This window comes from Streptomyces beihaiensis (assembly GCF_026274175.1).
Taxonomy (GTDB): domain Bacteria; phylum Actinomycetota; class Actinomycetes; order Streptomycetales; family Streptomycetaceae; genus Streptomyces; species Streptomyces beihaiensis.
This window is the reverse complement of the sequence record NZ_JAPHNL010000264.1, coordinates 1-47,554: the sequence shown is the minus strand read 5'-3', so window position 1 is coordinate 47,554 and position 47,554 is coordinate 1. Positions and strand designations below refer to the sequence as shown.

At 72.1% G+C, this 47,554-nt stretch carries 47 protein-coding genes and 1 pseudogene; 20 read left to right on the top strand and 28 right to left on the bottom strand.

What is annotated here, in order from left to right:
• Positions 1-665, bottom strand: a 665-nt coding sequence (locus OFY01_RS21310; protein WP_266602332.1) for a glutamate racemase, incomplete at its 3' end; no start/stop codon positions are given.
• Between OFY01_RS21310 and OFY01_RS21305 the strand changes: the two genes are divergently transcribed.
• Positions 664-1,845, top strand: a complete 1,182-nt coding sequence (locus tag OFY01_RS21305; protein ID WP_266602322.1) for a glycosyltransferase — start codon at positions 664-666, stop codon at positions 1,843-1,845. The genes OFY01_RS21310 and OFY01_RS21305 overlap by 2 nt on opposite strands.
• Positions 1,846-1,862: 17 nt before the next feature.
• On the opposite strand, the gene OFY01_RS21300 is transcribed toward OFY01_RS21305, so the two are convergent.
• The gene (locus OFY01_RS21300; RefSeq protein WP_266602330.1) at positions 1,863-3,086 is read right to left on the bottom strand and encodes a TerD family protein; all 1,224 of its coding nucleotides are present in this window, start codon (positions 3,084-3,086) and stop codon (positions 1,863-1,865) included.
• A gap of 232 nt (positions 3,087-3,318) precedes the next feature.
• On the opposite strand from OFY01_RS21300, the gene OFY01_RS21295 reads away from it, so the two are divergent.
• The 4 genes from OFY01_RS21295 (at position 3,319) to OFY01_RS21280 (ending at position 8,013) form a co-directional block, all read left to right on the top strand.
• Positions 3,319-3,768 (top strand): DUF6643 family protein, encoded by a 450-nt coding sequence (locus tag OFY01_RS21295; RefSeq protein ID WP_266602320.1) that lies wholly within the window; start codon positions 3,319-3,321, stop codon positions 3,766-3,768.
• Positions 3,769-3,850: 82 nt separating this feature from the next.
• Positions 3,851-4,672 (top strand): MOSC domain-containing protein, encoded by an 822-nt coding sequence (locus OFY01_RS21290; protein ID WP_266602318.1) that lies wholly within the window; start codon positions 3,851-3,853, stop codon positions 4,670-4,672.
• 168 nt (positions 4,673-4,840) lie between these two features.
• Positions 4,841-5,446 (top strand): Rv1733c family protein, encoded by a 606-nt coding sequence (locus tag OFY01_RS21285; protein ID WP_266602316.1) that lies wholly within the window; start codon positions 4,841-4,843, stop codon positions 5,444-5,446.
• A gap of 125 nt (positions 5,447-5,571) precedes the next feature.
• Positions 5,572-8,013 carry a right-handed parallel beta-helix repeat-containing protein gene (locus OFY01_RS21280; protein WP_266602314.1) on the top strand — a complete coding sequence of 814 codons (2,442 nt, stop codon included), beginning with the start codon at positions 5,572-5,574 and terminating at the stop codon, positions 8,011-8,013.
• On the opposite strand, the gene OFY01_RS21275 is transcribed toward OFY01_RS21280, so the two are convergent.
• Complete coding sequence (locus tag OFY01_RS21275) at positions 7,955-10,333, bottom strand: alpha/beta hydrolase family protein (protein WP_266602312.1); 2,379 nt, start codon at positions 10,331-10,333, stop codon at positions 7,955-7,957. The two genes, OFY01_RS21280 and OFY01_RS21275, sit on opposite strands and share 59 nt — an antisense overlap.
• 217 nt (positions 10,334-10,550) lie before the next feature.
• Here OFY01_RS21275 and OFY01_RS21270 point away from each other — a divergent pair, with 217 nt between their 5' ends.
• Together OFY01_RS21270 and OFY01_RS21265 are read left to right on the top strand one after the other, a co-directional pair.
• The gene (locus tag OFY01_RS21270) at positions 10,551-11,378 is read left to right on the top strand and encodes a DeoR/GlpR family DNA-binding transcription regulator (RefSeq protein WP_266602310.1); all 828 of its coding nucleotides are present in this window, start codon (positions 10,551-10,553) and stop codon (positions 11,376-11,378) included.
• 91 nt (positions 11,379-11,469) lie between these two features.
• On the top strand, positions 11,470-11,949 hold the full coding sequence (locus OFY01_RS21265) for an SRPBCC family protein (protein ID WP_266602309.1): 480 nt from the start codon (positions 11,470-11,472) through the stop codon (positions 11,947-11,949).
• Positions 11,950-11,961: 12 nt separating this feature from the next.
• Here the strand turns inward: OFY01_RS21265 and cds1 are convergent, their stop codons facing one another.
• On the bottom strand, positions 11,962-13,110 hold the full coding sequence (gene cds1 / locus OFY01_RS21260) for an L-cysteine desulfhydrase Cds1 (RefSeq protein ID WP_323135538.1): 1,149 nt from the start codon (positions 13,108-13,110) through the stop codon (positions 11,962-11,964).
• Positions 13,111-13,671: 561 nt separating this feature from the next.
• Between cds1 and OFY01_RS21255 the strand changes: the two genes are divergently transcribed.
• Complete coding sequence (locus tag OFY01_RS21255) at positions 13,672-14,172, top strand: ATP-binding protein (protein ID WP_266602308.1); 501 nt, start codon at positions 13,672-13,674, stop codon at positions 14,170-14,172.
• 215 nt (positions 14,173-14,387) lie between these two features.
• Here OFY01_RS21255 and OFY01_RS21250 read toward each other — a convergent pair whose 3' ends face one another.
• Entirely contained in the window at positions 14,388-14,687 is a 300-nt protein-coding gene (locus tag OFY01_RS21250; protein ID WP_266602306.1) for an SHOCT domain-containing protein, read from the bottom strand.
• Between the two features lie 227 nt (positions 14,688-14,914).
• Here OFY01_RS21250 and OFY01_RS21245 point away from each other — a divergent pair, with 227 nt between their 5' ends.
• The 3 genes from OFY01_RS21245 to OFY01_RS21235 all read left to right on the top strand — a co-directional run bounded on the left by OFY01_RS21245 (position 14,915) and on the right by OFY01_RS21235 (position 17,046).
• A complete protein-coding gene (locus OFY01_RS21245; RefSeq protein ID WP_266602326.1) occupies positions 14,915-15,481 on the top strand; it encodes a TetR/AcrR family transcriptional regulator in 567 nt (188 codons plus the stop codon).
• Positions 15,482-15,526: 45 nt separating this feature from the next.
• On the top strand, positions 15,527-16,111 hold the full coding sequence (locus OFY01_RS21240; protein WP_266602305.1) for a DUF4865 family protein: 585 nt from the start codon (positions 15,527-15,529) through the stop codon (positions 16,109-16,111).
• 71 nt (positions 16,112-16,182) lie between these two features.
• Complete coding sequence (locus tag OFY01_RS21235) at positions 16,183-17,046, top strand: phosphotriesterase family protein (protein WP_266602304.1); 864 nt, start codon at positions 16,183-16,185, stop codon at positions 17,044-17,046.
• Positions 17,047-17,091: 45 nt separating this feature from the next.
• Here OFY01_RS21235 and OFY01_RS21230 read toward each other — a convergent pair whose 3' ends face one another.
• The 4 genes from OFY01_RS21230 to OFY01_RS21215 all read right to left on the bottom strand — a co-directional run bounded on the left by OFY01_RS21230 (position 17,092) and on the right by OFY01_RS21215 (position 21,076).
• Entirely contained in the window at positions 17,092-18,348 is a 1,257-nt protein-coding gene (locus OFY01_RS21230) for an ROK family protein (RefSeq protein WP_266602303.1), read from the bottom strand.
• A 130-nt stretch (positions 18,349-18,478) separates the two neighbouring features.
• Positions 18,479-19,201, bottom strand: coding sequence for an alpha-ketoglutarate-dependent dioxygenase AlkB family protein (locus tag OFY01_RS21225; protein ID WP_266602301.1), 723 nt, complete (start codon positions 19,199-19,201; stop codon positions 18,479-18,481).
• Positions 19,202-19,211: 10 nt separating this feature from the next.
• Positions 19,212-20,081: a class II fructose-bisphosphate aldolase gene (locus OFY01_RS21220; protein WP_266602299.1), complete on the bottom strand. Its 870-nt coding sequence runs from the start codon at positions 20,079-20,081 to the stop codon at positions 19,212-19,214.
• Positions 20,082-20,191: 110 nt separating this feature from the next.
• Positions 20,192-21,076, bottom strand: a complete 885-nt coding sequence (locus tag OFY01_RS21215; protein ID WP_266602324.1) for an SIS domain-containing protein — start codon at positions 21,074-21,076, stop codon at positions 20,192-20,194.
• 209 nt (positions 21,077-21,285) lie between these two features.
• Here OFY01_RS21215 and OFY01_RS21210 point away from each other — a divergent pair, with 209 nt between their 5' ends.
• Complete coding sequence (locus OFY01_RS21210; RefSeq protein WP_266602297.1) at positions 21,286-22,065, top strand: DeoR/GlpR family DNA-binding transcription regulator; 780 nt, start codon at positions 21,286-21,288, stop codon at positions 22,063-22,065.
• A gap of 45 nt (positions 22,066-22,110) precedes the next feature.
• On the opposite strand, the gene OFY01_RS21205 is transcribed toward OFY01_RS21210, so the two are convergent.
• On the bottom strand, positions 22,111-22,767 hold the full coding sequence (locus OFY01_RS21205; RefSeq protein WP_266602295.1) for a DUF4360 domain-containing protein: 657 nt from the start codon (positions 22,765-22,767) through the stop codon (positions 22,111-22,113).
• A gap of 277 nt (positions 22,768-23,044) precedes the next feature.
• On the opposite strand from OFY01_RS21205, the pseudogene OFY01_RS21200 reads away from it, so the two are divergent.
• Together OFY01_RS21200 and OFY01_RS21195 are read left to right on the top strand one after the other, a co-directional pair.
• Positions 23,045-23,371 (top strand): annotated as a pseudogene (locus tag OFY01_RS21200) (MFS transporter); the annotation flags it as partial.
• A 155-nt stretch (positions 23,372-23,526) separates the two neighbouring features.
• The gene (locus OFY01_RS21195; RefSeq protein WP_266602293.1) at positions 23,527-23,775 is read left to right on the top strand and encodes a helix-turn-helix domain-containing protein; all 249 of its coding nucleotides are present in this window, start codon (positions 23,527-23,529) and stop codon (positions 23,773-23,775) included.
• Between the two features lie 85 nt (positions 23,776-23,860).
• On the opposite strand, the gene OFY01_RS21190 is transcribed toward OFY01_RS21195, so the two are convergent.
• The 3 genes from OFY01_RS21190 to OFY01_RS21180 form a co-directional block, all read right to left on the bottom strand.
• The gene (locus tag OFY01_RS21190; protein ID WP_266602291.1) at positions 23,861-24,202 is read right to left on the bottom strand and encodes a hypothetical protein; all 342 of its coding nucleotides are present in this window, start codon (positions 24,200-24,202) and stop codon (positions 23,861-23,863) included.
• 212 nt (positions 24,203-24,414) lie between these two features.
• Positions 24,415-24,597, bottom strand: a complete 183-nt coding sequence (locus tag OFY01_RS21185; protein ID WP_266602289.1) for a hypothetical protein — start codon at positions 24,595-24,597, stop codon at positions 24,415-24,417.
• The gene (locus tag OFY01_RS21180) at positions 24,594-24,866 is read right to left on the bottom strand and encodes a hypothetical protein (RefSeq protein ID WP_266602287.1); all 273 of its coding nucleotides are present in this window, start codon (positions 24,864-24,866) and stop codon (positions 24,594-24,596) included. The genes OFY01_RS21185 and OFY01_RS21180 overlap by 4 nt, the downstream gene beginning before the upstream one ends.
• Before the next feature lie 211 nt (positions 24,867-25,077).
• On the opposite strand from OFY01_RS21180, the gene OFY01_RS21175 reads away from it, so the two are divergent.
• Positions 25,078-26,370, top strand: coding sequence for a helix-turn-helix domain-containing protein (locus OFY01_RS21175; RefSeq protein WP_266602285.1), 1,293 nt, complete (start codon positions 25,078-25,080; stop codon positions 26,368-26,370).
• 1 nt (position 26,371) lies between these two features.
• Here OFY01_RS21175 and cutA read toward each other — a convergent pair whose 3' ends face one another.
• Both cutA and OFY01_RS21165 read right to left on the bottom strand, forming a co-directional pair.
• On the bottom strand, positions 26,372-26,698 hold the full coding sequence (gene cutA, locus OFY01_RS21170; protein ID WP_266602283.1) for a divalent-cation tolerance protein CutA: 327 nt from the start codon (positions 26,696-26,698) through the stop codon (positions 26,372-26,374).
• 181 nt (positions 26,699-26,879) lie between these two features.
• Entirely contained in the window at positions 26,880-27,287 is a 408-nt protein-coding gene (locus tag OFY01_RS21165; protein ID WP_266602281.1) for a hypothetical protein, read from the bottom strand.
• 315 nt (positions 27,288-27,602) lie between these two features.
• Between OFY01_RS21165 and OFY01_RS21160 the strand changes: the two genes are divergently transcribed.
• Complete coding sequence (locus OFY01_RS21160; protein WP_266602279.1) at positions 27,603-28,343, top strand: maleylpyruvate isomerase family mycothiol-dependent enzyme; 741 nt, start codon at positions 27,603-27,605, stop codon at positions 28,341-28,343.
• Positions 28,344-28,704: 361 nt separating this feature from the next.
• Here the strand turns inward: OFY01_RS21160 and OFY01_RS21155 are convergent, their stop codons facing one another.
• Positions 28,705-29,118, bottom strand: a complete 414-nt coding sequence (locus tag OFY01_RS21155) for a MarR family winged helix-turn-helix transcriptional regulator (RefSeq protein ID WP_266602277.1) — start codon at positions 29,116-29,118, stop codon at positions 28,705-28,707.
• An 86-nt stretch (positions 29,119-29,204) separates the two neighbouring features.
• On the opposite strand from OFY01_RS21155, the gene OFY01_RS21150 reads away from it, so the two are divergent.
• On the top strand, positions 29,205-30,710 hold the full coding sequence (locus OFY01_RS21150; RefSeq protein ID WP_266602275.1) for an MFS transporter: 1,506 nt from the start codon (positions 29,205-29,207) through the stop codon (positions 30,708-30,710).
• A 13-nt stretch (positions 30,711-30,723) separates the two neighbouring features.
• Here the strand turns inward: OFY01_RS21150 and OFY01_RS21145 are convergent, their stop codons facing one another.
• The 3 genes from OFY01_RS21145 to OFY01_RS21135 form a co-directional block, all read right to left on the bottom strand.
• Positions 30,724-31,389, bottom strand: coding sequence for a response regulator (locus OFY01_RS21145; RefSeq protein WP_266602273.1), 666 nt, complete (start codon positions 31,387-31,389; stop codon positions 30,724-30,726).
• A complete protein-coding gene (locus OFY01_RS21140) occupies positions 31,386-32,687 on the bottom strand; it encodes a sensor histidine kinase (RefSeq protein ID WP_266602271.1) in 1,302 nt (433 codons plus the stop codon). Before OFY01_RS21140 ends, OFY01_RS21145 begins: the two co-directional genes overlap by 4 nt.
• Before the next feature lie 152 nt (positions 32,688-32,839).
• Positions 32,840-33,574: a TetR/AcrR family transcriptional regulator gene (locus OFY01_RS21135; RefSeq protein ID WP_266602269.1), complete on the bottom strand. Its 735-nt coding sequence runs from the start codon at positions 33,572-33,574 to the stop codon at positions 32,840-32,842.
• Between the two features lie 179 nt (positions 33,575-33,753).
• Between OFY01_RS21135 and OFY01_RS21130 the strand changes: the two genes are divergently transcribed.
• On the top strand, positions 33,754-34,209 hold the full coding sequence (locus OFY01_RS21130) for a nitroreductase family deazaflavin-dependent oxidoreductase (RefSeq protein WP_266602267.1): 456 nt from the start codon (positions 33,754-33,756) through the stop codon (positions 34,207-34,209).
• A 21-nt stretch (positions 34,210-34,230) separates the two neighbouring features.
• On the opposite strand, the gene OFY01_RS21125 is transcribed toward OFY01_RS21130, so the two are convergent.
• Complete coding sequence (locus OFY01_RS21125) at positions 34,231-35,463, bottom strand: geranylgeranyl reductase family protein (RefSeq protein ID WP_407700395.1); 1,233 nt, start codon at positions 35,461-35,463, stop codon at positions 34,231-34,233.
• Between the two features lie 133 nt (positions 35,464-35,596).
• Here OFY01_RS21125 and OFY01_RS21120 point away from each other — a divergent pair, with 133 nt between their 5' ends.
• Both OFY01_RS21120 and OFY01_RS21115 read left to right on the top strand, forming a co-directional pair.
• A complete protein-coding gene (locus OFY01_RS21120; protein ID WP_266602263.1) occupies positions 35,597-36,958 on the top strand; it encodes a dipeptidase in 1,362 nt (453 codons plus the stop codon).
• A 64-nt stretch (positions 36,959-37,022) separates the two neighbouring features.
• Entirely contained in the window at positions 37,023-37,760 is a 738-nt protein-coding gene (locus tag OFY01_RS21115; protein ID WP_266602261.1) for an MBL fold metallo-hydrolase, read from the top strand.
• 6 nt (positions 37,761-37,766) lie between these two features.
• Here OFY01_RS21115 and OFY01_RS21110 read toward each other — a convergent pair whose 3' ends face one another.
• From OFY01_RS21110 to OFY01_RS21075, 8 genes are all read right to left on the bottom strand, one after another.
• On the bottom strand, positions 37,767-38,789 hold the full coding sequence (locus tag OFY01_RS21110) for an ABC transporter ATP-binding protein (RefSeq protein WP_266602259.1): 1,023 nt from the start codon (positions 38,787-38,789) through the stop codon (positions 37,767-37,769).
• Positions 38,786-40,015 (bottom strand): ABC transporter ATP-binding protein, encoded by a 1,230-nt coding sequence (locus OFY01_RS21105; protein ID WP_266602257.1) that lies wholly within the window; start codon positions 40,013-40,015, stop codon positions 38,786-38,788. The genes OFY01_RS21110 and OFY01_RS21105 overlap by 4 nt, the downstream gene beginning before the upstream one ends.
• Positions 40,012-40,935 (bottom strand): ABC transporter permease, encoded by a 924-nt coding sequence (locus OFY01_RS21100; RefSeq protein WP_266602256.1) that lies wholly within the window; start codon positions 40,933-40,935, stop codon positions 40,012-40,014. The genes OFY01_RS21105 and OFY01_RS21100 overlap by 4 nt, the downstream gene beginning before the upstream one ends.
• Complete coding sequence (locus tag OFY01_RS21095; RefSeq protein WP_266602255.1) at positions 40,928-41,914, bottom strand: ABC transporter permease; 987 nt, start codon at positions 41,912-41,914, stop codon at positions 40,928-40,930. The genes OFY01_RS21100 and OFY01_RS21095 overlap by 8 nt, the downstream gene beginning before the upstream one ends.
• Before the next feature lie 93 nt (positions 41,915-42,007).
• The gene (locus tag OFY01_RS21090) at positions 42,008-43,822 is read right to left on the bottom strand and encodes an ABC transporter family substrate-binding protein (protein ID WP_266602254.1); all 1,815 of its coding nucleotides are present in this window, start codon (positions 43,820-43,822) and stop codon (positions 42,008-42,010) included.
• A 201-nt stretch (positions 43,823-44,023) separates the two neighbouring features.
• The gene (locus OFY01_RS21085) at positions 44,024-45,019 is read right to left on the bottom strand and encodes an NUDIX hydrolase (RefSeq protein WP_266602253.1); all 996 of its coding nucleotides are present in this window, start codon (positions 45,017-45,019) and stop codon (positions 44,024-44,026) included.
• Positions 45,020-45,430: 411 nt separating this feature from the next.
• Positions 45,431-45,862, bottom strand: a complete 432-nt coding sequence (locus OFY01_RS21080) for a hypothetical protein (RefSeq protein WP_266602252.1) — start codon at positions 45,860-45,862, stop codon at positions 45,431-45,433.
• A gap of 238 nt (positions 45,863-46,100) precedes the next feature.
• Positions 46,101-47,015 (bottom strand): class I SAM-dependent methyltransferase, encoded by a 915-nt coding sequence (locus OFY01_RS21075; RefSeq protein WP_266602251.1) that lies wholly within the window; start codon positions 47,013-47,015, stop codon positions 46,101-46,103.
• Positions 47,016-47,554 lie beyond the last annotated feature (539 nt).

Below are 47,554 nucleotides of genomic sequence, written 5' to 3'. Positions count from 1 at the left end.
TGCAGGACGAGCGGTTCGGCGCCCGGTCGCTGCACTGCGGCACGGATCCGCTCGGCCACCAGCTCGTAATGGGTGCAGCCCAGGACGACGGCCCGCACGTCGTCCGGCGTGAGGGCGGCCGCGGCGGCGATGGCACGGTCGACGGCGTCCTCGTCGGCCCACTGCACGGCGTCGGCGAGGCCGGGACAGGGCACTTCGGTGACCCGCACACCGTCGGCGAAGTCCCGGATGAGCCCGCGCTGGTAGGGGCTGCCGGTGGTGGCGGGTGTGGCCCAGATGGCGACGGGGCCGCCGCCCGCCGCCGCGGGTTTGATGGCGGGGACCGTGCCGATCACGGGGATCTCCGGTTCGAGCAGGGCGCGCACGGCGGGCAGGGCGTGCACGGACGCGGTGTTGCAGGCGATGATCAGGGCGTCGGGCTGGTGCGCGGCGGCGGCCTCGCAGACGCCCAGGGCGCGCCGGGTGATGTCCTCGGCGGTGCGCGGACCCCACGGCATGCTGTCCGGGTCCGAGGAGAGGACGAGATCGGCGTCCGGCCGCAGGCGCCGTACCGCGGCGGCGGCCGCGAGCAGTCCGATACCCGTGTCCATGAGCGCGATCTTCACCCGCAAACCATACGCGATCGGCCCGTCGCGGCCCGGCCCGTGGGGCAGACTGCGCGGCATGGACGTCGTTGCGTGGATCACAGCGGCCTCACTGGCCGCATGGGTGTGGCTGCTGCTGTGCCGGGGGTTCTTCTGGCGCACCGACCTGCGGCTGCCGGCGCGCTCGCGGGAGGAGATCGACCGGTGGCCCGACGTGTGCGTGGTCGTCCCGGCCCGTGACGAGGCGGCCGTCCTGCCAGAGAGCCTGCCGTCGCTGCTCGCGCAGGACTATCCGGGGCGGGCGGAGGTCTTTCTGGTGGACGACGGCAGCTCGGACGGCACGGGTGACCTCGCGCGGGTTCTGGCCGAGCGGCACGGTGGCCTGCCGCTGACGGTCGGCTCGCCCGGAGAACCCCCCGCCGGGTGGACGGGGAAGCTGTGGGCGGTGCGGCACGGCATCGGCCTGGCACGCGCGCGCGAGCCCGAGTTCCTGTTGCTCACCGACGCGGACATCGCACACCAGCCGGACAGTCTTCGCACGCTGGTGGCGGCGGCCCGCGCGGGCGGCTACGACATGGTCTCGCTGATGGCGCGGCTGCGGGTGGCGAGCGGGTGGGAGCGGCTCGTCGTGCCGGCGTTCGTGTATTTCTTCGCCCAGCTGTATCCGTTCCGCTGGATCGCCGGGAAGCGAGCGCGCACCGCCGCCGCGGCGGGCGGCTGTGTGCTGCTGCGGGACGAGGCGGCGCGGCGGGCGCGGGTCCCGGACGCCATCCGGCACGCGGTGATCGACGACGTGTCGCTGGCGCGGGCGGTGAAGCGGTCGGGCGGGCACATCTGGCTCGGTCTGGCCGAGCGGGTCGACAGTGTGCGGCCCTATCCGCGCCTGGGCGACCTGTGGCGCATGGTGTCGCGCAGCGCGTACGCCCAGTTGCGGCACAACCCGGTGGTGCTGCTCGGCACCGTGCTCGGGCTCGCCCTCGTATATCTGGTGCCGCCGTCGGCGCTGGTGGCCGGTGTGGCCGCGGGGAGCGCGCCGACCGCCCTGCTCGGCGGGGTCGCCTGGGCGGTGATGGCGGGGACGTACATGCCGATGCTGCGCTACTACGGGCAGCCGCTGTGGCTGGCGCCGCTGCTCCCGTTCACCGCGTTCCTCTACCTGCTCATGACGGTCGACTCGGCGGTGCAGCACTACCGGGGGCGCGGCGCGGCCTGGAAGGGGCGCACGTACGCGCGTCCGCGGGCAGCACCCGAGCAGCGGTGACGGGCACGCCCGGTGCGCTACTTGCGGCCCGGCGTCCAGTTCATGCCCCACCCGTAGGCGCGGTCCACGGTGCGCTGCGGGCTGACACCGCGATCGGGCACCAGGTAGCGGGCCTCGCGCTGCACGGTGAGGTCGCCGCCCTCACGGGTGATCAGCGCGAGGGCGCAGACCGTGGAGGGCACGGTGCACTCGTCGAGCGAGAAGTCGATGGGCGCGCCGTTCAGGGGTCGCAGGGTGACCGTCGCATGCAGGTCGGCGAAGCTGCGCGCGCCCTCGTAGATGGTGACGAAGACCAGGATGCGCCGGAAGTCGTGCCTGTGGTCGAGGTTGATCGTCAGGTTCTCGCCGGTGACGACGCTGCCGCTGCGGTCGTCGCCGTCGAGGTGGATGTAAGGGGGCCGGTGCACGGAACCGAACGCGTTGCCGAGCGCCTGGACGACGCCCTTGCGGCCGTCGGAGAGTTCATACAGGGCGCACAGGTCGAGGTCGACGGCGCCTTGCGCGGCACGCGCGCGGGCGCCGCCGAACAGGCCGCGCGGCTGCGTGCGCGTCTGCCAGTTGAGGTTGACGCGCAGGGCGCCCGACGTGCCGCCCTGTTTCGCGAGGGAGACGGTGGGCGCCGCCTTGGTGAGGGTGACCTTGGACCGACGCACGGGGGCCGTGGCGGGCGCGGTGTGCGGCGCGGGCGGCGTACCGGCCGGCGTGGTGGGTGCGGTGTGCCGCGGCTCGTCGACGACGATCCCGTAGTCGGTGGCGAGGCCCGCGAGGCCGCTGTCGTAGCCCTGGCCCACCGCGCGGAACTTCCAGGTTCCCTGGCGGCGGTACAACTCTCCCAGCACGAAGGCCGTCTCCACCGTGGCGTCGGTGCTGTCGAAGCGGGCGAGCTCGGTGCCGTCGGCCGCGTCGAGGAGCCGGATGTACAGTCCGGGGACCTGCCCGAAGGCGCCGCCGTCCGCCGAGGCGGCGAGGATCACCTTCTCGACCTCGCGCTCGACGCGCGCGAGGTCGACGTGGAGGGTGTCCGTCGCGGCGCCGCCGTCCGTGCGCTTGCCCTCGTGGCGCACCGCTCCGGAGGCGTGCGCGGGCTGGTTGTAGAAGACGAAGTCGGCGTCGGAGCGAACCTTTCCGGAGACCAGGAGAAGCGCCGAGGCGTCGGCGTCCGGGATGCCGGCCCCGCGGCGCCACCCCATTTCGACGCGGACCGCGGGCGCGGACACCGCGACATTCGATCCCTTGGCCATTGTCATGTCTACCCCCATTGATGATCCGAGCGGCGATCCGGGTGGTGATCCGGAACGTCTCCGCGTTTCCGATCAACCTATTCCCTCGCGCCTCTACAGGGCCGCACCCAGGAACGACGACCGTTTTCCGCCAAGTTCGCTCGGATTGGGGATGCGCGGCCCCAGGCATCCCGCAAAAGAACCCTCTTATCGGTCTCCCCAACGACCACATCGTGGGCTTAACTTATGTGTCATGACCTCCCCCCGCTCCACCTATGGCGGCGGTTACTACTCCGCGCCGTCCTTCCCGGACACTCCGATCTACGACTCCCTCGTCGCAGAGCGGGGCACCCCCCAGATCGCTCCGATCCGGGTTCCCGCCGCGTACGACAGCGGCAGTCATCTGCCCGCGCTGCCGGCCGCGCTGCCCGCCCTCCCGGCAGGCCCGTCCGCACCGCAGCAGCCCTCCTACGGCTACCCGGCGCAGCAGCACGCGCCGATGCAGCCCGCCCCCACCGCGTACATCCCCCAGCAGGCCCCAGCGGCGCCGCGCGGCTACCCCGGCCCGCAGGCGCAGCCCGCCCGGCCGATGCAGAACACCGGGTACGAGGCCATGCGTCCGGCCGCCCCGCGCCCCGCCCCCGCCCAGGCCCCGGCTCCGTACGCGGATCCGTACAACCGCCAGCAGTACCGGGGTTACTGAGCCCCGCACGCCGCGGCGCCCCGGCGGAGCGGTCCGGCCGCCGCCCTCCGCGCTGTCGGTGACCGCTGGCAGGATGGGGGCCATGTCGCGACCTGAGCTCAGTGCCATCCATGTCCACCCCCTGAAGTCGGTGCGCGGGCACGCGCCGCGCACCGTCGACGTGGAGCCGTGGGGCCTGGCGGGGGACCGCCGCTGGGTCCTCGTGGACGCCCGCGGGAAGATCGTCACCCAACGCCCGCACCCGCGCCTCACCTTGGCCTCCGCCGAACTGCTCCCGGGCGGCATACGGCTGTCGGCGCCGGGCATGGAGCCGCTCACGGTCGAGATACCGGAGCCGGTCGCCACCACCACGATCGAGGTCTGGCACGACAAGGTGGAGGCGGTCCTCGCCGACGACGCCGCGCACGCGTGGTGGAGCGCGTATCTGGAGACCGACATACGTCTGCTGCACCTGGACGACCCGGCGACCAGGCGTCCCGTCGACCCGGAGTACGCGCGGCCGGGCGATACCGTGAGTTTCGCCGACGGCTATCCGCTGCTGCTGACCACGCTCTCCTCCCTCGACGCCCTCAATTCGCTCATCGCGCAGGGCGACCACGCGGACGAGGGCCCGCTGCCCATGAATCGTTTCCGGCCGAACGTGGTGCTCGCGGGGTCCGCGCCATGGGCGGAGGACGACTGGTCACGCCTTGCCATCGGTTCGGTCACGTTCCGTGTCGCCAAGAAGTCCGGCCGCTGCGTGGTGACCACCACGGACCAGGAGACCACGCAGCGCGGCAAGGAGCCCCTGCGCACCCTCGCCCGTCACCGCCGCTTCGGTGACCAGTTGTGCTTCGGGACCAATCTGATCCCGCAGACCACAGGGACGATCAGCGTCGGTGACCCGGTCACGATCCTCGAATAACGGTCAACGAGTGGGGGAACCCGAAAGCACGACACGCTCGTTGAGAGACAATGGCAGTGTCGAGCCGACGACGAGCAGGGTCGAGCGGGTGACTCCGCTTGCTCTCGCTCCGTTCGAGCGTGGGCGCTGCCGTCCGGGACCTGGCGGACGGGGAAGGGGGTGCAGGCCGTGCGAGCGATCACCGGTCTGTGGCGTTGGCGGCACAATCCGCTGCGCCGCGGGACAGATCTGGCGGAGGCGTGGGTCGCGCTGGTCGCGCTGCTCCTCATCGTCGTCGCCGCCCCTGTCGTGGGAATCGTCGCGGGAACCCTGTCGCGCGACGCGCTCTACCAGTCGGTGCGGGAGCAGCACCGCACCCGGCACGCGGTCACCGCGACCGTGGTGAAGAAGGTGGCGCAGCCGCCGCTCGACCCCGATCCGGAGACCTCGACCACCCGCGACGCCCACACCCGCGTCGTCGCCTCGTGGAAAGCGCCCGACGGATCGGCCCACCACGGCGAGGTCGTCTCCTCCCTCACCACGCCCCACAAGGGCGAAGCCTTCCCGCTGTGGACCGACGCCCACGGGCACGTGGTGAACCGCCCGCTGGACCGGCCCACCGCACTCACCCACGCCGTGCTGGCCGGATTCGGTGCGGCGGTCGCCGTCACCGGACTCGTCGAGGGCACACGGCGCGTGATCGTCTGGCGCATGGTCCGTCGGCGGTACGCCCGCTGGGAGCACGCCTGGGACATCGCCGGACCCGACTGGGGCCGGACGGGCACCGGCAGCTGAGCCGCGCCGGATCTCGTCAACTGCCGTGCTCCGCACACGCTACGGTGGTCCCACCCTCCGCAGGAGGAGCGCCGGTCAGGGCGCAGAACGACCCGCGTACGACGAGGTGGGGGCTAGACAGCGCCATGGCACAGGGCACGGTCCAGGTGACGCACACCGGCACATCGCGGTGGCGGCGCCGCACAGGCGAGTACGCGTCGCTGGCCGCCGCGCTGGAGGCGGCCGCCGACGGTGACGTACTGACCGTCGCCCCCGGCACCTACCGGGAGAATCTCGTGCTGCGGCGCGCGGTGACGCTGCGTGGCCCGGACGGGGCGGCCGGTTCGGTGCGGATCGCGCCCGTCGACGGGGTGCCGCTGACGGTACGGGCCTCGGCCACGGTCCGCGGCCTGCAGATGGAGGGCCAAGACGCGGCGGCGCCTGCGCTGCTCGTCGAGGAGGGTGCGCCGGAGCTCATCGACGTCCGGGTGATGACCCGGTCGGCGGCGGGCATCGAGGTGCGCGGCGGCGCCCGCCCGACCGTGCGCCGCTGCACCGTCGACAACGCGGGCGGTGTCGGTATCGCCGTACTCGACGGCGGTGGCGGAGTGTTCGAGGAGTGCGAGGTCGTCGCGGCCGGGCAGGCCGGTGTCGTCGTCCGCGGCGGCGCGCACCCGCGCCTGGAGCGGTGCCGGGTGCACCACGCGTCCGGCGCCGGTCTCCTCGCCACCGGCGAGCACAGCGGCCTGGAGGCGACGGGCTGCGAGGTCTACGAGATCAAGGGCGCGGGCGTCCAGGTCACCGGTCGCGCCGGGGCGCACCTGACCGACTGTGACGTGCACCGGACGACCGGCGACGGGATCACCCTCGACACCGACGCGGTGCTCACCCTGGCGGACTGCCGCGTCCACGACGTGCCGGAGAACGCGATCGACCTGCGTTCCCGCTCCGTCCTGACACTGACCCGCTCATCGGTGCGCCGCTTCGGGCGCAACGGCCTGTCGGTGTGGGACCCGGGCACCCGCGTGGACGCCAACCAGTGCGAGATCCACGACAGTACGGGCGACTACCCGGCGGTGTGGGTCAGCGACGGCGCGACGGCGGTCCTCGACGCGTGCCGGGTGCGGGACGTACCGGACGCGCTGTTCGTGCTCGACCGCGGCTCGCGCGTGGACGTCGTCGACTCCGACCTGTCGCAGGTGCGCAACACGGCGGTGTCGGTGAGCGACGGCGCGACCGCGCAGCTCGACGACTGCCGCATCCGGGAGGCATCGACGGGCGCCTGGTTCCGCGACCACGGCAGCGGCGGCACGCTCGCCAACTGCACGGTGGACGCCACCCAGACGGGCGTGATCGTCACCAAGGGCGCCGATCCCACGGTCGAGCGCTGCACGGTCACCTCCCCGGCGGAAGCCGGGTTCTACGTGTCGGCGGGCGGCCGCGGCACCTTCCACGGCTGCCGTGTCTCGGACAGTTCGGGGTTCGGTTTCCACGTCATCGACGGATGCCGTACGACCCTGCGCAAGTGCCGTACCGAGCGGTGCGCGCGCGGCGGCTTCGAGTTCGCCGAGGACGGGCCGCTCGTCGAGGAGTGCACCAGCGACGAGAGCGGCGGCGTGCGCCCCGCCGCGAACGCCCCGGCCGCCGAACCCGCCCACCAGATGGCGACCCGGGCGACACAACCGGTGGGTCTGCTCGGCGGCGTGCCCCGGCAGCAGCCCGCCGAGCCGCAGGAGCCGCAGCAGCCGCCGGGGCCTTCCCGCACGCCCAAGGACGTCCTCGCCGAACTGGACACACTGGTGGGCCTGGAGAGCGTCAAGCAGGAGGTGCGGGCGCTCACCGACATGATCGAGGTGGGCCGCAAGCGCCGGCAGGCGGGTCTCAAGGCCGCGTCCGTCCGCCGCCACCTGGTGTTCACGGGCTCCCCCGGCACCGGCAAGACCACGGTGGCCCGCCTGTACGGCGAGATCCTCGCCGCGCTCGACGTCCTGGAGAAGGGGCACCTCGTCGAGGTGTCCCGGGTCGACCTGGTCGGCGAGCACATCGGCTCGACGGCGATCCGCACCCAGGAGGCCTTCCAACGGGCCCACGGCGGCGTGCTGTTCATCGACGAGGCGTACGCCCTCTCGCCCGAGGACTCCGGCCGGGACTTCGGCCGCGAGGCCATCGACACCCTCGTGAAGCTCATGGAGGACCAGCGGGACGCGGTCGTCGTGATCGTCGCCGGGTACACGGCGGAGATGGAGCGGTTCCTGTCCGTCAACCCAGGCGTGGCCTCCCGGTTCTCCCGGACCATCACGTTCTCCGACTACGTTCCCGAGGAACTGCTGCGCATCGTGGAGCAGCAGGCCGACGAGCACGAGTACCGGCTCGGTCCCGGCACGGCCGAGGCGCTGGTGACGTACTTCACGGCGATCCCGAAGGGCCCGGCGTTCGGCAACGGCCGTACCGCGCGGCAGACGTTCGAGTCGATGGTCGAGCGGCACGCGGGGCGCGTCGCCCAGGTCGCCGACGCGAGCACGGACGACCTCACCCTGCTGTACCCGGAGGATCTGCCGGAGCTGCCTGAGCCGGGACGCCCGGCTTGAGGCGGGCGAGCAGCCGGTCCCGCTCCCGGTCGAAGGCCGGGTCGGCCTGGTAGTCGCCGTGGCCCAGGATCGGCGCGGGCAGCGGGTGTTGCTCGGTGCGGCCGTACGCGAGCGGGTCGAGCAGCGGCGGATGGTCGACCTGGGGGCCCGCCGCGCCGGGGAGCCGGATCGGGCCGCCGATCGGGTCGGTCAGGCGGTACAGGTTGCGCCAGCAGTCGACCTGGCGGTGCAGCGTGGTGAGCGACGTCGGCCCGAACTGGGCCGGGAACCAGCGCCCGTAGAGCCGCTCCAGCGGGCAGCCGTAGGTGAGCAGTCCGACGCGCTTGCGCAGTGACGGCGGCAGCTGCCAGGCCGCGGCGGCGGCGAGCACGCTGCCCTGCGAGTGGCCGGAGAGGATCAGCCGGCCTCCGGTGTTCCGCGTCCAGGTGTCCATCCGCCAGGTCAGGTCGGGCACGGCCCGCTCGGCGTAGCAGGGCGGCGCGAACGGGTGCGCGGCGCGCGGCCAGAAGGTGCCCACGTCCCACAGGATGCCGACGGTGCGACGCGCGGACGGGTCCCGGTAGGCGCGCCGCCCCAAGGTGACGAGCAGTATGAAGCCGATGCCGATCAGCCAGGAGCCGAGGGCCTGTGCGGTGTCGGCGGCGCCGTCGACGACGGGGGCGGCCGCGTCGGCCGCGGTGTCCGGGACCTGTCCCGTGGCCCAGGCTCCCACCACCGCGAGCCCGCCGAGCAGCAGGGTCACCGCGGCGGTGATGCCGATCGCCGTCGGTGCCCGGTCGGTGAGGGCGGCACGCGCGCGTGTGCTCGCGATGCGCCGCGTCCGGGCGGCGTCCGGCGGCTCACCGCCCGTGCTGCCGCCCCTCGCGTCGTCGTGGAGTCCGTAGTCGACGCGGACCTGGGCCTCCTGGCGCCGCGTGCGCCGTACGGTGCGTACGACGAGTACGGCGGCCAGAAGGGCGAGCACCGCAAGGAGCGGTGGGATGACGGACGCCTGCCAGGACAGCAGGGGCGGCGGACCCGCGATCAGGTGGTCGGTGCCGTCGAGCCAGTCGGCGACGCGTTGTGCGACGCCGCCGGTCATGACGCCGCCCAGGGCGCAGGCGAGCACGGCGGTGGCCGGACCTCCGAAGCCGCGCAGCACGGTGCGGCGGTCGGGGGCGGTGCGGTACACGGCCCGCGCTGCGACGGCAAGGGCGACGACGAGGGCGCCCTGGACGAGGGCGACACAGCCGAAGGCCGCGTTGCCCGGCAGCCGGCCCGAGGTGTGCCAGTGCGGGCGTGACCAGCCCGCGTAGACCATGGTGAGGGCGAGCAGGGCGAGGGCGCCGTACGGCAGGGCGCGCACCACGGCGTGGTCGACGTCGTGGTCGACACGGTTCTCGCTGCGGCCACGGCTCACGACGACGCCCACGACCAGCAGCGCGCCCGCGAGCAGAGCCGCGACCAGCACCCGGCCCATGACGTCCAGGAACACCGGGCCGCCCGGCCGCCGGTCGTAGCGGGCGGCGGACGCGCCGACGGCGGCGGCCACGGTGAGCAGCCCGGCCGCGGTGTGCGCGGCACGCAGCCGGGAGACCAGGCGGCGCCCGTACCAGAAGCCTGGCCTGCGCAGCGCGGTGCTGTGGTCGCCGTCGTCGGGCTCAGGCTGGTGCTCCAGCGGGCGCTGTGACTCGTACGCGGCCCAGGTGCGGTGCGACAGGTACCACAGCAGGGCCGTCAGGCCGGCCGGCACGACCGCGGCGAGCCCGAGGCGGCGGCCGGGCAGGCTCCACCAGCCGCCGTGGCCGTGTGCGTCGACGGCCATGAAGCCGAGCCAGCGGTGGTGCGCGGCGCACGCGGCGCGGCCGGCGCACTGCCAGGCCGTGAGGTCGAGGGCGACCTCGCAGGCGGCGGCCACGAGGAGCACGGTGAGCGTGAGGCCCGTGAGGCGGGCGATCACGCCGTACAGACGGACCGTGCGCGTCACCCGCAGCGCGTTCGGACGCATCCAGTGCGCCAGGTTGACGACCATGAACGGCAGCAGCAACAGCCACAGCGCCCGCGATCCGTTGCCGGAGGTGAGGTTGCACCACACGTACGCCTCGCGGATCGGTCTGTCGCGGTAGTCGCCCGGCCTGCTCTCGGCGTCGACGTCCTCGGCGCGCCGGTAGACGGCCGCTGTCGCGTCGCCGGAGATCCGGGCCGTGCGCGGGTCGTCGAGCATCGCGGCGGGTGTGGTGCCGCCGACGCCGTGGACGAGCAGTTCCAGTGCGGGACCGGTCGCCGTGCCGGTCCCGGCGTTCGGGGCGGCGTTGTCGCCGCGCCGCTTCTCGTGCGCCATCGTGTGTGTCCCCCGTTCGTGGCCCGCACCAGCATCCCGGTCGCCGCCCCGGCACGCACGCGTCGTCACGGAATCTCCCCCGTCCGTGCGGCATCCTGGCGTCCGTGCGGCCTTGCGGGGCGCGGGGGGTGGGACGGGCGTCGGTGCCGCGTGCGAGGATGACCCGGTGACGCCCAACGAGCGGCGGCCGGGACGAGGCGAAGGGACCCAGCGGGACGTGAGCGAGAATCCGAACCTCCTCGCGGAGCAGCGGCGTGCCCTGATCGTCGACGAGGTGCGCAGGCGCGGCGGCGTCCGGGTCAATGAACTCACGAGGAAACTCGGTGTGTCCGACATGACGGTCCGCCGCGACCTGGACGCGCTGGCCCGCCAGGGCGTGCTCGAGAAGGTTCACGGCGGCGCCGTCCCGGTGGCCGAGGCGAGCACCCACGAGCCGGGGTTCGAGGCCAAGTCGAGCCTGGAGCTGACCGCCAAGGAGGACATCGCGCGCACGGCGGCGACGCTGGCGGCGCCCGGCACGGCGATCGCCCTGTCCGGTGGTACGACGACGTACGCGCTGGCGCAGCGGCTGCTGGACGTGCCGGATCTGACGATCGTCACCAACTCGGTCCGGGTGGCGGACGTGTTCCACACCGCGCAGGGCGGGCCGGGCAGCCGTCCGGGCACGGCGACGGTGGTGCTGACCGGCGGGGTGCGCACTCCGTCGGACTCGCTGGTGGGTCCGGTCGCGGACCAGGCCATCGCGTCGCTCCACTTCGACGTGCTGTTCCTGGGGGTGCACGGCATATCGCTGGAGGCGGGCCTGTCCACGCCGAACCTGGCCGAGGCGGAGACCAACCGGCGACTGGTGCACTCGGCGCGCCGGGTGGTCGTCGTGGCCGACCACACCAAGTGGGGCACGGTGGGGCTGAGTTCGTTCGCCTCGCTCGACGAGGTGGACACGCTGGTGACGGACGCGGGGCTGCCTGTAGAGGCGCGTGCGGAGGTCTCCGAGCAGGTGCGGCTGATCGTCGCCGGTGAACCGGAAAGCGGTGCAGACATCTGACGGTGCCGCGGCTATGGTGGCGATGCCCGGGGGACCGGGCGGCTCTGTCCGCCAGTTGATCGCCCGTCACGTGTTTGGGGGCTGAACGTCCATGGCACGCCGTCTCCTCCCCGTCGGTCTCGACTTCCTCGACACCGCGCCGCTGCGTCTGGTGTTCGCCCGTGAGGTGTCGGCCTCGCCCGACGCCGTCTACCACGCGCTGGCCGATGACGTGCCGGGGTGGTCGGAGTGGTTCGCCGCCGTGACGCTCGCCCGGCCGCTGGGTGACGGTGCCCGCCGGGAGATCCGTCTCAAGGGCGGGGGCCGCTTCCTGGAGACGATCGTGGCGGCCGAGCCCGACAGCGTGTACGCGTACCGGGTCGACGAGACCAACGCGCCGGGTGCGCGGGCCCTGTTGGAGGAGTGGCGGATCGTGCCGGTGGCGGGCGGGGCGCGCGTGCGGTGGACGTTCACGGCGGACGGAACAGCGCCGTTCCTGCTCGCCGTGAGGCTGGGCCGGGCCGGTCTCGGGCGGGCGTTCCGGGACGCCGTGGGGGCGCTGGAGCGACGGCTCACGTCGGCCGCCGCGTGACTTCCCCGCCCGTCAGTTCCACTCCCCCGTCTCCAGGAGCCGCGCGATGGTCCGCGCGTACGGGGTGATGTCCATGTGCTGTTCGGCGAGCCACTCGTCCGAGTAGTACTTGTCGAGGTAGCGGTCGCCCGGGTCGCAGAGCAGGGTGACGACGCTGCCGGTGCGGCCCTCCGCCACCATCTCCGCGACGATCTTGAGGGCGCTCCACAGGCCGGTGCCGGTCGAGCCGCCCGCCTTGCGTCCGATGGCGGCTTCCAGGGCTCGCACGGCGGCCACGCTCGCCGCGTCGGGGACCTTCATCATGCGGTCGATGACACCGGGCACGAAGCTGGGCTCCATGCGCGGGCGGCCGATGCCCTCGATGCGGGAGCCGCACTCGCTCGTCGCGTCCGGGTTGTTCGTCGTCCAGCCCTCGAAGAAGCAGGAGTTCTCCGGGTCGGCGACGCAGACGCGGGTGTCGTGCTGCATGTAGTGCACGTAGCGGGCCAGGGTCGCGGAGGTGCCGCCGGTGCCGGCCGTGGCCACGATCCACGTCGGGCACGGGTAGCGTTCGAGGGCCATCTGCCGGTAGATCGACTCGGCGATGTTGTTGTTGCCGCGCCAGTCGGTGGCCCGCTCCGCGTAGGTGAACTGGTCCATGTAGTGGCCGCCGGTGCGTGCGGCGAGGGCCGCCGACTCCTCGTACATAGTCCGCGGGTCGTCGACGAAGTGGCACCGGCCGCCGTGGAATTCGATCAGGCGGCACTTCTCGGCGCTCGTCGTGCGCGGCATCACGGCGATGAACGGCACGCCGATGAGCTTCGCGAAGTACGCCTCGGAGACCGCGGTCGAGCCGCTGGACGCCTCGATGACGGGGCGGCCGGGGCGGATCCAGCCGTTGCACAGCCCGTGCAGGAACAGCGAGCGTGCCAGGCGGTGCTTGAGGCTGCCGGTGGGGTGGGTGGACTCGTCCTTGAGGTAGAGGTCGATGCCCCAGTGCTCGGGCAGCGGGAAGCGCAGCAGGTGGGTGTCGGCGGACCGGTTGTTGTCGGCCTGGACCTTGCGGACGGCTTCCTTGAGCCAGCCGCGGTACGCGGGGTCGGTGTGGTCGACGTCGAGCGTCGGCATGGGTTCGGCGGTGGTGTTCCCGCTCGCCTGGCTGCCCTGCTGGACGGTGCTCATCGCGCGGCTCCTTCACGTCGTTCCGGGCGTCGGCCCGGGCGGGGAAAAGGTGCCGTACGGACCACGGTGATGCCTGGCCGAAAACGACCTGACGCCTCGATCATAAACACCTTCCGCACGCTTCTCACCTGCATAAACACCCCTTTGAGGGCCTCAAAGCCAAGCCTGGCGCACGGGGCGCGGGAGGGCGCGCGGGGGCGTGAACTCCGCTTGCGCCCATTGCTTCACAACCTGTCCGCAAGAACACTGGTCCTCCTCGCGCGGCGCGTGCAGACTGCACCGCACGGGCGCACCGGAGGGGGCGAAGCGATGGCCGGACCGGGGTTCGCGGCGCGTGGCGTCGTCACGTGCGGCGTGGCTCCCGCGTCACGGGCGTCAGTCACCGAAGTTGCACGGTCGCATCCCCTGCGTCACTCTGGTCTCACGACACTACTCAGGGTTTACCGGCGGTGACGCTGCGAACCAGCCCGCCGGGCATGCAGCGGGCGTTCCGGCACCACGCGGTCGCTCCACACGATCCGTTCTCGTCCTCTTCCGGACCTCATTCGGGGAGTCGCAGCCGTGATCAGCCAGCAGAGCAGGCATTGCACGGTGGAGCTCCAAGCCCTGCCGTCGCGGATCGGACAGGTCCGCAGAATCGTATCGGCGCAGTTGCGCTACTGGCATCTGGACGCCTTGATCGACCGCGCCGCACTCGGCGTGACCGAACTCCTGACCAACGTGCACCGGCACGCCGGGCCCGACAAGACGTGCACCGTCGAGATGAGGCTGCTGCGCGGCACCCTCACCATCGCCGTGCGCGACCACGACCCGATCCTGCCCGACGTGCGCGCACCACAGCCGTTGGACACCTCAGGACGCGGGCTCGCCCTGATCGCGGCGGTCAGCGAGAGCTGGGGCGCGTCGCCGCACGGCCACGACGGCAAGGTCGTCTGGTTCACCCTGCCCGCGACGGCCCCCGCCCCGGAGCCGTCCGCACGCCGAGTCCGCCGTGCGACGCCCGCCCGCGGCGAGGGCCACGCACCCGCCCATACTCCCGCCCGGTCGGCCGTCGCAGGCTGACCGGGCGGTGACCGGGGCCGCACGACCGCTCCCGGGCGCGTCGGACACGGCCACGGAGCACCGCCGGCGCGGCGAACCGGCGTGGGGCGCCGCGCCCGCTTACCGCACCGGCGGCGTCGCGGACACGAACGCCGTGCCGCTCCCGCGTCGGACGCTCATGCCGTCGAGGGCACGGACGGCGGCGTCGCGGGGGCCATGGCGCGGCGTCTCGCCGGTCAGGCCGCACCGCCCTTCGCGGAGCCGCCGGAACCGTAGCGGCCGAACTCCTCGTTGAGGACCGTCAGGCGGCGCCAGTACTCGTCCTCGTCGATCTCACCTGCGGCGAACCGGCGGCCGAGCACGGCGATCGGTGCGTTCTCGTCGAGGCGGGCCCCCGGCCGCCAGGGGCCGCCGCCCCCGCGGCGGAGGGTGCGACGCAGCAGAGTGACGGCGCCGACCACGACGGCCGCCCAGATCAGCGGGAACAGGAGTATCCACGGGCCGGGGCCGCCGCCGAAGTGTGCGAGGGTCTGCATCTGAGTCATCTCCCGAGTCGGTCGACATGCTGGTGGTGCTGATGACTCGAGCCTCGCGCCGACAGGGTCCCGGGGCGTCGTACGGGCAGCGACACCTCGTGTACCTCCCCGGGAGTACGGAAGCCCGCCCGCCCTGCTCGCCCTTCCCGTCTCCCTGCTACCTCCCTGCCGCCTCCCTGCCCCCTCCGCCGTCTGTAACTACTAGTATGTACGATGGCTTCATGAGCATGAGCACTCAGGAGCGTCTGATCGAAACCACCCGTGAGCTCCTGTGGGAGCGCGGTTACGTGGGCACGAGCCCGAAGGCGATCTTGCAGCGGGCGGGTGTCGGCCAGGGCAGCATGTACCACCACTTCACCGGCAAGCCGGACCTCGCGCTCGCCGCGATCCGCCGTACCGGGGAGGAGCTGCGCGCGTCGGTCGACCGCCTGCTGGACTCGCGCGAATCGGCCTACGGGCGGGTGGAGGCGTACCTGCTGCGTGAGCGTGACGTGCTGCGCGGGTGCCCCGTGGGGCGACTGACGATGGACCCGGAAGTGCTCGCCAGCGACGAGCTGCGCGCCCCGGTCGACGAGACCATCGCCTACGTGCGCGACCGGCTCGCGACGGTCGTCGAGGAAGGCGTGGACCGCGGTGAGTTCGCCGCTCACCTGGTGCCGGACGACGTCGCGGCGGCGATCGTGGCGACGGTGCAGGGCGGCTACGTCCTGGCCCGCGCCTCGGGCGCCACGGACGCCTTCGACGCCGGCGTGCGCGGCCTGCTCGCACTTCTGCGCCGCACCGACCGCGCCTGAACGAGGACTTTCCACCACCGAGACGAGAGAGGCCGGCCAGCGACGATGCACGCCATGCAGTACGAGATGACGTTGCCCGCCGACTACGACATGGACATCATCCGGAATCGAGTGGCGGCCAAGGGGCACCTGCTGGACGACCACCCGGGGCTCGGCGCCAAGGCGTATCTGATGCGGGTGCGCGGCGAGCGGGGCTCCCCGGTCAATCTGTACGGTTCCTTCTATCTGTGGGCCTCGCCGCAGGGCATGAACTCCTTTCTCTGGGGCCCCGGTTTCCAGGGCGTGGTGAACGACTTCGGTCGACCCGTCGTACAGCACTGGACGGGTCTGGCCTACGAGGCCGGGCCCGCGACGGCCACCGTGGCGCGAAGTGCCGTGCGGCGCCGCACTCCCGTCGAGCCGGGTGCCGACCTGGCGGCGACGGCCGCCGACGCGGTGGACGAGGTCACCCGACTCGCCGCCGGAGACGGCGTGTTGTACGCGGCGGCGGGGGTCGATCCGCGCACCTGGGAGCGGGTCACCTTCTCCGTGTGGGCACACGGGGCGCCCGAGGCGCCGGGTGACGTGTACCAGGTCCTGCACGTGTCGCAGCCGGAGCGCGGCCGACTGACCGCGGGCAGGCAGTGGTGAGCCGGGGCCCCGGCCGAGCCGCGGCCGTCCGGACCGTCCGGACAGTCCAAGGTGACGTCGATCCAAGGCTGTTGGGTGTAATCGACGCGCACGATCACCTCTTCTTCCGCAGCCCGCTGCTGCCCGGCCAGGAGCTGGACGACGTCGAACTCGCCAGGCAGGAGCTGGCGGCGTACGCGGCGGTGGGCGGCGGGACGGTCGTGCAGTGGACGCCGCACGGTCTCGGGCGGCGCGCCGAACGGCTGCCGGAGCTCGCCGCCGCCACCGGCGTGCGTATCGTCGCCGCGACGGGACTGCACCAAGCGGCCCACTACAGCGCGGAGTTGGCCGCCACCGCGGCCACCGACCTCGCGGCGCTCTTCGTGCGCGAACTCACCGAGGGGATCGGGGACTCCGGCGTACGGGCGGGTCTGATCAAGGTCGCCGGCGGCTTCCACGCTCTCGACGCGCACGCGCGGCGCACCATGCGGGCCGCCGCGGAAGCGCACCACGCGACGGGGGCGCCGATCGCCGTCCACCACGAGCTCGGCACCGGCGCGCTCGACGTGCTCGACCTGCTGTGCGGCGAGTTGGAGGTAGCGCCCCACCGGGTCGTCCTCGGTCACCTCAACCGCTCCCCCGACATCGTGACGCAGACGGAGGCAGCCCGGTCCGGCGCGTATCTAGCGTTCGACGGGCCGTCGCGGGCCAACCACGCGACGGACTGGCGGATGCCCGACTCGATGGCGGCGCTGGCCTCGGCCGGACACGCGGACCGGCTGCTGCTCGGCGGGGACACCACCACGGCCGGGGCCAGGTCGGTGAGCGGCGGGCCGGGAATGCCGTATCTGCTGCGCCGGGTGCGGCCGAGGCTCGAAGCCTCGCTGGGCCGGGAGACGGTGGAACGGATCCTCACCGCCAATCCGGCACGGGCCTTCGCCGTCGAGTGGACCTGAGACGGGCGGGACCGGTCGGCGGCGGCCGTGGGCCCGGCCGGCCGGTCACCTCACGGCGAGCGCCCTGAGCGGGTCGTCGAGCGCGGGCTGCCAGGCCAGTTCGGCGGCGCCGACCAGACCGTTGTGGTCGAGCGTGCACGCCAGGATGGGAACGCCGCCGCTGCGGCCCCACAGGCTGCGGTCGGCGACGACGGCCCGCAGGCGCTCCGGGGCCGCCTCGAGGAGGAAGCGGTGCAGGCCCCCCAGGATGATGCGGTCCGGGTTGAGGATGTTGACCAGACCCGCCAGGCCGAGGCCGAGCCGGTCCACCAGCACCTCGGTGGCCGCCCGTACGCCCGGGTCGTCGGCGGCGTCGTGCAGCAGGTCGCGGGCCTGTTGCAGGAGCGACCCCTCGGGGCCCGGCGCGCGCCCCGCCTCGGCGAGGAAGGCGTTCGGGTCGGCCTCGACGTCGAGGCACCCGCGGCTCCCGCAGTGGCAGGGGCGCCCCTCCGGATTGACGGTGAGGTGGCCGACCTCCAGGGCGAGGCCGGAACTGCCGGTGTGCAGGCGGCCGTCGATGACCAGGGCGCCGCCGACACCCCGGTGCCCGGTGGCGACGCAGAGCAGGTCCCGCGCGCCGCGCCCGGCGCCGTGCCGGTGCTCGGCCAGTGCGGCGAGGTTCACGTCGTTCGCGGCGAACGCCGGGACGTCGAGCCCCGCCTCGTGCACGCAGTCCGCGAAGATCCGGCGGACCGGGGCGCCGACCGGCCAGGCCAGGTGGAGCGGGTTGAGCGCGGCTCCGTCCGGCTCGGCGACGGCGGACGGGACGGCGAGCCCCGCGCCGACGCACCGCCTGCCGGAGGCCCCCAGCAGCCGGGTCCCCGCCTCGACGACCGAGCGCAACACGTGGGCCGGGTCGGGGTCGATGATCTCGCAGCCGGGCGTCGTGGCGACGATCTGCCCGCCGAGCCCGACGAGCGCCACCCGGTAGCCGTCCGCGTGCACCTGCGCGGCCAGCGCCACCGGGCCGTCCTCGGCGACGGAGAGGCGGTGCGAGGGGCGGCCCTGGGAACCGGACGCCGCGCTCGGCTTGGCATCGATCCGGATCAGGCCCAGCGCCTCCAGCTCGGCCGCGACGGCGCCCGCGGTCGCGCGGGTCACACCGAGTTCCGCGGTGAGCACGGCGCGCGTCGGGGCGCGCCCGGTGTGGACGAGTTCGAGCGCGGGTCCGAGCGCGCTGCGGCCCCGCTCGAGTCGCGGCGCCCGTACGGCACCGCCGCCCGCCGCTTGGCTTCCGTTTCCGGAGGCCGCCCTGCCGCCCATCAGCAACTCCTCGCCCAGATCACGGTCAGGAATGGTATCCGGTGCCTCTGCCGGCTCCCGGTCACCCGAACCGGCTCACCCACGCCGCTCACTCGAACCCGCTCGCCCGGGGCCGCTCACCCGCGGCCGCTCACTCGAACCCGCTCGCCCGCAGCGTGACGTTGAGCCGCCCGACGAGCCCCAGCTCGGCGGGCCCGGTCCCGCCGAGGACGCGCGGCACCCCGTGGAAGGCGAGGCGTGACGGGCCGCCGAACACGAACAGGTCGCCGCTGCGCAGTTCGACGTCCGTGTACGGCTTGGTACGGGTGTGCGGATTGCCGAAGCGGAAGACGCAGGAGTCGCCCAGGCTGAGCGAGACGACAGGCGCGTCGCACCGCTCGTCCTTGTCCTGGTGCATGCCCATGCGCGCGTGCGCGTCGTAGAAGTTGACCAGCGCGATGTCGTAGTCGTAGTCGCGGGCGCGGGCGCGGGCGCGGGCGCGGGCGAAGTCACGGTCGCGGGCGCGGGCGCGGCGGTACGCGCTCGGGTCCGGGGTCTCGCCGTACGCGTCGGACACCGCCCGACGCGCCAGACCGGCGAGGTGGCCCGGCATCGGCTTGACCGGCTGCCCGTCGCCGTCGGCGGCCACGCGTGCGTAGCCGCGCGGTGACCAGTGCCAGCCGAGCCCGAACTGCCGGGCGCTCATGGTGCCGCCCCCGGGGGTGCGGACGGTGCGAAGACCGGCGGGCGGACGAGCCCACGCCCGGCATGCCTCGACCAGCTCGCGCTGCTCGTCAGGCGCCAGCCAGTCGGGCAGGTGCACGGCGCCCGGCGCGATCTCCCGCCGCTCGCGCGGGAAGAGTGTGTCGCCCATACGGACGAGCCTATCCGCCGCGCACCACCGCGATCAGCTCGCGCACCGTGCGGGCCATCGCCTCGCGCCCCACGGTCAGATACTTGCGCGAGTCGACGGCGTCGGGGTGGGCGGCGAGGAACTCGCGGATCGCGGCGGTCATGGCGACGTTGAGGGCCGTGCCGATGTTGACCTTGCCGATGCCCCCGCGGACCGCCGCGGTCAGTTCGTCGTCCGGCACCCCGGATGAGCCGTGCAGCACCAGCGGCACGTCGAGACCGTCGGCGAGCCGTTTGAGCAGGTCGTGGTCGAGCGAGGCGGTGCGAGTCGTCATGGCGTGCGAGGACCCGATCGCGACGGCCAGCGCGTCCACGCCGGAGTCGGCCACGAACGCGCGGGCCTCCCCGGGATCGGTGCGGGCGCCGGGCGCGTGCGCGTCCAGCGGCGGTCGCACCCGGCCGTCGCGGCCGGCCTTACCGCCGACCTCGCCCAACTCGGCCTCCACCCACAGGCCGTTGGCATGGCCCCAGTCGGCGGCGGCGCGGGTAGCCGCGAGGTTCTCGTCATAGGACAGGCGTGCGGCGTCGTACATCACCGAGCCGAATCCGGCGTCGACGGCCTGCCGCAGCAGGTCGTCGCTCTGTACGTGGTCGAGGTGGAGGGCGACGTCGACCCGAGCGCCCTCGGCCGCGGCGGCGGCGGCGCGAGCCAGCGGGAGGAGCCGGCCGTAGCGGTAGCGGACGGCGTTCTCGCTGATCTGGAGGATCACGGGGGCGTCGGCGGCCTCGGCGCCCGCGACGACCGCCTCGACGTGTTCGAGGGTGATGACGTTGAACGCGGCGACGGCGCCGCGGCGGGCCGTGGCCCGCGCGACGAGCGTCCCTGTTGCTGCGAGGGGCACGGCCCCATCCCTTCTGGCGTTCTGGCGTTCTGGCGTTCTGGGCGTCCGGGCTTCCGACCTTCTGAGCTTCCGACTTTCTGGGCTTACGAGCTTCTGGGCTTCTGGCGCCGTCAGTCGGAGGTGAGGATCACGGAGCGGGTGAGGTGGCGCGGCCGGTCCGGGTCGAGGTCCTGCCGGGCGGCGACGGCGACGGCGAGCCGCTGGGCGCGGACCAGTTCGGCCAGCGGGTCGAGACGTCCCTCGATCCAGTGCGCGCCGGTCGCGGCGACCTGTTCGGCGAGGCCCTCGGGCGCCTTGCCGAACATCCAGGTGGCGGTGCCCGTCGTGGTGACGCTGATCGGACCGTGGCGGTACTCCATCGCCGGGTACGCCTCGGTCCACGACAGGGACGCCTCGCGCATCTTCAGCGCGGCCTCGTTGGCGAGGCCGACGGTCCAGCCACGGCCCAGGAAGGTGAACTGGCCGCATTCGACGAGCCCTTCGGGCAGCGGCTCGGCGAGCGCGGTGCGGGCGTCGGCGACGGCCTGTTCGCCATGGAGACCCAGGTGGGCGCGGAGCAGGGTGAGTGCGGTCGTGGCGAACCGGGTCTGCACGACGGACCGCTCGTCGGCGAAGTCGAGCACGACCAGATGGTCGGCGGCGCTGCGCACGGGCGTGTCGGGGTCGCCGGTGACGGCGGTCGTGGGCACCTTGTCCTTGAGGGCGGCCAGCAGGTCGAGCACCTCGGTGGTGGTGCCGGACCGGGTGAGCGCGACCACCCGGTCGTAGCTCCGCCCGGCCGGGAACTCGGACGCCGCGAACGCGTCGGTCTCCCCCTGCCCCGCCTGTTCGCGCAGCACGGCGGCGGCCTGCGCCATGAACCACGAGGTTCCGCACCCGACCAGCGCGACCCGCTCGCCCGGCGCGGGCAGCGCGGCGCGGTGCCCGGCGGCGAGCCCGGCGGCCCGTGTCCAGCACTCCGGCTGGCTGTTCAGTTCGTTCTCGACATGACTCATGCCCTGCCCCCACCGCGCGGTCGACTCACGCATTGCGTGCTTGCTCGTATACATGCTTGTTCCTGCAAGATATAGCGGCATTTCAAGCAGAAGCAAGCATCTGTGCGCATGGGGCTAGGGTTTGTGCGGCACGGTGACCGATGAAGTGACGGCCATGAAGTGACGGCCGATGAAGTGACGAAGTACGGCGTACGGATTGGAGGCCGCGGATGTCCCGCGACGCCCGGTGGAAGTCCCTCCTGGAACTGCTCGTCGAGCGCGGCCGCCTCGACGTGGAGCAGGCCGCCACCGAGCTGGGCGTCTCGGCGGCGACGATCCGCCGCGACTTCGACCAGCTCGCGGAGCAGCAGATGCTGGTGCGCACCCGGGGCGGCGCCGTGGTGCACGGCGTCAGCTACGAGCTGCCACTGCGCTACAAGAGCGCGCTGGGCGCGGCCGAGAAGCAGCGCATCGCCAAGGCCGTGGCCGAACTGCTCACCCCCGGCGAAGCGGTGGGCCTGACCGGCGGAACGACGACGACCGAGGTGGCGCGGGCGCTCGCGGTACGGCCCGACCTGTCCTCCGGCACGCCCGCGCTCACGGTCGTCACCAACGCCCTCAACATCGCCAACGAGCTCGCGGTGCGGCCCCAGTTCAAGATCGTACTGACCGGTGGGGTCGCCCGCCCGCAGTCGTACGAGCTGATCGGCCCGCTGGCAGACGGGGTGTTGAGCCAGATCACCCTCGACACGGCCGTGCTCGGCGTCGTCGGACTCGACGCCGAGCACGGCGCCTCCGCGCACGACGAGGCGGAGGCCGCGATCAACCGCTTGTTGTGTGAACGAGCGGAGCGCGTGGTGGTCGCCGCCGACTCCAGCAAGCTGGGGCACCGGGCGTTCGCACGGATCTGCGGAGTCGGGCAGTTGGACGTCCTGGTGACGGACACGGCGGCCGACGCCGGGGACCTGGCCCGGTTCGAGGAAGCGGGCGTGCGGGTCGTCGCTGTCTGACACGAGCGGCCGCCGGTAGGCGATGTCACGCCGCCAGGAGATGCGTCAGCTCGCCGGGCACTCCTTCCAGGCCAGGTGGTACGTCGTGTTGATGCTGCCGTCGGTGGAGTCCATCGTCATGAAGCTCGTCCTGGCCGGATCCGAGGTTCCGGCGTCCACCCGCAGCTCCGTGTTGACGTTGAAGTTCCGCTCCACCCCGCAGGGCGCCCAGACGAGTTGAGCGACGTCGGTGGTGTCGGTCGCCTCCCAGTTGTCCGAGTAGGCGCCGTCGAACTCGTGGCTCTTGGCGGCCGTGTCCGCCGAGCCCTGGAAGTAGTACGAGGCCTTCTCGGTGCCCGAGGCGCCCGGCTGCAGCGACGCGAACCCCCGGTAGTCGGCGCTCGCGATGGCGTAGGTGAAGCCCTGCGGGACGTTCACGACGAGGCTGAGCTCGCAGTTCTTGCGGAAGGCGGTCGGGTCCGACACTCCGCCGACCTGTGCGAGGTACTGGCTGTACGTGACCGTGAAGGCCGTGTTGTCCGTGGACACGGCGACGGCGGCGGTGCCCTTGGGGCAGCCGGAGCCGTTCACCGTGGCGATGTCGATGACGATCTTGTCCGGCGGCGGGTCGCGGAAGACGGACGCCTGTCTGTCCGCGTGCGCGGGAATCGCCGTCGCGAACAGAGCCGCCACGGCGCCGCTCACCAGAAGTGCACCTGCCATGGTTTTCTCCCGTCCATTGCTGCAGACCCGCCATGCCGCGCGAGCACGCTCGGGCACGACGGGGTGAGGGGTGTGTGACCGAGCAAGGGGGAACTCGATGAAGCCGCAGTGCAAAGGTGCGGATGAAACGAGCAACCGCATCGTAGAAAGCCCCGGTGCGGCGCGCCAGGCCGTCTCCGGCCAATCGACGACCCCCTCCTGGTGACCCCGCCCACACGTGCCACGTCGCCGCGCACTCCTCTTGTCCCCTTCGGGGGGGCACCCCTAACCTGACTTTGTGCCGCAAATAAACAAACTCGGGGCCGTCAGCGCCGACGTCCCCCGCGCCGCGCCGGATCTGACCCGGCTGCGCGCCGTCCTGACCGTCTTCTTCGCCCTGGACGGGTTCGTCTTCGCCGGGTGGGTCGTCCGTATCCCCGACATCAAGGACCGCACCGGTGCCTCCACGAGCGCCCTCGGTCTCGCGCTGCTCTGTGTCTCCGCCGGCGCGGTGATCACGATGACGGTGACCGGGAGGCTGTGCCGCCGCTACGGCAGCCACCCCGTCACCGTGGCCTGCGCCGTGCTGCTGGTCTTCGGCAGCGCGTACGGCGGGGTCAACGTGTGAATTGCACTAACTGAGGCGACCGGTCCACATGGACAGAGAAGCCGGCCCCGGCAACGTCTTGCGGGACATCGCCGGGGCGGGCGGCAGGGGCAGCCACGCGTGCACTGACGGTCTGCCAGAAAAAGCATCAGGGCTGGTGCTGACATGTGAACATGCGCATTTCAGTTGTGTCGGGTGCCTCGCGACACCCCGGACTGGAGCATGCAGCGGCGCCGCGAGCTGGGCGAACGCATCGGCAGCGCGCCGCCGCCCACCACACGCAGGAATCCCTCTTCGCAGCCACCGGGCTGAGCCGCAGCCACCTCCAGCGCATCGAGTCAGGCGAGGCCGACCCGCGCTACAGCGACCTGCTCACGATCGCTCAGGCGCTCGGCAAGGACGTGTCCGTCCTCAACTCCTGAGCAGCAGGAAGCCCCGCCCATCCGCCACGGGGAAGCAGACGAGCGGGGCCGAGGCGGTCACCGCTTCGGCTAACGGGTCCTCACCTCACTGTGGCGCCGACGTGAGCGCACTCAGCGCGCGCAGGTCCGCCAGCCGACGCTGATACAGCGGACCGGCAGCGTGCACGCCCCTCGCCTCGCTCGGCGTCGACCGCTCGATGAGGTGATGCGCCACCGCCTTCAGATGCGCCGACCACGAGACGACGTGCTGCTGCGCGCTCCTTCCGCACGCCTGCGGCTCCCCCGGCAGACACAGCGGCAGCTCCGGGCCGAGCTTGTTGGCTGCGTGACGGACGTAACGAGCGACAGTGAGCCAGTCCTCATCCGTCCGGCTGTCCGTGCCCCTCTGGCCCTCCCACGGGCCGAAGTCGTCGCCGTGATCATCCATGCTCGTGCTCCTGATCATCATCGCAGCGGGTCAAACCGACGCGCTGATGGTAGGCGCCGCAGCGCCGCCGTCAGCCTCCCGTGGGTCGCAGTGGGCCACCGAGGGGACGCAGGGACCGCACGGCCCGCACATCGGCAGGAACTGAGGCGGTGTGCAGCTTGCGGCACCCGGACCGTGCAGAGCCTTTTCTCTGGGCAGCCGACGGCGGGGGCCTAGCCGCGCCGCAGGCCGACCGGGGCCGTCTGCCTGGGCGGCGGCGAGAAGGGGCACACGCGGTGCCGTTCGACGACGGGCCCCGGCCCGGACGGGCTGAACACGTCGACCGTGTCTGCGGCCTCGCCCGGTCGGATCGGTTCGGCGCAGTGCCAGCAGTACCGGCCGCCCTCGGCGCTCACAGTCGCCGTCCGTCCCGCAGCGTGCGCCGCAGCTCGGCCGTCTCCGCGCACAGCGTGCCGTCGTCGACGCACTGCTCGCAGGTGGCAGAGTGCTCGACGAGCTGGGCGTGGACCATGGCGACGGTGCAGATGGTGCAGGCGCGTGGGAAGCAGCGGTAGCCGTCCTCGGCGATCCGCTCGCCGAGGTCGATACACCGGTCCGGGTCGAGCGGGTTCGCGCACCACACGCAGCGGTGACCGCGCAACTGCGCCTCCGTCAACTCATCCACGGGCGGCACATGCACGGGGAGAGCCTGAGCGTTGGCCGCAGGTTCCACCGTTCTGGGCGGGCTCGTAGTCTGTGCCATGTCGGCGCTCCTCCGCAGCGTTGGCCACGCCCCGGGAAGCGACCACCTCACCGGGGGCTGAACCTCAACCCTGCGCGCAGGCGACGCTGCTGACTTCCCTTCAGGGGGTACCCATGGTGGGTACGCTGGGTTCGTGACCGGCTACGAACCGCCCACAGTGCTGCCCCCGGAACTCCTCAAGCGGCCCGACCTGGTGGCCGCGCTCGCCGAACACGACTTCGGCACGGTGTTCGTCCTCGCACGCGCCGAGGCTGGCATCAGCTACTCGGCCATCGCCGCTGAGTGCGGCATCAAGCCGGAACGAGTGGGCACCCTCGCCCGCGGGCGCGGACGCATCACCAGCTTCGAGAAGATCGTGCGGATCGCCGACGCGCTCCGCATCCCCGGCCACATGGTGGGTCTAGCCGCCCGGCCCTGGGAGACCACACCCGAACCCGCCCTCCGGCCCGGTGCTGACCGCCGAGAGTTCCTCAAGACAACAGCCGCCGCAAGCCTCGCCGTGGGATTGCCCGACCTCACCCGGCCCACCCACACCGGCCGCATCGGCAGCGACGTCCCTGACCGGCTCCGGCGACGCACGGCCCGCCTGCGGCGCCTCGACGATGTCCTCGGCGGCGGCGACACCTACCGGACCTACCTCGGCGAATACCAGGACACTCGGGTCCTTCTCCGCCGGGCCTCGTACAGCGAGGAGACCGGCCGCGGCCTGCTGTCCGTGCTCGCCGAACAGGCACAGCAGGCGGGATGGGCCGCGTTCGACGGAGGCCGCCACGCCGAGGCCCAGGGACTGTACGAGGCCAGCCACCGGGCCGCCGTCGACGCGGGAGACGACCAGCTGGCAGGAAACGCCCTCGCCCACGTCGCCTACCAACAGCTGCCCCGAGACCGGCAGGCCGGAGTCCAGACCGCGGCCCGCTCGTGCGCGACCGCCGGACCCGACGCGGCACCCCAGGTGCGCGCCCTGCTGTACGAGCGGCTCGCATGGGCGCACGCCGTCGCGGGCCAAGCCGACGAAACCGAACGCGCCCTGAGCGCCGCCCGCGACGCGCTCGCCGACGTCGACGACGCACCGCAGCCAGACTGGGCATCCTGGGTCGACGAGACCGAGCTACAGATCATGTCCGGCCGCTGCTGGACCGTCCTCCGCCGCCCGCTCCGTGCCGTGCCAGTCCTTGAGGAGGCGCTCGCCCAGTACGACGACTCACACGCCCGCGACAAGGCGCTGTACCTGTCGTGGCTCGCCGACTCCTACCTGGCCGCGAGCGAACCCGAACAGGCGGCCGTGATCGCGGGCCGCGCGCTCGACCTGGCGACCGGCGTCGCCTCAGTCCGGCCCCGCGCGCAGCTGGAGCCAGTACTGCAGCGACTGGGCGAACATCGGGCGCTGCCCGCGGCCGCCGATGTGCTGGAGCGGGCGTGCGGTTGACCTACTTGGCCGGGGTCGTGTTAGCGGTGATCCAGCGCAAGCAGCCCTCGGACCCGGCCTCAAGCGCCACGGCGGCGATCTCCGGGTTCTGCCACGGGTGGTGCTTGAGAAGGTGCGCCTCGAGCTCGGGGTAGCGGGCTCGGGTGGTCTTCAGCAGCAACTGCCATTCCTCACCGGTGCCAAACTCCCCGTCGTGCCAGAACGCGGAGGTGACGGGGCCGATGATCTGGGCTCCGGCGGCGAGCCGCTCGGCGACAACGGTGCGGGCGAGTTCGACGGCCTGCTCGCGGGTGGGGGTAGCGGTGGACACCTGGAAGAAGTCAGCCATGCGCGGAGGCTATGCGGTCCAGCGGACATGACGAAAGCCCCTCCCGGCCCGCAGGCCGAGAGGGGGTGGGGCTGATCGTTTCGTCGCGTCAGGATGTGCATCAGGAACCACAGGGCGAACGAGTACCACACCACCGCGAGCACAGCGGCGCACGTCCGCGTAGACGCTGGCCTTGGCCATGTCAGGTGTCCGCTGCCTTCAGCGCCTGTTCCACGAGGGGTCCGTCGAGCTTGGGGATGAGCAGGTCGCGGGGGCCTTCTGCCGTGTCGAGGTGGAACGATGCCAGCTTCCAGCGCCCGGGGGACTTGGCCGGGCAGGGGATGAGGGCGAAGGGCGGGCGGAGCACCACGGGGCGTCTGCCGGAACGGTGCCACGTGATCGGTTGCCCGTGGGTGAGGTGGAGGTAGCCGAGTTGGCGGCAGGCAGAGCCGCCTGCGATGGCTCGCGAGAAGCAGGACACCGTGAGCGTGGTTCCGGCGAGGAAGTCGTCGCGATCTCTCGTTGGTGAGGGGCGCTTGATCCATAGCCAGCGAAGCAGCACGTCAAAGAAGGTTTGCGTCCCCGCTGCGCGCCGGATATTCGAACTCATGGCTGCCGAGTGTGACAGTCCATCGGCATGGCGGACAAGAGCCGTCATCGACCTCACGGAGCCAACGTCATGAGACACCACACATAGGGTCTGTCCGGCGGATTGTGGCGGGGTCGCAAGCCCTGGCACGCGGGCCTGCGGCGTTGTCGTCGGTTGCCGACGCTGCGCGTCGCCGCCCTCCTCCGCCTCGCCTCTCGACGCACCAGGCCCCGCTCAGCAGCACCGATCGGCACGGTCGACCGATTCCGGCCTGACCCGCCGGACAGGCCCTAAATCGGTTGACTCCCGGCCCACTCCAGCAGGCAGACTCGGCACATGGAGATCGCCGATTACATCCAAGTCGTCGAGACGCAGGGGCAGTCGCTCGCGGACGCCGCGCAGAAGGCCGGTGTCGACGCGCCGGTGACGACATGTCCCGACTGGCGAGTGCGGGACCTGGTCCGCCATCAGGGCGCGGTGCACCGCTGGGCCGCCTCGTACCTGGCCGAGGGGCACACCGAGCGCAGGCCGTTCGAGGACACGCCCGACCTGGACGGTGACGAGTTGCTGAGCTGGTTCCGGGAGGGGCACCGCCATCTGGTCGACACCCTGACCGGTGCCCGCCCCGACGTCGCGTGCTGGGCCTTCTTCGCCGCACCGTCGCCGCTGGCGTTCTGGGCGCGGCGCCAGGCCCACGAGACGACCGTGCACCGGGTGGACGCCGAGTCCGCCCTGACCTCGTCGCCCGAGGCCGCGGGCGCCGCCATCGGCACGGACTTCGCGGTGGACGGGATCGACGAGCTGCTGTTCGACTTCCACGGGCGCGAGCGCAGCCGGATGCGCTCGGACCTGCCCCGGGTGCTGCGGGTGCGGGCCACCGACGCCAACGCCGCATGGACCGTACGCATCACGCAGGACCCGCCGGTGGCGGAGCGCGGCACGGGCGGCGAGGCGGACTGCGAGGTGTCCGGGCCCGCGGCGCGGCTCTACCTGGCGCTGTGGAACCGGCTGCCGTTCGCGGCCGTGAGCGGAGACGCCTCGATCGCCGAACTGTGGCGGGAGCGCTCGGGCGTCTGATCCGGCCGACGCCGCCGGTGTGGATTGCGAGATCCGCACCCGCGGCCCGGAGGGCCCTCGGCCGCGCCGTGGACCCGCCACGGGCTTCCGGACCCGCGCCCGCCTCGCCCACGCCGGGACACACGTAGGGCCTGTCCGGCGGATCGGGTCGGACTCGGTCGACCGTGCCGATCGGTGCCGCTGGGCGGGGTCCGGTGCGTGCGGCCGCAAGGCGGAGAAGGGCGGCGGCGACGCGAAGGGGGTGCCTCACGGCCGAGCCGGGCAGAGGTCGGTTCGAGGCCGGCGGAGTCGGCAACCGACGACAACGCCGCGGACGTGCGCACCAGACCCCGCGGCCCCGACACGATCCGCCCCGGACAGGCTAGGACCGGTCAGGGTCCAGCATCCGGCGCAGCACGGCCCGCTGCAGCGGCCGCACCTCGGCGTGCAGGTCGCGCCCCTTCGCGGTGAGAAGGACGCGCACTCCGCGCCGGTCCTCGCTGCACATGCCGCGCTCCACGAGGCCGTCCTTCTCAAGCCGCCCGATGAGGCGGGACAGGGCGCTCTGGCTCAGGTGGACCCGCGCGGCGATGTCCTGGACCCGGTACGCCTCCCCGCCGTCCTCGGCCGGGCACCCGGCAAGCACGTCGAGGACCTCGAAGTCGCTCGCGCCCAGGCCGTGCGGATGCAGCTCGCGGTCCAGTTCGCACATGGTGTGCGCGTGCACCGAGAGGATGTCCCGCCACTGGTCGACGAGGCCGGTCTCGGCCCGCGCCTGCGATTTTCCTGCCGACATGACGGCACGGTAGCAGAAAACCCCCCTTTGTTGCATCGACATTAAATGCACTTGCATTCAATGCATGCGCATGTACTGTTCTCGCCATGACTTCTCCGCTCACCTCCGCTCCCTCGTCCCAGGAGCGCTGGTCCCCCCGGCTGTGGGGGACCCTGCTCGTCCTCTGCGCCGCGATGTTCCTCGATGCTCTCGACGTGTCGATGGTCGGCGTGGCCCTGCCCTCGATCGGTTCGGACCTGGGTCTGACGACCTCGGCTCTGCAATGGGTCGTCAGCGGCTACATCCTCGGCTACGGCGGCCTGCTCCTGCTCGGCGGCCGGGCGGCCGATCTGCTCGGACGGCGCCGGGTCTTCCTCTTCGCGCTCGGCGTGTTCGCGCTCGCCTCGCTGCTCGGCGGGCTCGTCGCCTCCGGGCCGCTGCTCATCGCGAGCCGGTTCATCAAGGGCCTGAGCGCCGCCTTCACCGCGCCCGCCGGGCTCTCCATCATCACGACGACGTTCGCCGAGGGTCCGGTCCGCAACCGCGCCCTGTCCATCTACACCACCTGCGCCGCCACCGGCTTCTCGATGGGTCTGGTCCTGTCCGGACTGCTCACGGAGGCCAGCTGGCGCCTGACCATGCTGCTGCCCGCGCCGATCGCCGTCGCCGCCCTGCTGCTCGGCCTCAGGCTCATCCCGCACAGCGCGAAGGAGGAGGGGCACCGCGGCTACGACGTCCCGGGCGCGGTGACCGGCACCGTCGCGATGCTCCTGCTCGTCTTCACGGTCGTCCAGGCGCCGGACGCGGGCTGGGGTTCGGCGCGCACGCTGCTGTCGTTCCTCGCCGTGGCGGTGCTGCTCACCGTCTTCGTACGGATCGAGCGGCGTTCACCCGCGCCGCTGATCCGCCTGGGCGTGCTGCGCTCGGGCTCCCAGATCCGGGCACAGCTCGGCGCGATGACGTTCTTCGGCTCGTACGTCAGCTTCCAGTTCCTGGCCACCCTCTACCTGCAGTCGCTGCTCGGCTGGTCCGCGCTGAGCATGGCCCTGGCATTCCTGCCCGCGGGCGCCCTCGTGGCACTGTCGTCGACGAAGGTCGGCTCGGTAGTGGACCGGTTCGGCACGCCGCGCGTCATCGCCGTCGGCTTCGCCTCCATGGTCGCCGGGTACGCGCTGTTCCTGCGCATCGACCTTCACTCCGCCTACGCGGCCGCCATCCTGCCGACGATGCTGCTGATCGGCGCGGCCTGCGCCCTGGTCTTCCCGTCGCTCAACATCCAGGCCACCAACGGCGTGGACGACGACGAGCAGGGCATGGTCTCCGGGCTGCTCAACACGTCCGTCCAAGTCGGCGGGGCGCTCTTCCTCGCCGTGGTGACGGCCGTCGTCACGGCGGGCTCACCGGGCGAGGGCGCGACCCCTGACGCCGTGCTCGACAGCTACCGGCCCGGCCTCATGGTCGTCACGGCGATCGCCGCGGCGGGCCTGCTGATCTCGCTGACCGGACTGCGCGGGCGGCGTCCGCAGCAGACCCTCGTCGTCACCGGGTCACCGGGCGCGGCGCGCGAGGAGACCCGCGAGACGGCCGGGGCGCGGGTGCCAGTACGCGACTGAGCCGGGGCGCGCGTCAGCCGAGCCAGCCCGGCCGCACCAGGCCCGACTCGTAGGCGAGGACCACGAGTTGGGCCCGGTCGCGCGCGCCGAGCTTGACCATCGTGCGGCTGACGTGCGTCTTGGCGGTGAGCGGGCTGACGACGAGGCGACGGGCGATCTCCTCGTTGGACAGGCCGATGCCGACCAGCGCCATCACCTCCCGCTCCCGGTCCGTGAGGGCGGACAGCGACACCCCGGCCTCCGGCTCCTTGGACCGGGCCGCGAACTCGGCGATCAGCCGCCGGGTGACGCCCGGCGACAGCAGCGCGTCACCGTGCACCACCGCCCGTACGGCGCGCAGCAGTTCGTCCGGTTCGGTGTCCTTGACGAGGAAACCGCAGGCGCCGCAGCGGATCGCCTCGAAGACGTACTCGTCGAGTTCGAAGGTGGTGAGCATGACCACCTTCACCGCTCCCAGGTCCGCGTCCTCGCCGATGCGGCGGGTGGCGGCCAGGCCGTCGAGGCGTGGCATGCGGATGTCCATGAGGACGACGTCGGGCCGCAGCTCGCGCACCATCCGTACGGCCTCCTCGCCGTCGGCGGCCTCACCCGCCACCTCGATGTCGCTCTGCGCGTCGAGCAGGGCCCTGAACCCGGCGCGGACCAGCGACTGGTCGTCGGCGAGCAGCACGCGGATCAACGGGATGCCTCCGGCTCCGGTGACGAGGACGATGACGACGGCGGGCGCGGCGTGGACGGCGGCAGCGGGAGGGTCGCCAGGACCCGGAACCCGCCGTCGGGGCGCGTACCCGCCTCGATCGTGCCACCGAGGGCGGCGGCCCGCTCGCGCATTCCGGCGAGTCCGTTCCCGCTGCCGCCGGCGTCGGCCCGGCTCGCGGGTCCGTCGTCGTCGACGGTGAGCGTCAGCGACCGGTCCGCGTACCGCAGGCGCACGCGCGCGTGCCGGGACTCGGAGTGCCGTACGACATTGGTGAGTGCCTCCTGCACGATGCGGAAGGCGGCGAGGTCCGCGCCGGGCGGCAGCGCGCGCCGCTCGCCCTCCTCACCGATGTCGACCGCGAGGCCCGCGGTGGCGGCCTGCTCGGCGAGTTCCCCGAGGCCGTCGAGGCCGGGGGCCGGCGAACGGGGTGCGGCACCACCGGTGGCGCTGTGTGACGCCGTGTCGGACGTGCGCAGGGTGTCGAGGACCTGCCGCACCTCCCCGAGCGCCTCCTTGCTCGCGCTCTTGATGGTGGCGAGCGCGCTGCGCGCCTGTTCGGGGTCGGAGTCGAGCAGTGCGAGCCCCACGCCTGCCTGCACGTTGATCACGGCGATGGAGTGGGCGAGCACGTCGTGCAGTTCGCGTGCGATACGCAGCCGTTCCTCGTCGGCCCGCCGCCGCGCGGCGCGCTGCCGCTCGGCCCTGGCCTGCGCCCACTGCTCGCGGCGGAGCCTGGCCAGCTCCGCGACGGCGACGACGGCGAGCACCCACGCCGCGACGAACAGCTCCTGCCCCCACGAGGCGGGCCTGTCGCCCGACGGCGGCAGGTACGCGTACAGCCAGTGCCCCACGACCACGTGCCCGGCCCAGAACAGTCCGACCGCGCCCCACGCCGCCCACCGGTGCCCGGCCACGATCGCGGCGAAGCAGCCGAGCGCCACGGTGACGAAGACGGGGCCGTACGGATACCCCGCGCCGAGGTACACCGTGGCGGACACCGCCGTGCCGTAGGCGACCGCCACCGGGTGGCGTCTGCGCCACAGCAGCAGGACGCCCGAGGCCAGGAGCACCAGCCGCGCGAAGACGTCGAGGTCGGCGCGGCCCCGCTGGCCGTGCGCGGCGAAGCCGGAGGCGACGAGCACGAACACGGTGACCGCGACCGTGGAGCGCCAGGGCCACGCGTGTTCGGTGCCGCGGTTCCACCGGGCAAGCCCCTGGTTCCACCACGGGCCGCCGCCGTATTCGCGGTGTTCCCGCTGGCTCCGCTGCGCGTCCATGCGGCCACGCTAAGGGCCGCGGGCAGCGGCTGGCGTCAGCCGTGCGAGGTGATCACCCGTACTCCCGGCGGAGTACGGGCCCCGAGACCGCCGGTGTGCGCCGCGCGCGCTCACGGTCTCGCCCGAATCCGGGCCTTGCCCCTCCCCGGCGCCTACTCCGTCAGGCCGACCCCCTGCGCGAGACGGGTGACGGCCTGCTCGAAGAAGACCGCACGTTCCTCCACGACCCGGTTGAACTGGCCGAACAGTTCGAAGCCGAGCAGCCCGTAGAGCTGGGCCCATGCGGCGACGAGGGCGGCCGCGACCTCAGGCGGCAGCTCGGGCGCGAGGTCGGCGGCGATCCGCTCGGCCTCCGGGCGGGCCTCGTCGGCCAGCGGTGGCAGCGTCACCCGCCCGCTCTCACATGCCTCGCGGACGATCGCGATGAGGAGCAGGCCGACCCGCGCCGCGCTGCGGATCGTGGTCGTGGGGGCGGTGTAGCCCGGTACCGGCGAACCATAGATGAGCGCGTACTCGTGCGGGTGCGTCAGGCCCCACTGCCGCACGGCACAGCACACGGCCACCCACCGGGTGACCGGGGACGCGCCGTTCGGAAGGTCCGCGTCGGCACGCTCGGCGGCCTCGCCCATGGAGTCGTACGCGTCCACGATCAGTGCGGTCAGCAGCTCGTCCCGGCTGGGGAAGTAGCGGTACAGGGCCGACGAGACCATGCCGAGTTCCCGGGCGACCGCGCGCAGCGACAGCTTCGCGGCGCCGTCGACGGCGAGCTGTCTGCGTGCCTCGTCCTTGATGGCGACGGTGATCTCCTGCCGGGCGCGGGCGCGGACCCCTTGAATCCCCCCGGCGGCGCTTGTGGCGCGTGCGGTTCTGTCGCGACTCGTACTCATGGGCACCAGTCTGTCACGGACCAGATCGGCGCACACAACCCAGAGCGAGTGACAAAAATGAGAGCACCGCTCTTGTCGTGGCTCACCGAATCGTGCACACTGTTCTCAAGCGAGAGCACCGCTCACACAGTGTTCGGCGGGGCACTCACCCTGACCGCTCACCACCCCAGGAGGACCCGATGTCCGCATCCACTCACGTGCAGAAGCCCGGCTGGTTCACCGTGAACGTCATGAACCGCGCCGTGGCCTGGCTGACCCGCCGGGGCCTGAGTGTCTGGGGCTCCCGCGTGCTGGCCGTCCGGGGCCGCAAGAGCGGCGCCTGGCGCACCACCCCCGTCAACCTGCTGACGGTCGACGGCGAGCAGTACCTCCTCGCCCCGCGCGGCCACGTCCAGTGGACGCACAACATGCGGGCCGCGGGCGGCGGACAGCTCCGCCTGGGCAAGCGGGTCGAGGAGTTCACCGCGGTGGAGGTCGAGGACGACGAGAAGGTGCCGCTGCTGCGCGCCTACCTCAAGCGCTGGAAGGCGGAGGTCGGGGTGTTCTTCAACGGCGTGGGGCCGGACTCGCCCGACGCCGACCTGCGCCGGATCGCCCCGGACCACCCGGTCTTCCGCATCACCGTCACCGGGTGAGCCGGCCGGTGCCGGCCCCGCTCAGCCGTCCATCCGTGAAAGGACGCGCCCGGCCACCGGATGCGTGCGGACGATCTCGCCGAGCGTCGTCGCCCCCCGCGTGATCTTCGCGAACGCGTGCCACGCGGGGCGGAAGCCGGTGATCGCCGCGTGCAGCGTCCCGGGCCTGCGCTCGAAGACGTTCAGCATCCGCTTGCCGACGGCCATCTCGACGCCGAGACCGGCCTTCACCGCGAACGCGTAGTTCAGCGCCTGACGGCGGGCGTCGACCGCGTCGTGGGACTCGGCCACCCGCACCGCCCACTCCCCCGCGAGGCGTCCCGAGCGCAGCGCGAACGAGATGCCCTCCCGCGTCCACGGTTCAAGAAGCCCCGCCGCGTCCCCGCACACGAGCACCCGCCCACGAGACAGCGGCGAGTCGTCGGCACGGCACCGCGTCAGATGCCCGGAGGAGACAGCGGGCTCGAACCCCGCGAGGCCGAGGCGGCCGATGAAGTCGTCCAGATACCGCTTGGTGGCGGCCCCGTCGCCGCGCGCCGAGATGACACCGACCGTCAGCGTGTCGCCCTTGGGGAACACCCACCCGTAACTGCCGGGCAGCGGACCCCAGTCGATCAGGGCGCGGCCGCGCCAGTCGTCCGCGACCGGCTCGGGGACCGGGATCTCCGCCTCCAGTCCCAGGTCGACCTGGTCGAGCTTGACCCCGACATGCGCTCCTATCCGGCTCGCGCTGCCGTCGGCGCCGACCACGGCCCGCGCCAGGACCGTCTCGCCGTTCTGCAGCACCACGGCGACCGTGCGCCGGTCGGGCACCGACGGGCCGTGCTGTTCGACGCGTGAGACCGTGGCACCGGTGCGCAGTTCGGCGCCCGCCTTCTGGGCGTGCTCGACCAGTTGCGCGTCGAACTCGGGCCGGTTGATGAGACCGAACAGCATGGAGCGGGAGCGGCGGGTGCGCGTGTACTTGCCGTTCAGGGTGAACGTCACCGCGCCGATCCGGTCCTTGAAGGGCAGCTCGAAGCCCGGCGGCAGCGCGTCGCGGGACGGGCCGATGATGCCGCCGCCGCACGTCTTGTACCGGGGCAGCTCCGCCTTCTCCAGGAGCAGCACCCGGCGGCCCGCGACCGCCGCCGCGTACGCGGCGCAGGCTCCCGCCGGGCCCGCGCCGACCACCACGACGTCCCACACCTCGGCGGAGCCCTCGGCCCCCTCGCCGCCCACTTCGCTGCCGCCCGTCGAGTTCTCGCCGCTCACGATGGTCCACCGCTCCTGATCACCTGGCTGCCGCATTTCCCCGGGCATCCTACGGTGGCCCCCGCGCCGGGCCGCTGTGGGAGGATCCTTCGCACAACCCGCACCACGACGCACCCACGAGGAGCTGCCCCTTATGTCGCCCCAACCGATCGCCGAGACCGTCGCCTCGCTCATGCCCCGCGCGAAGGACGAGCTGACCGAGCTGGTGGCCTTCAAGTCGGTGGCGGACTTCGACCAGTACCCCAAGAGCGAGAGTGAGGGCGCCGCGAACTGGGTCGCCGACGCGCTGCGCGCCGAGGGCTTCCAGGACGTGGCCCTGCTCGACACCCCGGACGGCACCCAGTCCGTCTACGGCTTCCTGCCCGGCCCCGAGGGCGCGCCCACGGTGCTGCTCTACGCCCACTACGACGTGCAGCCGCCGCTGGACGAAGCGGCCTGGACCACGCCGCCGTTCGAGCTGACCGAGCGGGAGGACGGCCGCTGGTACGGGCGTGGCGCGGCCGACTGCAAGGGCGGCGTCCTGATGCATCTGCTCACGATCCGCGCGCTGAAGGCCCACGGCGGCGTTCCGGTCAACGTCAAGGTGATCGCCGAGGGCTCGGAGGAGATGGGCACCGGCGGCCTGGAGCGCTACGCCGAACAGCACCCCGAGCTGCTGACCGCCGACACCATGGTCATCGGCGACTCGGGCAACTTCCGCGTGGGCCTGCCCACCGCGACCTCCATCCTGCGCGGCATGACGCTGCTTCAGGTGCGGATCGACACGCTGGAGGGCAACCTCCACTCCGGCCAGTTCGGCGGCGCCGCCCCCGACGCGCTCGCCGCCCTGGTGCGCGTCCTCGACTCGCTGCGTGACGGCGACGGCTCCACCGTCGTCGACGGCCTGGACTCCGGCGCGACGTGGGACGGCCTGCAGTACGACGAGGAAACGTTCCGCAAGGACGCCAAGGTGCTCGACGGCGTCGCTCTGATCGGCTCCGGTACCGTCGCCGACCGGATCTGGGCACGCCCCGCCGTCACCGTCCTCGGCATCGACTGCCCGCCCGTCGTCGGCGCCACGCCGTCCGTTCAGGCCGGGGCTCGCGCCCTGATCAGCCTGCGGGTGCCGCCGGGCGTCGACGCCGCCAAGGCCACGGAGCTGCTGACCGAGCACATCGAGGCGCACACCCCGTGGGGCGCCCGCGTCCGGGTCGAGCAGCTCGGCCAGGGCCAGCCCTTCCGCGCGGACACCACGAGCCCCGCCTACGGGGCGATGGCCGAGGCGATGCGGGATGCCTACGACGGCCAGGAGATGCAGTACGCGGGCCAGGGCGGCTCGATCCCCCTGTGCAACACGCTGGCCTCGCTCTACCCGGACGCCGAGATCCTCCTGATCGGCCTGAGCGAGCCGGAGGCGCAGATCCACGCCGCCAACGAGAGCGTCTGCCCCGACGAGCTCAGGCGCCTGTCGGTGGCGCAGGCGCTGTTCCTGCAGAAGTACGCGGCCGCCCACTGACACCGGGCTCCGCCGTGAGCGGAACCGTACGGCGTCGCACGCGCGCGGCCCGTACGGTCCCGGCATGACGCCTTACCGAACGACCGACGTCGTCGATGTCACGCCCCGGCTGCGCATGCTGCGCTTCCCCGTGGGCCAGGCATATCTGTGGCGCGACGGGGACGAGTTGACCCTGATCGACGCGGGCGCGCCGGGCGCCGGGCAGCCCATCGCCGATGCCGTACGCGACTGGGGGCACGCCCCGCAGGACGTGCGCCGGATCGTCCTCACCCACTTCCACGAGGACCATGCCGGCGGCGCCGCCGAGTTCGCGCGGATCAGCGGGGCCGAGGTGTTCGCCCACCGGCTCGACGCGCCGTACGTGCGCGGCGAGGCGCCGTGGCCCGAGCCGGTGATCGAGACCTGGGAGCGACCGATCCGCGACCGGACGCTCGCCCTGCTGCCACCGCGCCCCGCGCCGTCGGAACTCCCGGACGCCGTCAGCGAGTCGAGCGACGGCGATCTGCTCGACTTCGGCGGCGGCGCACGGGTCGTCCACGTGCCCGGGCACACCGACGGGTCGATCGCGTTGTATCTGCCCGCGCACGGCGTGCTGTTCACCGGGGACACGGCGGCCGCGTCCCCGGCCGACGGCGCCGTCGTCCCCGGCGTGTTCAATCTGCGGCGCGACCAACTCCTCGACTCGTTCGGGCGGCTTGCCGCGCTCGACACCGACGTGGCGTGCTTCGGGCACGGGGACCCGGTCGTGGGGCGGGCCGGTGCGGCGCTGCGCGCGGCCTTCCCGCACAGCCGTGTCGGTTGACCCTTCTCACAGCAGCTCCAGCGGCTGGGCGTAGTGGCAGGCGACCGGGGTGCCGGTGCCGCGGTCGGTCAGCTCGGGGGTCTGCTCCACACAGGCCGTACGCTCGCTCTCGGTGAGCTGCGTGGCGAACTTCGGGCAGCGGGTGCGAAACCGGCAGCCGCTGGGCGGACTGATGGGACTCGGCACGTCGCCCTGGACCACGATGCGGCGCCGGGCACGCTCCTTGCGCGGGTCGGGCAGCGGGATCGCGGAGATGAGAGCCTGCGTGTACGGGTGGGAGGGCCGGGCGAACAGCTCCCGGGTGGGGGCCAGTTCGACGATCCGCCCCAGGTACATCACGGCGACCCGGTGCGCCACGTGCCGCATCACCGACAGGTCGTGCGCCACGAACAGGAACGACAGACCGAGCTCGGCCTGAAGGTCCATCAGCAGGTTGAGGACCCCCGCCTGGATGGACACGTCCAGCGCCGAGACCGGCTCGTCGAGCACGACCACTTTCGGACGCAAGGCCAACGCCCGTGCGATGCCGATCCGTTGGCGCTGCCCGCCGGAGAACTCGTGCGCGTACCGGTTGCCGTGCTCGGGGTTGAGGCCGACCAGACGGAGCAGGTCGTGCACCTCGGCGCGGCCCGCCTCGTCGTAGCGGCCGTGGATGCGCAGCGGCTCGGCGATGATGTCGCGCACGGAGATGCGCGGGTCGAGCGAGGCGTACGGGTCCTGGAAGACGATCTGCAACTCCTCGCGCAGCGGCCGCATCTGACGTCTGCTCAGCCCGGTGAGCTCGCGGTCGCGGTAGCTGACGCTGCCGGACGTGGGGCGTTCCAGGTTGAGCAGGGTGCGAGCGGTGGTCGTCTTGCCGGAACCGGACTCGCCGACCAGGCCGAGCGTCTCGTTCTCGTGCAGGTCGAAGGAGACCCCGCACACGGCGTGGACATCGCCGATCTTGCGGCGCACGACGCCGCGCGAGCGGACGGGGAAGTGCTTGACGAGGTCACGGACCCGCAGGACGGGCTCGCCGGGCGCGCTCATCGCGACCCCTTTCCGTACGTTCCGTCCGTGGAACCGTTCATGTCGTTCGCGGATTCACTCTCGGCCGTGGCCTCGGCCGCCGTCTCGGAACTCGCCTCAAAACTGGCCTCGGAACTCGCCTCGGAATCGCTCCGGGCGAGGCGGGCCAGCGACTCGTTGTCGGCTCCCGTCGCCTCGAACACCGCCCCGGCCTCCATGCCCACGAGCCGGTCGGCGAAGTGGCAGGCGCTGCGGTGCCCGCCGGCGTCGACGACGTGCAGCGACGGCTCGTCCCGGTCGCAGCGGTCCTCGCGCATCGGGCAGCGCGGGGCGAAGGGGCAGCCCGGAGGCAGGTTGAGCAGGGACGGTGGAGAACCGGCGATCGGGGTGAGCCGGTCGTCGTCGCGGTCCATGCGCGGCATGGAGCCGAGCAGCCCGAGCGTGTAGGGCATGCGGGGCTCGTAGAACAGCTCCTCGACCGTGCCGGACTCGACGACGCGGCCCGCGTACATGACGGCGACCCGGTCCGTGTGGCCCGCGACGACGCCGAGGTCGTGGGTGATCAGGACGAGCGCGGCGCCGGTCTCCTCGCGGGCGGTCTCCAGGGCTTCGAGGACCTGGGCCTGCACCGTGACGTCGAGGGCGGTGGTCGGTTCGTCGGCGATGATCACGGCCGGGTCGTTGGCCATGGCGATGGCGATGACGACCCGCTGGCGCATGCCGCCGGAGAGCTCGTGCGGATAGCTGTCGGCGCGCCGGTCCGGGTGCGGGATGCCGACCGTGCCCAGGAGCTCCACCGCGCGATCCCGGGCGGCCCGCTTGCTCATGTCCGGGTTGTGCCGCAGCAGGCCCTCGATGATCTGCGCGCCGACCGTGTGGACCGGGTTCAGGGACGTCATCGGGTCCTGGAAGATCATGGCGATGCCGCTGCCCCGGATGTCGGAGAGCCGCGTGTCGCTCAGACCTAGCAGTTCGCTGCCCCGGTAGCGCACGGAACCGGTGACCTTCGCGGCGGCCGGCAGCAGGCCCATCACGGCGAGCGCCGTGACCGACTTGCCGGAGCCGGACTCGCCGACGATGCCGAGCCCGGCGCCGCGTTCGAGCCGGTACGAGACACCGCGCACCGCCCGTACGAGCCCGTCCTCGCTGGGGAACGCCACCTGGAGCCCGTCGACCTCGAGCACGGTGTCCTCGGTCGGCGTGGCCGGTTCCGGCCGCTGCGCGTATCCCTTGTCCCCTACGGTCATTGGCGCACCCTCTGCTGCCGTGGGTCGAACGCGTCGCGCAGTCCGTCCCCGATGAAGTTGATGGTCAGCGCGATGGCGATGATGAACGCGCCTGGTATGTAGAACAGCCACGGCCGGGTGTCGACCGCGGTCTGGGCCTGGGAGACGAGCAGCCCGAGCGAGGTGTCGGGCGGCTGCACGCCGAAGCCGAGGAAGGACAGCGCGGTCTCCGTGAGGATGCCGGTGGCGACCAGGATGGTGGCGTTCACGAAGATCGGGCCGAGCGAGTTCGGCAGCAGGTGCCGGAAGATGATCCGCGCGTCCGACGCGCCGAGCGCGCGGGCGGCCTCGACGAACTCCTTCTCCCGCAGCGACAGCACCGTCGAGCGCACGACGCGGGACACGTACGCCCAGGTCAGACCGGCGATCACGAGGGCGATCCAGTACCAGCTGCCGCCGGTGCGCGAGGAGATGACCAGCGCGATGGCGAGCAGCGGGAGGGTGAGCACCAGGTCGGATATGCGCATCATGACGGCGTCGACGACACCGCGGTAGAAGCCGGCCACGGCGCCCCACACCGCCCCGACGAACGTCGAGCCGAGCGCGATCAGGATGGCCACCTTGAGGGAGGTCTGCGTGCCCCGCATGACCTGCGCGTACGAGTCGTAGCCTGCGGAGTTGGTGCCGAACGGATGCTTGGCGGACGGGGGTTGGGAGTTGTCGGGGGTGTACTTCTGGTACGAGTAGTGCCACAGGTGCGGCCCGATGAACGCCCACAGCACGATCAGCACGAAGATCACAAGGCTGATCATGGCGGCCCGGTGCCGCAGGAAGCGGCGCAGGACGAGCTGTGCCTGAGTGCGCTCGACGACTGTGAACTCACGCTCCTCGGGGGGCCGTTCACCGTCCATGGCGCCCGTGGCCTCAGTGGTCTCAGTCATAGCGGATCCTCGGGTCGAGTACGGCGTAGAGCAGATCGGCGATGAGGTTGAAGACGATGACGATGGCGGCCGAGAGCAGCAGCCACGCCATGGTCCGGTAGACGTCCACCTTGCTGACCGACTGCACGAGCATTTCGCCCAGTCCGTGCCACTGGAAGATGGTCTCGGTGATGACGACGCCGCCGAGCAGTTGCGCCACGTCGAGCGCGGTGACGGTGGCGAGCGGGATCAGGGCGGTGCGCAGCGCGTGGTGGGTGAGCACCTTGCCGCGGCGGATGCCCTTGGCGCGGGCCAGCCGTACGTAGTCGGAGCCGAGGACCTCAAGCATGGAGGCCCTGGTGTAGCGGGTCCAGGAGGCGAACGAGACGAGGGCCAGGGTGATCACGGGAAGGATCAAGTGGCCGATCCGGTCGCTGACTTGGTTGCCGAAGGTGTTGACGTCCAGATAGGGCGAGCGGTCACCGATCGTGCCGAGGAAGGTGGAGCCGGTCTGCTGGTTCAGCCAGATCCCGGCCTGCTTGAGCAGCACCGCGAACCAGAACACGGGCATCGCGAGGAACAGGAAACCGGCGAAGGTGATGGCGTAGTCGGAGGCCGAGTACTGCCGGACCGCGCTGTACACGCCGAAGACGACGGCGAGCACGAGCGCCACCAGCATGGAGGCGACGACGAGGACGACGGTGACACGGAACCGGGTGAGCAGATCGTGGCCGATGTCCAGGTTGGGCTCGACGGACGGGCCCCACTGACCGTGCAGGACACCGACGATCCAGTTCCAGTAGCGCTGCACGACCGGCTGGTCGGCGTGCAGGTGCCGCGCGAAGGCGGCGACGGCGGCCTTGCTGGGGGCCGGGTTGCGGGAGGTGGCGAAGTTGGCGACGGGGTCACCCGCGTTGACCACCACGAGGAAGACGATGAAGGTCGAGGCGATCAGGACGGGTATCGAGACGAGGACACGTCGCACCGCGTAGGCGAGCATGCCGGGGCTCCTCGGGTACGGGGAGGACGGTCCCGGCGGTGGTTTCCGCCGGGACCGGACTACTGCTGTCGTGGAGGGAGACGAAGCGTCGGGTTACTTGGCGAGTCCCCAGTCCTGGACGTTGTACGGCGGGCCGACGATGGTCGCGTTGTCCCGCATGCCGACGAAGCGGTCCTGGACCGCGAAGAACGTCGGCTTCTGGTACAGGGGCAGCACGTACGCGTCGTCCGTCATGATCTTGTCGGCCTGGTTGAGCATCGACATGGCCTTGGCGGTGTCGGTCTGTCCCACCGAGTCGGCGAGGAGCTTGTCGACCTGCTTGTTGCTGTAGCCGCCGAAGTTGCTGCTCTGTCCGGTCGACCAGATGCCCTGGGCGTTGGAGGTCGGAGTCGGCCCGTCGACCCAGGCGAACACGATGATGTCGTACTGGTGGCCGGTGAGCACCTTGCCGAGATCGGCGGCGCCGATCGGCTTGATGGTCACCTTGATGCCGAGATTGTGCAGCGAGGACTGCAGGATCTGGCACTCGCTCTGCCGGATCGCGTTGCCCGTGGTGTAGCGGCAGTTGAACGGGCCGACGGCCTTGCCGTCCGGGGTCTTCAGCGCCGTTCCGATGCCGGTGAACTTGGCGTCGGTGAGGTACTTCTTCGCCTTCGCCAGGTCACCCGAGCCCTGCCCGGTGGGCGTGACGACGTCCTGGTATCCGGGCTGGCCGGGCACCAGGTTGTGGCTGCCCAACTGCTTGACCTTGCTGTCGAACTGCCCGACCGTCTTGGCGATCACGTCCTTCACGCTGATCGCCGTGAACATCGCCTGCCGCAGCGCCTTGTACTTCCCGATCACCGGGTTGTGCAGGTTGAGGTCGAAGTGCTCCCACACCAGGCCCGAACCGATGGTGTACGTGACGTGCGGGATGGACTTGATCTGGCTGACGAGGTCGACCTGCGGCTGCGGGTAGATGCCCTGCACCTCGTTGTTCCTGAGGGCGGTGGGCTCCTGCGTCGCGTCGGAGATCACCTTGAACAGCAGCCGCTTGAGCGTCGGCTTCGTCTTCCCGTACCACTTGGGGTCGGGCACGAAGGTGGCGTGGTCGTTGTCCTTCCACTCCGTCATCTTGTACGCCCCGGCCGTGGCGTACTTGGTGGGAGGCGTCTTGTTGAAGTACTGCCAGCCCTTGGTGAGCTGAGCGCCCGTCATCTTGTCGGCGCTGCCGGCCGGTACCCCGGCGACCTTCTCCGCGACGTGGGCCGGGTAGAGGCCGTAGCCGCCGCCGAAGAGGCTCTTCCAGTCGGTGTACGGCTTCTTCATGACCATGGTCACGGTCTTGCCGCCGTCCGAGCCGGTGACCGACTTGATCCGGTCCCAGCCGGAGGTGCTGAACGGCAGGCAGCCCTTGGTCTGGCTCGTGTCGCTGGACGGCGGCGGCGGGCAGTCCTTGCCGTTCATGGTGCGCCAGTAGTAGATGAAGTCGTCGGCCGAGATCGGCGTCCCGTCGTCCCACTTCGCCTTGGGGTTGATCTTGTAGACGATGGTCTGGGGACTGTCGCTCGTCTGCTGGGCCGAGGTGACCAGATCGGTGTTGAGCTTCATGCTGAGGTCCGGCTGCGGCACGAAGACCTGCGGCAGCACGGCCGACATGACCTCGCCGGTCTCGAAGACGTTGCCGTTCGAGTCCAGCACGTTCCACTGCTGGATGTTCTTCTCGATGGTGTAGGTAAACGTTCCTCCGGGCTTCCGGTCGCCGGAGTTGCACGTGTCCGCCTTGCCCGGTGCGGAGCACGAGGCGAGGCTGTGGGAACCACCTTTGCCGTTGTCGCCGGAGCCACCCGAACTGCAGGCGGCCAGTACCAGTGTCAGTCCCGCGGCGAGCGTCAGACCTCTGGTGACGGCGGATGTGGGCGCGCGCATGTCCCTCCCTTCGGCCGGATGTCGGTCCGGCCCCATGTGGCGGCTGTTGACCGCTAGAGGTGAGCTGCGCCATACCGTAGGACCATCACGTTCTTTCGGCGGCTGCCGTGCCGTACCAGAACGATGACGTTCTGGCTTCGGTTTCCCCTTGGAATTCCTGTCAGTTGGCAAAGTGGCACCCCATGTCAACCAGGACTCCTGTCAGTCCAGCGGGGAGCCCGCCTCCAGGTAGTGCGCGGCGCCGCGTTCACGGGCCCGCAGCGCCCAGTGGAGCCGTCGGAAGCGCACCGGCGGAAGAAGTCCGGCCGCCTCGCTCTCCGTGACGAACCGCCACTGTCGCAACTCCGGGCCCGGCAGGAGGAGTTGATCCACCTGAGCGGAGGTGAGCCGACCGCCGTCGAACAGCATCCGAAGGCCGCCGTAGCCGGGCGGTACGGGCCGCTCCCAGTCGACCACCAAGAGGCCGGGGAGTCGGGCGAGCCGGAGCCCGGTCTCCTCCGCGACCTCGCGCACACCGGCGCGGGCGGGGGCCTCACCGGGCTCGACGACTCCGCCGGGGAACTCCCAGCCGGGCTTGTAGGTGGGGTCGACGAGCAGCACCCGCTCCTCCTCGTCGAAGAGCAGCACGCCCGCCGCGACGGTCTCGGCGGTCGGCTCGGGCGTCTGCACGATGTCGCACGGCGCCACGTCGCCCCGGCGTACGGCGTCGGCGATCAGCACGGCGGTCTCGTACGCGCTCAGAGCGCTGTTGTCGACGGTATGGGCGTCGGCGGCGAGCCAGCCGGCCAGCGCGGCGCGGTAGGGCTCGATGTCGGCGGGGACCTCACCCGCCGGGTCGCGCTCGCGCAGGATCGTTTCCGCAGGTGCGAGGAGCACATGACAGACAGGGATCCGGCGCGCGGCGAGCCCGCCGAAGATCTCGTCGCGGTACTCCTGTCGCATCAGCCCCATCGGCACCACGAGGACGCCCCCGAGTTCGGCGAGGAGCGCGGCGGCCGTGTCGACGACGAGCCGCCGCCAGATCGGCAGGTCCTGCCGGTCGCTCACCTCGGCGAGCCGCTTGGGCGGCAACAGCCGCTCCAGCTGAGCGTCGACCTCCTCGGGGTCGAAGAGAGTGCTGTGCGGGATCAGGTCGATCAACTGCCGCGCGGTGGTGGTCTTCCCGGCGCGGGACGCCCCGTTGACCCAGACGATCACGGTTCCCCCTCTTCCGTCGGCCCACTGAGGCTTGCCCGCAACACCCTGCCACGGAAACCAGAGCGGGTAGAGGGGGCGGTCGCGTTGACCGGATCCAGTGGGTGTGCGGGCTCCGGATCGGCCAGGCCCGGTCTCCTCCCGCACTTCGCACGCGGTCCTCTCCTCGGGCGTGGGTCGAGGCGGGCCCCGTGAGCCCCGGACCCGCCTGCCACCTCAGGGGAGCAGCGGCAGGCGGACCATCCGTAGCGGTCGGCGCCGCGCTCCCGGTGCCGCCCGCGTGCCGCCGGGCATCGGGGTGACCCGGTGGCTCGGTACCGAGTCAAGCGCGGCCGGGCGGGTTGGTGAAGGGTGTGTGGGCATGCGGTGACGGTGTCGGGCACACACGGGGTGTGCGCGGTTCGCACCTCCAGGTCAGCAGTAGCCGACCTTCTTGTAACCGACCCAGAACTCGCCCTTGTTGTTCACGCTGGCATTCGTGCCGAAGTGCAGATACTCGTGGGCGCCCATGATCCGTCCGACGCGCCCCTGGGAGGTGCTGTTGATGTCGATGTACGGCGGACCGACTCGGTTGAAGACGAAGACGGCCGAGGCGTCACCGGGGGCGCGCGTGCCGCTCGCGTAGCACGCGGACAGGTCCGAGCGGCGCAGCACGAGGTCGCCGTTGTCCTGCATCGTCACGGTGTAACCGCCCGCGCAGATCGACTGGTTGACGCCCAGCGTCCCCGAGAAGGAACTGCCGACGCAGTTGGCCCGCCCCACGGACGGGCGCGCGGCCGCGGTGCCGCCGAGTCCGGCCACGGCGGCCGTCGCCCCCGCCACCACGACGGCGAAGGCCCGCTTCATGGAGATCATCGTTCCCGCTTCCCGCTGGACGTCGTATGCGCGTGCTCACATACGGTGACACGCACAGGCCGCCCCGCGCGCCCGCCACGCCGTCCGGTCGCGGTCCAGGCCGACCGGGCACGGTCAGCCCTTCCCGCGCCCCGCCTCCTGCCAGGTCCCTCCGGCCGCGCATACCGGCCACGGGGTCACCTCAAGGCTCTGCACACGATGTCGAACAACTCCTGTCGGCGACGCGCCGTCAGCTCGCCCGCAGGTAAGCGGAGTTCGCCACCCGGCCGAGAAACGTCAGACGCGTGTCCGTGGCCATGTGCTGGTCGAACGCCTCCTTGATCCCGGGCCACTTGGCGTGCCCGAAGTCGTCGAGGACCACGACTCCGCCCGGGGCGACGATCTGCTCGGCCCACGCCAGGTCCGCGGCGACCCCGCCCGTGGAGTGGTCGCCGTCGACGATGATCGTCCCGTACGGGCGGTCGGACACGGCGGCGCGGACCTCCGGGTCTCCGGAGAAGCCCCGCTGCACACGGGCCGCGGCACCGGCGGCGCCCACCAGAGCCAGATTCGCGCGGACCGCGGCTTCCCTGACGGGCACGCCCGTCGGGTCGGCGCCCTCCGTGGTGCCCGGCTGGAGTTGCAGCCCGGCCAGCGGGTCGACGATCGTCAGCCGCGGGTCACGGCCCGCCCGCTCCATCATCCGGATCACCGCCGCGCCGAACATCCCGTACAGCGTGCCGATCTCCAGGATGTCGTCGTTCGGCGGGTCGAGCAGCGGCACGGCGGCGAGCTTGCCGCAGATGTTCATGGTGCCGCCCGCGATCCGGCCGACCCCCAGCGCCTCGAAACCGACGAGCAGCCGAAAGGCCTGGGCGAGATTGCGCTCGGCACCTGCCCTGTCCCCCGTGACCTTGGCCAACTCCTCGATGGCACGGGTGAGATGAACTTGCGCGGGCATTCGCGAAACGCCGCGTCCGGCGCCGTCGAGCAGCAGTTCCAGGGGGCGCTGCCGGGCGGCCAGTTCGGCGAGGCGGCGATCGGTGTCGGTCCCGCCGGCCGCCGGGAGGCGCCGACGCATCTGGCGTTCGATGCGCTGGTCGATGAGATCGGCGACCGGACGCAGGGCGCGTCGGGCCGTCTTGCTGGTCAGGAGCGCTCGCATGATTCGTTGACCCTCACATGTACGGGGACGACGCAACCGCGTACACGTGGGAGCGGAACGCCTGCGCGTCCGGTGGTTCGGAGGTTTCGAGTGTCGGAGGCAGCGGGGCAAGGAACGGAAGCGGGGGCCGGGTGGGCGCCGCGTCCGAGGGACAGTAGGGGCCCTGCCCCGCGCGGGGCAAGCGCGGGGAGTGTCGCCCCGTATGTCAGGAAATGCGGCATGGCCGCGGGGCCACGGCACGGTGAACGGCGTCGCCCCGCGCGCCCGAGCCCGGTCCGCCAGGACCCTTGGTCCCGCGAGTTCGCAAAACGGGGACGGCGGGGGCGCGGGGCCGGACCGGTCAGCCGACGGGGAGCCAGTCGCGGCGGACCCGCCGCCGCGAGCACCCCCGGCCGGCACGGCAGCACCACGCACCCGCCCGGCACGCGCCCGAGCGGGACACGGTGGGCCGGTCGACGTGTGGCGAGGCGGGCCTGACGGGAGTTCAGGCCGACCGGCGGAGCGTGCCGTTCAGTGCCGTGCCCGCGCCGAGCGCCGCC

Bases quoted from the DNA above. Each gene is read 5' to 3' on its own strand.
- OFY01_RS21305 (WP_266602322.1), top strand. From the start codon at position 664: ATGGACGTCGTTGCGTGGATCACAGCGGCCTCACTGGCCGCATGGGTG.
- OFY01_RS21300 (WP_266602330.1), bottom strand. From the start codon at position 3,086: ATGGCCAAGGGATCGAATGTCGCGGTGTCCGCGCCCGCGGTCCGCGTC.
- OFY01_RS21295 (WP_266602320.1), top strand. From the start codon at position 3,319: ATGACCTCCCCCCGCTCCACCTATGGCGGCGGTTACTACTCCGCGCCG.
- OFY01_RS21290 (WP_266602318.1), top strand. From the start codon at position 3,851: ATGTCGCGACCTGAGCTCAGTGCCATCCATGTCCACCCCCTGAAGTCG.
- OFY01_RS21280 (WP_266602314.1), top strand. From the start codon at position 5,572: ATGGCACAGGGCACGGTCCAGGTGACGCACACCGGCACATCGCGGTGG.
- OFY01_RS21275 (WP_266602312.1), bottom strand. From the start codon at position 10,333: ATGGCGCACGAGAAGCGGCGCGGCGACAACGCCGCCCCGAACGCCGGG.
- OFY01_RS21265 (WP_266602309.1), top strand. From the start codon at position 11,470: ATGGCACGCCGTCTCCTCCCCGTCGGTCTCGACTTCCTCGACACCGCG.
- cds1 (WP_323135538.1), bottom strand. From the start codon at position 13,110: ATGAGCACCGTCCAGCAGGGCAGCCAGGCGAGCGGGAACACCACCGCC.
- OFY01_RS21250 (WP_266602306.1), bottom strand. From the start codon at position 14,687: ATGCAGACCCTCGCACACTTCGGCGGCGGCCCCGGCCCGTGGATACTC.
- OFY01_RS21245 (WP_266602326.1), top strand. From the start codon at position 14,915: ATGAGCACTCAGGAGCGTCTGATCGAAACCACCCGTGAGCTCCTGTGG.
- OFY01_RS21240 (WP_266602305.1), top strand. From the start codon at position 15,527: ATGCACGCCATGCAGTACGAGATGACGTTGCCCGCCGACTACGACATG.
- OFY01_RS21230 (WP_266602303.1), bottom strand. From the start codon at position 18,348: ATGGGCGGCAGGGCGGCCTCCGGAAACGGAAGCCAAGCGGCGGGCGGC.
- OFY01_RS21225 (WP_266602301.1), bottom strand. From the start codon at position 19,201: ATGGGCGACACACTCTTCCCGCGCGAGCGGCGGGAGATCGCGCCGGGC.
- OFY01_RS21215 (WP_266602324.1), bottom strand. From the start codon at position 21,076: ATGAGTCATGTCGAGAACGAACTGAACAGCCAGCCGGAGTGCTGGACA.
- OFY01_RS21210 (WP_266602297.1), top strand. From the start codon at position 21,286: ATGTCCCGCGACGCCCGGTGGAAGTCCCTCCTGGAACTGCTCGTCGAG.
- OFY01_RS21205 (WP_266602295.1), bottom strand. From the start codon at position 22,767: ATGGCAGGTGCACTTCTGGTGAGCGGCGCCGTGGCGGCTCTGTTCGCG.
- OFY01_RS21195 (WP_266602293.1), top strand. From the start codon at position 23,527: ATGCGCATTTCAGTTGTGTCGGGTGCCTCGCGACACCCCGGACTGGAG.
- OFY01_RS21190 (WP_266602291.1), bottom strand. From the start codon at position 24,202: ATGGATGATCACGGCGACGACTTCGGCCCGTGGGAGGGCCAGAGGGGC.
- cutA (WP_266602283.1), bottom strand. From the start codon at position 26,698: ATGGCTGACTTCTTCCAGGTGTCCACCGCTACCCCCACCCGCGAGCAG.
- OFY01_RS21165 (WP_266602281.1), bottom strand. From the start codon at position 27,287: ATGAGTTCGAATATCCGGCGCGCAGCGGGGACGCAAACCTTCTTTGAC.
- OFY01_RS21160 (WP_266602279.1), top strand. From the start codon at position 27,603: ATGGAGATCGCCGATTACATCCAAGTCGTCGAGACGCAGGGGCAGTCG.
- OFY01_RS21155 (WP_266602277.1), bottom strand. From the start codon at position 29,118: ATGTCGGCAGGAAAATCGCAGGCGCGGGCCGAGACCGGCCTCGTCGAC.
- OFY01_RS21150 (WP_266602275.1), top strand. From the start codon at position 29,205: ATGACTTCTCCGCTCACCTCCGCTCCCTCGTCCCAGGAGCGCTGGTCC.
- OFY01_RS21140 (WP_266602271.1), bottom strand. From the start codon at position 32,687: ATGGACGCGCAGCGGAGCCAGCGGGAACACCGCGAATACGGCGGCGGC.
- OFY01_RS21135 (WP_266602269.1), bottom strand. From the start codon at position 33,574: ATGAGTACGAGTCGCGACAGAACCGCACGCGCCACAAGCGCCGCCGGG.
- OFY01_RS21130 (WP_266602267.1), top strand. From the start codon at position 33,754: ATGTCCGCATCCACTCACGTGCAGAAGCCCGGCTGGTTCACCGTGAAC.
- OFY01_RS21120 (WP_266602263.1), top strand. From the start codon at position 35,597: ATGTCGCCCCAACCGATCGCCGAGACCGTCGCCTCGCTCATGCCCCGC.
- OFY01_RS21115 (WP_266602261.1), top strand. From the start codon at position 37,023: ATGACGCCTTACCGAACGACCGACGTCGTCGATGTCACGCCCCGGCTG.
- OFY01_RS21110 (WP_266602259.1), bottom strand. From the start codon at position 38,789: ATGAGCGCGCCCGGCGAGCCCGTCCTGCGGGTCCGTGACCTCGTCAAG.
- OFY01_RS21105 (WP_266602257.1), bottom strand. From the start codon at position 40,015: ATGACCGTAGGGGACAAGGGATACGCGCAGCGGCCGGAACCGGCCACG.
- OFY01_RS21100 (WP_266602256.1), bottom strand. From the start codon at position 40,935: ATGACTGAGACCACTGAGGCCACGGGCGCCATGGACGGTGAACGGCCC.
- OFY01_RS21095 (WP_266602255.1), bottom strand. From the start codon at position 41,914: ATGCTCGCCTACGCGGTGCGACGTGTCCTCGTCTCGATACCCGTCCTG.
- OFY01_RS21090 (WP_266602254.1), bottom strand. From the start codon at position 43,822: ATGCGCGCGCCCACATCCGCCGTCACCAGAGGTCTGACGCTCGCCGCG.
- OFY01_RS21080 (WP_266602252.1), bottom strand. From the start codon at position 45,862: ATGAAGCGGGCCTTCGCCGTCGTGGTGGCGGGGGCGACGGCCGCCGTG.
- OFY01_RS21075 (WP_266602251.1), bottom strand. From the start codon at position 47,015: ATGCGAGCGCTCCTGACCAGCAAGACGGCCCGACGCGCCCTGCGTCCG.